Genomic DNA, 56654 nt, shown 5'->3' on the forward strand with positions numbered 1-56654 from the left:
AAAATGTAAAAGAATTTTCGATTCATGTGTTCTACTGTTCAGTTATCAAGGTTCCTGTCGCTTTGACAGCTTTGATATTTTATCATATCTCTTTCAGCTTGTCAATAACTTTTTTTAAAAAGTTTTTTCAGCCATTCAGCTGAGCCGTTCTTTTTTTTCGACAGCCATACTAGATCATCACATCTGCATCGCTTTGTCAAGAACTTTTTAAAACTTTTTTATCGACCGAAGTCGTCTTTCTGTTCTTTGTGACAGCTAAATTATATTACCATTCTTTTTTCCTCCTGTCAACAGTATTTTACATTTTTTTCACCAACATCAAACACAACCGTTTCTATATCCATATCAGAAAAACAGACATGAAAGCTGCATAAGGCACTTTATAAACATAACGATACCAAAATGCAGCTCCTACAAAGCATTACTTTCTGTATAAAAGAGGATAACTTTTTCTGTCTGCTCCTGCCAAAAGAACATAAAAGACAATTCCCAGAATACCTGCTCCTGTCACACACTGCCATGCAGTCATTACCGTTCCCGTTTTCAGCACGCCGCCTATCAGCCATTGTGAGCTATACATCGAAGCCCCTAAAAAGATATTGGAAACCGAAGAAATTCTTCCTCTGTGAGATGCAGGAATTCTCCTGGTAAGATAAGGATACGACCCCAGCGTAGTCATAATTTCTCCTATCGTAAACAGAACCATGGACACATAATACATAGGAATTATCCCCTGTATGAATCTATACATAGCAAGGCTGACACTCACCAGTATCTGCCCAATCAGCAGCTTATCCACGTCACCCAGACCTGCTGCCCACTTTGTCAAAAGGGGGGTTCCGATAATCACCACAAGTCCATTCAAGCTGGTCATGAAACCAAAGTAAACTGCCCCTTTCCCACCATACAGGCTTTCCATATTCAACGGAATCAGGAAATTAAACTGTGCATAGGAAAATTCATATACCGCCCAGCAAATCAGAAAAAACAAAATCACCTTCTGTCCGGATAATATCTGCCAGGTAGACTGTCTATCCCGCGCTTTCTCATAAACATTTTCCGCTTCCTGCACCGGTGTAATATCTTTAATAAAGAGCAGAATCAAAATGGTGGACGACAGTGTGGTCAGTCCGTCAATGGCATAAGCCAGCCCCAGATGATTCTGAAACAGAATCCCCCCTATAGAAGGCGCCAGAATCAAACCCAGGTTCAGCCCCAGGTAAATCAGACTGTAGGCCTTCTCCCTGTTTTCAGTAGTGCTCAAATCCGCCACCAGGGCGTCATAAGACGGATTTTCCATGGTTTGGAATACCCCTGCCGTAAAAAACAGGAGAATCTGTGTCATGGATACGGGAAGAAACGCCGCTGTCAGATAGCAGATGACCGTCACCAAATCGCACACCACAATAAGTTTTTTCTTATTGCAATGGTCTGCCAATTTTCCTCCTATCAGATTTACCGGAAACTGTACAATTCCCATAGAAATCGTAATTTTTGCAATTTCTCCGGCATCCATCCCCAACTTATTGCTCAAAATCAACGTCAGCATAGGCCATATCATAGCCCCCATATTGGTCGCTGCCTTCCCCCAGAAAAGCACATACAGTTCCCGCCGCAAGCCTCTATACTGTCCAAACATTTTGTCAAATATCTTTTTCATATGTCTTTTCCCCTTAAATGTATTCCATAGCCTCCTTAATATTGGCTACTCCAATAAGCTTTATCTTATATTTTCCCTGTATTCCCTCCACATTGGTTTTTGGCATAATGCAGGCCGTAAAGCCCAGCTTTTGAGCTTCCCGCACCCTGGTTTCCGCCATGCTGACGCCACGAACTTCCCCCGAAAGTCCCACCTCTCCAAAGATTAAAGTTCCCTCATCTATTACCTGATTTTTATAACTGGACACAATAGAAAGTACAATGCCCAAATCAATGGCCGGCTCTCCCAGTTTCATGCCTCCTGCCAGATTCACATAAGCATCACAATCTCCCAGACGCAAACCGGCTCTTTTTTCCAACACAGCCATCAAAAGATTCACACGGTTGTAGTCAATACCCACAGAAGTCCGCCTTGGCAGTCCGAAGTTGGTTCTGGTTACCAGCGCCTGAATTTCTATGAGGATGGGGCGGGTTCCCTCCACAGAACAGACCACCGTAGTTCCGGACGCATCAGTGGGACGCCCATTTAACATGGCCTGGGAAGGATTTTTCACCTCTTCCAACCCTTTTTCCTGCATTTCAAAAACCCCGATTTCATTGGTAGAACCAAAGCGGTTTTTCACTCCTCGCAAAATTCGGTAAGCAAGCTGGCGGTCTCCTTCAAAATACAAAACAGTGTCTACCATATGTTCCAGTACTCTCGGTCCTGCCACACTGCCATCCTTTGTCACATGCCCCACAATAAAGACGGAAATCCCCAGTCCCTTGGCAATCTGCATCAGAATTCCCGTGGATTCCCGAACCTGTGAAACACTGCCCGGTGCAGAAGACACCTCTTCGTTATACATGGTCTGAATGGAATCAATCACCACCGCTTCTGGCTTCAGCCGTTCAATGGTACTGCGGATAATTTCCAGATTTGTTTCACACAAAAGATAAAGATGTTCATTAAATTCTCCGATTCGCTTTGCCCTCAGCTTAATCTGACGCAGGGATTCTTCCCCGGATATATACAAGACCTTATGCTGCTGCAAAGTCAACTGCCTGCACACCTGTAAAAGCAGGGTGGACTTTCCGATACCGGGGTCACCGCCTACCAGTACCATAGAGCCGGGCACAATGCCGCCGCCTAAAACCCTGTCTAACTCCTCCATATTGGTTTTGATTCTGTCCTCTTCCCTGACCTGAATTTCGGAAAGCCGAACCGGTTCGTTTCTCTTTCCTGTCTGACCCTCCGTTCCGGAGATCCCTTTAGCTGCAGCACCTTTTCCTGCCCCAGAAACGCTCTCCTCCACAAAAGTATTCCACTCCCTGCAGCCCGGACACTGTCCCAGCCACTTTGAAGATTCATATCCACAGTTCTGACAAAAAAATACACTTTTTTTCCCTTTTGCCATATCTCTTTTCTCTTCCTCCTGTTCTGCCCACTCAAATACGGTCTGCTGCAAAAGAAAAAAGCAGAGCCGGGAAGTCACTCACCCGACTCTGCATATCGTCTTTTTTATTCTGTAAGACAATCACCACAAAGACCGACCGTTCAGACTCTTTCAATGCTCACAGAAACCTGCTCTGCCTGTTCCAGTTCCACACTGAAAGATAATTTTCCTCCCAGATTTGTCTTCATCTGTCCTGCCTCTTCCCCGTCAATGGTTACTTTATACTCTGCATCTTCTTCCAATTCCACGGTAATCTGCGCATCTTTTGGACCTTCTACAGTAAAACTCATTCCTGTTTCTTCTGTATGCAGATTCAATACAGTAGTGCCTGGTACAGATTCGTAGACAAACATTCCGTTTCGTTCCAGTTTTGTAATTTCATTATATGTTTTAACTTTGTACATATCTCCGTCATACTCAAAATCGGATAATTTTGATTTTTGTGTCAACTCATAGTTGCCAAAGCTGATTTTGCCGTTTTCTTCTGTACGAATTAATTCTTTTACCACTGACATAGTTATGTCCTCCCGCTTACGTCTTTCGTTTCTTCGATTCCTTTACAGAACCGTTCTTTTTTGTATATCAATGTTACCATAAACACACAAATTTTTCTAGTCATTCTGTACATTTACCATAAATTTTATAGTTTGTTTAGACAGTCCAATAGTAACGCTGTTACCGGCCTGAACCCGCCCCTCCAGAATTTCCTCTGCCATAGCATCTTCAATTTTGTTCTGAATGGCTCTCTTTAAAGGTCTCGCCCCATATTTCGGGTCGAAGCCTTCTTTTGCAATAAGCTCTTTCACACTGTCTCTGACTTTTACCTCTATATCCATCTGCACCTTGCAGCGGGTCACAAATTCTTTCAGAAGCAGTCCCGTGATTTTCTTGATTTCCTCTTTATTCAGCATATGGAAGACAATAATATCGTCGATTCGGTTCAGAAATTCCGGACGGAACAGACGCTTTACTTCCTCCATGACACTGTCTTTCATCTTTTTATAATCTGCTGACGCGCTGTCTGCTGCCCCGAATCCCAGCTTTTTGGGCTCTACAATGGACTGGGCGCCTGCATTGGACGTCATAATAATAATGGTTTCCTTAAAATCCACCTTTCGGCCCTGAGCGTCTGTAATATGTCCGTCGTCCAGTACCTGCAGAAGAATGTTAAACACATCCGGGTGCGCTTTCTCAATCTCATCAAAGAGCAGCACGCTGTAAGGATTCCGCCGCACTTTTTCGCTTAATTGTCCGCCTTCCTCATACCCTACATATCCCGGAGGAGAACCTATCAGTTTGGACACACTGTGTTTTTCCATGTATTCGGACATGTCCACACGAATCATAGCGTCTTCTCTGCCGAAAACCGCTTCCGCCAGTGCTTTGGAAAGTTCTGTCTTTCCCACACCCGTAGGTCCCAGAAGGAGGAAAGAACCAATGGGACGTTTTGGATCTTTTAAACCTACCCGGCCTCTTTTTACCGCTTTTGCCACGGCTCTCACTGCTTCCTCCTGACCAATCACTCGCTTATGCAGAATCGTTTCCAGCCTGGCCAGACGTTTGGATTCACCCTCTGTCAGCTTCTTCACCGGAATCTTAGTCCATTCTGCCACTACCTGTGCCACCTGGTCTTCGGTAACAACCAGCCTTTTCCGCTTACACTGTTTTTCAAAACGCTCTCTTGCCTTTTCCAGCTGTTCTTCGGTTTCTTTCTGCTCCTGCTGCAGCTGTTTTGCCAGCACAAAGTCCTGCTGCTTCACCGCTTCCTCTTTTTCCTGATACAGACTTCTGAGATGTTTCTCCATCTCCACCAGACCGTCCGGGGTTTTGTATCCGTCCAACTGCACTTTTGAGCAGGCCTCATCCAGCAAATCCAGGGCTTTATCCGGCAGAAAACGGTCATTGATATAGCGGATTCCCATAGCCACGGCTGCCTTTACCGCACTTTCTTCAATGGCAACACCGTGATGTTTTTCATAATAAGGTACCAGACCTCTCAAAATTTCCTCTGCCTCTTCTTTTGCGGGTTCCTCCACCATGACAGGCTGGAAGCGTCTCTCCAATGCCGCATCCTTTTCAATATGTTTGCGGTATTCTTCAATGGTTGTGGCGCCAATAAGCTGGATTTCGCCTCTGGAAAGAGCCGGCTTCAAAATATTGGAGGCGTCCAGCGCCCCCTCCGCACCGCCTGCACCGATTAACGTGTGCAGTTCATCCAGAAACAGCAGGATTCTTCTGTCACCGGAAACCTCTGCAATCACCCGCTTAATGCGTTCTTCAAACTCTCCCCGATACTTGGACCCTGCTACCATAGCAGACAAATCCAATATCACAATCCGCTTATCTGCCATACTTTCCGGTACCAGACCTCTGACTATCTGCTGGGCAAGCCCTTCGGTAATAGCTGTCTTTCCCACACCCGGCTCTCCAATCAGACAGGGATTGTTTTTCATCCTTCTGCTGAGAATCTGAATCATGCGGTTAATTTCCTTTTCTCTTCCCACAACAGGGTCTAACAATCCTCTTGCTGCCATTTCTGTCAAATCCCGGCCATACTGTGCCAGCATAGGTGTTGAGGATTTTTTGCTGCCTTTTAAAGAGCCTCCGAAAGAGTCCTCCTTCGTCAGCACGCCTTCTCTTCCCAGCGTTTTCATCACTTCTGCATAAAGGGCCTGGATATTGACTCCCATAGTGTGCAGAAGCCGCGCAGCCACACAATCGTATTCTTTTAACATGGCAATCAAAAGATGTTCTGTCCCCACTTCCCGGCTTTCCATCTTTTCCGCCTCTTCTCTAGCCAAAGCAAGCACCTGCCTGGCTCTGGGCGTATAGCCCTGGGGCTCTTCTAAAAGCACACCGCAGGATGGCGCTACCAGGTTTTCTGTCAGTTCCTGCAGCTTTTCTTTTGTCACACCGGCCTCTCCCAAAAGAATGCCCGCTGTAGTCTGCTCTCCTGCCAGAAGCCCTGCCAGAATGTGCTCTGTCCCAATATAATTATGACTGCAGGCTCTTGCTGTCTGTTCAGCAGTTTTCAATGCCTTCAGTGCCCATTTTGAATATTGATTCCTCATGCAAATCTCCCATTCTATTTATACTTTATACTCTTCAAAAATCTCGTCAATTAAGGCATGAACCTCTTCCCGCGTAATGTTTTTACAGCAGCCTTTTGCCAGCACTACCAGAAGATTTTCTTTCATTTCCTCCAAAGCCCGGATTTTATTCTCATCAATAGAAATCACCGCCCCTTTGCGGCGGTCAATGGTAACAAAGCCTTCCTGCCTCAAAACGGAATACGCCTTATTTACCGTATGCATATTAATCCCTACGGTATCGGCAAGCTGCCGCACGGAAGGCAGTGTTTCTCCGATTTTCAGCTGGTCTGTGGCAATGCCCATAATAATCTGGTTACAAAGCTGTACATAAATAGCTTCATCACTGTTAAAATCTATTTCTATCAGCATATTCTCACCCGCTTCCTGTTGTTATATTTAATATAGCATAGATAGCACTTCCGGTCAAATCTAATTTCTTCTCTTTACTGTTTTTTCGAGGCTATGTATCCGTACTGTTCCTTTTTCCGGATGAAATAGTAAACCGACAGCAGAACAGTCATAAATTCCGCGCTTGGCACGGCCAGCCACACACCGTCTACCCCTATCAGATACGGCAGTAGCAGAATATTCAGCACAATCATGACAAAGGTGCGGATAAAAGAAATAATGGCCGATATTTTTCCGTCCGAAAAAGCTGTGAACATGGATGATGCAAAGATATTGATTCCGGCAAAAAAGTAATTAAAAGAAAAAAGAAAAAAGCCTGTACGGGCAATTTCGTAAGTCTTGCTTCCCTTCGGGGTAAAAATTTCCACAATCATTCCCCCGGACAGAAGGGCAAAAATCGTAATCAAAACAGACGATATCCCTATAAACCAAAGACAGATTTTAAAAATCCGCTGCAACAATGCTCTGTTTTTTCTCCCGTAATTGAAACTGATAACCGGCGCAACTCCCATGGAAAATCCCATATACAGGGCATTAAACAGGAACTGACCATACAGCACAATAGTAATAGCCGCCACACCGGCTTCTCCCAAAAGCCGCATCATGACAATGTTAAAGAGAAAGGTTACCACTGCAGTAGACAAATTGGTCACCATCTCAGAGGAACCGTTAAAGCAGCTTTCTTTTAACACCAGAAAATCAAAACGCGGCTTCACCAGGTACAGGGAGTCCCTTACCCAAAGGAAATACAAAAGCCCTACCACGGCCGGAAGAAGCTGTCCGATTCCGGTGGCCCAAGCTGCGCCTGCAATTCCCATCTGCAAGGGTCCCATAAAAACATAGTCTAAAATCATATTCAAAAGACCGCCGCCTATGGTAAGCGCCAGACCAATAACCGGTTTTCCGGCAGTCACAAAAAAAGTCTGAAACAAAAGCTGCAGTACACAGGCCGGTCCCATAAATATAAGAATCCTCAGATATTCTTCACAATAAGGCATAAGCACATCTGTGGCTCCCAGCATTTTCACCAGAGGTGTCAGGAACATATTTCCTGCTATAAGAAAAAACAGTCCTACTGCAATTCCTGTGACCACAAGAAATGCAAAATCTCCTCTGGCTTCCTCCGGCCGGTGTTCTCCCAGCTTTCGGGCAATCACTGCGCTGCCGCCTGTGGCCAGCATAACTCCCACCGCTATCATCAGACTGATAACCGGATACACAATATTCACAGCAGAAAGCGCCTGGGTATTTACCAGCCTGGATACAAAAATCCCATCCACAATGGTGTAAAGGGACATAAAAACCATCATCACCATGGTTGGAAAGGCAAATTTCAGTAAAGAAAACAGCCTGAAATCTTTTGAAATTGCATTTGACATAATTCTAAAAACCCTCTCTTTTTGCATGATTCTCTGATTATAACACAGAGATTTTTTCGGTGCAAGAAATGAAAAAGGGAATACCGCCCCTGCACTGCCTGCAGCGTCATGCGGTATCCCCATTCCTTTCTTATACTTCGTCAATCGCTTTTCCGATATCGTTTCTCTTATACTTATTGGCAAACTGAATCCATTCCGTTGCCTTATACGCATTGGCTCTTGCCTCTTTCAAATCTGCACCCTTGGCGGTAACACCCAGCACACGACCGCCGTTTGTAACGATTTTACCGTCCTTTAAAGCAGTTCCTGCATGGAACACATAGTAACCGTCTTTATCTTTGAAGTTTTCCAAACCTTCAATGGGGAATCCTTTTTCGTAGGATACCGGATAGCCGTCAGAAGCCAGTACCACGCATACGGCTGCGTTGTTTTCAAACTGCAAGTCCACTTCGTCCAGTTTTCCGTCTACACAGGCTTCAAACACTTCCACAATGTCATTTTTCAGTCTCGGAATGACAACCTGCGCCTCCGGGTCACCGAAACGGGCATTGTATTCCAGCACTTTCGGACCTTTCTCTGTAAGCATTAAACCAAAGAAGATAATGCCCTTAAATTCTCTTCCCTCTGCTGCCATAGCGTCTACGGTAGCCTGATAAATATATTTTTCACAGAAATCATCTACTTCCTCTGTGTAGAAAGGACTTGGGGAGAAAGTACCCATACCGCCGGTATTTAAGCCCTCATCTCCGTCCTTTGCACGTTTGTGGTCCTGAGCGGAAGTCATGGTTTTGATCGTTTTTCCATCCACAAAGGAAAGTACCGAAACCTCACGGCCTGTCATAAACTCCTCTACCACCAGTGTATTTCCAGCAGAACCGAATTTCTTGTCCAGCATAATTTCCTTTACGCCTTCTTCTGCTTCTGCTAAAGTATTGCAGATTAAAACACCTTTTCCCAGCGCCAGACCGTCTGCCTTTAACACGATGGGAAAATCTGCCTTTTCCCAAAGATAAGCCAGCGCCTCGTCCGCACTCTGGAAATTCTCATAGGCTGCAGTAGGAATGTTATATTTTTTCATTAAATCTTTTGAAAAGGCTTTTGAACCTTCCAGAATTGCCGCATTCTTTCTCGGTCCGAATACGCGCAGCCCTTCCTTTTCAAAGACGTCTACCACACCGCCTACCAATGGGTCATCCATACCTACAACAGTTAAATCAATCTCCTTTTCTTTTGCAAAAGCTGCCAGCTTGTCAAATTCCATTGCTCCGATATTGACACATTCTGCTACTTCTGCAATTCCCGCATTTCCCGGCGCACAGTAAATTTTGTCCACTTTCGGACTTTTTGCCACCTTCCATGCAATGGCGTGTTCTCTTCCGCCGCTTCCGATAATTAATACTTTCATGTGTTCCATGCCCCTTTCACGCTTTGATACTTTTTATGCTTCACGGATTTTTACAATTCCGTCTGTAATTTCTACCTTCTGGTTGGCAATCAGGTCAATCGCCTGCGGCATAATCTGCCATTCCGCCTCTTCCATCACTCTCCTCTGCAGAGTTTCCGGTGTATCATCCTGCTGTACTTCTACTGCCTTCTGCAGAATAATGGGACCGGTATCCGTTCCCTCATCTACAAAATGCACGGTAGCGCCAGTCACCTTCGCTCCTCTTTGCAGCACACCCTCATGTACCTTCAAGCCATAGTACCCTGTTCCGCAAAAAGCAGGAATCAGAGATGGGTGAATATTGATAATTCTATTTGGATAGGCTTTTACCATCATTTCCGGAATTACCACCAGACAGCCGGCCAGCACAACCAAATCCACATGATACGACTGTATAGTCTCCAGAAGTGCCCGATTGAAAAGTTCTCTGGATTCGTAGCGTTTCGGCGATACGCACTGCGCCGGAATCCCGTGTTTTTTGGCTCTCTCCAGAGCATAAGCATTTGCGTTGTTACTGATTACCACAGACACCTGTGTATTGGTAATCTTTCCGCTGTCTATGGCGTCTAAAATTGCTTGAAGATTGGTTCCGCCGCCGGATACCAAAACCGCTATTTTCATCATTTTTGTCAGCCTCTCTCTTCGACAGGAAAAGGGCTGCACTGCGGCAACCCTGACTCCCCTTATACTTATACTAATTTTACGCCCTTTTCGCCTGCTTCGATTTTACCCACAACATATGGCGTATCTCCTGCTGCTTTGATGGCTTCCATAGTCTTATCCACATCTTTGGCATCTACAGCTACAATCATTCCAAGACCCATGTTAAAGGTATTGTACATCATAGTTTCTTCGATTTCGCCCACTTTTGCCATTAAGGTAAAGACAGGAGGAATCGGATAGCTGTCTTTTTCAATTACTGCGCACACACCGTCTTTTAACATTCTCGGTACGTTTTCATAGAAACCGCCGCCTGTGATATGGCTGCAGGCTTTTACAGCAACCCCTGCTTCTTTTACGTTCTTTAAGGCTTTTACATAGATTCTGGTAGGCGCCAGAAGAGCTTCGCCCAGTGTTTTACCCAGTTCGTCATAGTAAGTATCCAGCGATTCCTTTGTCATCTCGAACACTTTACGAACCAGAGAAAAGCCATTGCTGTGTACCCCGGAAGAAGCCATACCGATAAGCACGTCTCCATCCTTTAAGTTTTCACCGTTGATTAAGTCTCTGCGTTCTACCACACCTACTGCAAAACCAGCCAGGTCATATTCTTCTTCCGGCATAAGCCCTGGATGTTCTGCGGTTTCGCCGCCGATTAAAGCCGCCTCAGACTGCAGACATCCCTCTGCCACACCTTTTACGATTTCTGCAATTTTTTCCGGATAGTTTTTGCCGCATGCAATGTAATCCAGGAAAAACAGAGGTTCACCGCCTGCACAGGCAATATCGTTGACACACATAGCCACTGCGTCGATACCGATAGTGTCATGTTTGTCCATAAGGTAAGCTAATTTTACTTTTGTACCGCAGCCATCTGTACCGGACAGCAGCACCGGGTCTTCCATTTCTTTGATTTTCTTCAGGGAAAAAGCACCGGAAAATCCGCCTAAACCGCCAAGCACTTCCTCGCGCATGGTTTTCTTTACATGTTCTTTCATTAATTCCACTGACTTGTAACCAGCTTCAATATCTACGCCAGCTTTCTTGTAATCCATTTTTATCCTCCTCGCTTCTTTTCCGTGCTTATTTATAGTTTTTATATCCTACTTCCTGCAGTTTTGCATCTTTTGCTACAACCTGGTCTTTTAACTCTTCTTTGTAGTCTTTCAATTTCTGAAGCAGTTCTGCGTCAGAAGTAGCTAAAATCTTGGCTGCCAGAATTGCCGCATTGGCTCCTCCGTTAATTGCTACCGTCGCAACCGGAATTCCGGAAGGCATCTGTACAATGGAATACAGAGAATCTCTTCCGCCCAGTGAGGTGGTATGCATCGGAATACCGATAACCGGCATTGGGAAAATTGCAGCGCACATACCCGGAAGGTGTGCGGCCATACCTGCTCCTGCGATGATAACTTTAAATCCTTTTTCTTCTGCGGATTTGGCATATTCAAAGAATACATCCGGTTCCCTGTGTGCAGAGATGATTGTCATCTCATACTCAATCCCGAATTTTTCCAGCATGTCTGCCGCTTTGCTCATAACAGGCATATCAGAGTCACTGCCCATAACAATTCCAACTTTTGCCATGATTATTCTCCTTTATCTCTATGATTTAGAATTTCTCCATACAGCACAATTTTACATATTGTGACAGGTCTTGTCAAGCAGGAAACGGCTCATTTAATGCTTCTGTTCCGGGAAGTACAAACCTGCCGTCCTCAATAATGGAAACCCAGTCCCCATGCAGGGTCTGCACTCTTATACTGCCCAGCTCATCATAAGGTATAGTAATATCTGTATGACAGCCCAAATAAGCCTTGCTTATATCCTCTTTTCGCAGAATAGACACCTCGTTATCCCTGGCAATAATCTCTTTTCCGTCCGGATTGTAGACTGCTGTATCCTCGCTCCAACTATAGCAGGTATCCCCCACTGCAAAATGCGGCCCCATCTTTTCCGCAATGAGAATGGGAAGGAGATGGCCTATCTGATATTTCTGTGCCATGACATAAGCCGTAGTGTTGGTTCCTATGGCAAATTCCCCCAAAGGCAGGGTATCATGGTGATATAACAGATTTTCCTTTATAAAATTCTGGTTTTCCTCTTCAGAGGCAAAATTGCTGCAGCTGTAACCGGAAATTCTGCCATCCGAAAATTCCACTTTCAGATTTTTGTACTCCAGTCCGTTTAAGAACACCCTGGAAACCGCCAGCGTTCCGTTTGTACCTTTCAATACCGGGGAAGTAAAGACTTCTCCCACCGGAATGTTGACGTCTGCCACACAGTTTTCAAAGTTGGTCTGTTTTGCCGGATTTTCCAGATGATGAAGTTTTACGGTCAAATCTGTGGCATTTTGGCCTTTTCCTTTAATCTGTACGGTCTCCCCTTTGTCTAAAGCGTCAATGATATTCTGCTGAATTCTGCGGTAAAGCTGATTATCCAGGGTATTGATTTTCACTGTCTCCCGGAAAATTTCTTCAAACTGCTCTCCGATTTCCATAACCGGATAGGCAATGATAGTAAAACTTCTTTCTTCCCCTTTAATATAGCGATTTACAATCTGTCCTGCTTCGTTGTCATAAGTGACCTGCAGCTTCTGCTGATGACTGGTAAGGGTGCAGGCCTCCTTTCTTTTTCCGGGAGCAAACGGTGTTTCTCCAAAGGTTTCCATGCAGGCCGGACCGCCGTGTACAGCCGCCAGACCTTTTACCTGTTCATAAGCCACCTGCAGCACTCTCAGCTTTCTCTGGACAAACTCATGGTCCAGATACAAGGCCGCATCGTCTTTGTGATCATATTCAAACTGTGGGTTTGGAATAGCGCCGTAATACCCGATTCTGTGGTGCTGCTTCTTGTTTACGCTATGAACTGCACTCCGGTAAATCACCGGTTTTAAATCCATGGCCTTAAACTGCTCAATAGCTGCCTTTACCATACGCTCAAATCCCAGTTGGAAACGTATATTCACCGTCTTTTTCTTTGTGATGTCTTTTCCTGTCAGCACAAATCCGGTGCGGTAGCCCTCTGTGAAAGTCCGTGCCATAGCCTGAATTTCCTCTTCAGAAAGAGTATTTAAAAATTTTGCCATACCTATTTCATTTTCCGTGATATATTCCCCAAAGCGATACAGATAACGGATATCCGTCAAATCACTGCTGCAGATAATATTGGCGGCAAAATCAAGAGCCGGGTCTACCCCTTCCTGCACTCTGCGGCCCACCATTTCGTCACTGTAATCGCTGACATACCAGTAAATTGCCTCTTTTACATCTTTTGCAGAAACCTCTTCATCCTCAAAAAGATTGTATATCTGTACAAATAATTCCATTGCCACCGTCATATCAAAAAGCCTGTCTTCGTAAGCAAAGACAATCAGTCCCCGGATTTCTGTATACAAAAAACTTAAAAGCTGCCCGAATTCTTCCCCAAGAGTCTCTGCCGCCCATGTTGGATTTCCATAAGAATGTCCATAGTTTTGAGGCAGAATATCTTCATACAGCTTCTGATTATTGGCCTCCAGTTCCGGAAGTTCTGCGCCTTCCAGCCAGCCCTGCTGCAGTTTTTTGTGCAAATCCGCCACCTGCATAATAAAGGCTGCCGTTGTTTTAAAATAAGTCCCATAAGGTTCTTTTACGACTTCTTCTCCGCTGATTTCCCGGATTCTTTCTTTCATAAGAGAAAAACGTTCCATCATCCATGCATCACTCATTTTTCAAATTTCCTTTCTCCACATTTTTATCTAAAATATCCTCTACATAAGCTTTCATTGTCCGGGAGCTTTCCCCCACACGGCTGTTCCGCTTTTCCACCTGTGAACGGCGGATACCTCTTTCCCTCCAGGATTTTCCGCCTGTGGCATGATTCAGTATCAAAGGCTGCACATTGTCGCACACATGGGCAAACTTTGCCTCCGGTGTCTCGTAAGCATCAAATTCTTCCCACAGCGCACGAAATTTTCCCCCCTGGTCTTTGGGCAGCATGGCAAATATCCGGTCTGCAGCCTTTTCTTCCCGTATTCTCTGGGTCTGCTTTCCCGCCTCATCGTAGGCATATGTATCTCCTGCGTCAATTTCCACCAAATCATGAATCAGTACCATAGTAATGACCTTCAGCAAATCCACTTCTTCGTCCGCATGTTCAGACAGAAGCACAGCCATCAGGGCCAAGTGCCAAGAATGTTCCGCATCGTTTTCCCTGCGTGTTCCGTCAGACAAATACGTCTGTCGGTTGATAAATTTCAGCTTATCCACTTCCAGCAAAAAATCCATCTGCTTTTTCAACCGCTCTTCCATATGTTTTTCCTCCTTCTCTGTGTTTTATGCAAGTCCCAGCAGAAACAGCCCCAGCCAGATAACCATAAGCACGCCGTTTCCTGCTGCTCCAATTTTGCAGAAAAGCTGGTCTCTGTTTTTCTCCGAAAAACTTTTCAGTCCCAGAATAAATCCGTAAATGGAAAGCCCTATGGCAATCAGTCCCATAGCCCCCAGATACAGACCGCCTTTCCCGTGAAATGCAAGGGAACAGATGGCTGCAATACAGAAAATCCCCAGAGAGATTCCGGCAAATACAGAAGACGTAACTCCTTTCTCGGAATGTTTTTTCTTTGCAAAATCATATTTATATCGTTTTTTCGCCATTATCCTGCTCTCCTTTTCCAATTTCTATATAGTAAATGGCTGACAGCAAAAAGCAGATAACCGATTGCTGCCCCCAGTGTATTCATCACCAAATCATCCACATCAAAGCACCCCAGCTTTGTAACCAGCTGAACGGTTTCTACGCAAAGACTTAATGTAAATCCAGAGAAAGTAATAAAGAAAAATCCTCTTGCTTCTCGGCTGATAATGGGAAGAATCAGTCCAAAGGGAATAAATCCCACCACATTGCCCAATAAATTAGCCATAACCGCCAGTGCGCCCAACTGCTTCCGGTATATCCAGAATCTTTTAATTTCCTGGAACAGCACAAGATTATAATGATACTCCCTTTCTGCAAAAGCCAGCTGTCCAAACCTTTCTGCAAAAAAGAGGAAGTATATCAGTGCAAGAATATATATTACAAACAAAGCCGCCCCCGCGGCTTTTATTTTCTTCTTTACCCTTTTATTCAATTTTTCAACCTCTTATCACAACTTGCTAAATAAATAATAAGAAGGCTGAAGTATTTCATTTCCATACAACAGCCCCTTATCCTGTCCATTAAAATGTAATCTCAGATTTCCTTTTCAGAAGTCTGGCTCCGGTTACCAGCATGACAACACCTGTGGCAATCCCGGTTACCAATACAACAATCCCAGCTGCAATACTGCCTGCTGCACAGCGGGACATGGTTTTATAAATTTTTTCGTTCATCAGGAATCCTTCCTTCTTTTTTATTTGGCGCCGTACTGTTCATAGTATGCGTCAATGGCTTTCTTAATTTCATGGTCAATGACGACTCTGCCGCCACATTCTTTGTTGTACAAATGCTCAACCACTTCTTCCATAGTAACAATGGCATTGGTATCAAATCCGTAAGTATCCTTTACTTCCTCAAGCGCACTCTTTTCGCCGCCTTTTCCCACTTCCATACGGTTTAGGGAAACCATCAGACCTACGATTTCCACATCGGCTGCACCTCTTACCTTTGGAACAGTTTCTTCCATGGATTTCCCGGAGGTTGTCACATCCTCAATCATAACGACTCTGTCGCCGTCCTGCAGCTTTCTTCCCAGGAAACTTCCCTTGTCTGCACCATGGTCTTTTTCTTCCTTACGGTCTGAACAGTAACGGACTTCTTTTCCGTATAATTCGCTGTAGGCAATGGCCGTTACCACGCTGATAGGAATTCCCTTGTATGCCGGTCCAAAAAGCACATCAAAATCATCGCCATATTTGTCGTGAATAGCTTTTGCGTAATACTCACCCAGCTTTTTCAGCTGAGAACCGGTAACATAAGCCCCTGCATTCATAAAGAAAGGTGACTTTCTGCCGCTTTTCAAAGTAAATTCTCCAAATTTCAAAACATTACTTTCTACCATAAAATCAATAAATTCTGCTTTATATGCTTCCATTTTTCTTAAACCTCCGTATTTGCAGGCCTTTTGTGCCTGCTCATCAAATCTCTTCAATTTTATCACAGTTCTTCACAGAAAACAACCAGGGCAGAACCCCTCTCCTCTGGTATTCTGCCCTATCTTTCCTATTTCACAATTCCAATCAATTCCCGAATGTCTTCCACGCCATTCTCTTTCATATATCGCTCCAGTCCTTCGATAATCTCCACTGTAGCATAAGGGTTGGTGAAGTTGGCGGTTCCCACAGATACTGCTGTAGCACCTGCCATAATAAACTCCAGCGCATCTTCTGCGTTCTGAATACCGCCCATGCCGATGATAGGAATTTTTACCGCCTGGGCCACCTGATAAACCATACGCACAGCAATGGGTTTTACACAAGGACCGGACACGCCTCCTGTTTTATTGGCCAGCGCAAATGTTCTCCGTTTCACATCAATTTTCATCCCCGTCAGAGTATTAATCAGAGAAACCCCATCTGCACCGCCGGCTTCTGCTGCTCTTGCAATCTCCGCAATATCTGTTACATTGGGAGTCAGCTTCATAATCACCGGCTGCTTTGCGATTTTCTTAATCTGCGCAGTCAGTTCTTCTACATGCCTGGGATCCTGCCCAAAAGCCAGAAAGTTGGCATTGACATTTGGACAGGAAATATTAATTTCCATCATGTCAATAGGTTCCTCTGCCAGGCGCTCTACCACTGCCAGATATTCTTCCGGCGCATGTCCGCATACATTCACAATGACTTTTGTATCAAACTGCTGCAAATAGGGAATATCTCTTTCACAGAACACATCAATGCCCGGGTTCTGCAGTCCGATAGCATTCATCATACCGCTGTGAATCTCCGCAATACGCGGTGTATCATTTCCGGACCAGGGAACATGAGCGACTCCCTTTGTCACCACTGCCCCCAGTTTATTCAAATCCACAAACTCACTGTACTCTGCACCTGAACCAAAAGTTCCCGAAGCTGTCATAACAGGATTTTTCAGTTCCACTCCCGCAAGATTTACTTTCATATTCATTACAGTTCCACCTCCGTGCTCAAAAATACAGGACCATCCTTACATATCCGCTTATTGTGCACATGGGAATGGCTGTCTTTTTCTTTGGATTTACACACACAGGCCAGACAGGCCCCAATGCCGCAGGCCATTTTCTCTTCCATGGAAATATAGCAGAGTATGCTGTTTTCCTCTGCATAATTCTTAATGGCTCTTAACATCGGAGTTGGTCCACAGGCAAAAATCACCTCTGCCTCCAGAGCATTCTCCCGGATAGCATCCATCACATTTCCCTTTGTTCCCACACTTCCATCCTCTGTAGCCACTACGAGACTGCTGTTTTCAGACAACTCCTCTTTCAGGAAAATTTCACTGTTTCTGTAACCGGCAATCACGGTCACGTCTGCATCTGCTTCTTTAGCTGTCTGAACCATTGGCGGAACACCGATACCGCCGCCCATAAGAAACACCTTTTTCCCTTTTACGACCTCCATAGGAAATCCATTTCCCAAAGGACCCATAACATCCAGGTCTTCTCCTGCTTTCATACGGGAAAATTCATCGGTGCCCTTTCCTGCAACTCTGTATACAATGCGCAGTGCGCCCTTCTCTCTGTCAATCTCACAAATACTGATAGGTCTTGGCAAAATTCTGGAATTGTCCCTGCAATACACGGAAATAAACTGTCCCGGCTTCGCTTCTTTTACAATTTCCGCCGCTTCTATCCACATACTGTAAATCTCTGTGGCAATTTTTTCCTGGCTGAGAATTCTGCCCGTCATCTTTACTTTTGCCATAATTCCGCTTTCTCCTTATTTCGCTGCTTCCAATGCACCGTTGATATCTGCCACCATTGCTTCTACGGCTGCTCTTGCTGCATCTGCAAAGTTTTCTTCTCCGAAGTTTGCGTATTTTTCCTGCTTGTAAGCTGCAATGATGCCTCTGGAGGAATTCACAATGGCACCCAGACCGTCTTCATTAAAGAAGTGTACCAAATCCTTGCCCTGTCCTCCCTGTGCACCGTAGCCCGGTACTAAGATATAAGACTTCGGCATGATTTTACGCAGAGTTTTTCCCATTTCGGGGTAAGTTGCGCCTACAACAGCCCCCACATAACTGTAGGAATCTCCCATGAAGTCTTCGCCCCACTGTGCAACTTTTTCGCCTACCAGTTCATACAGCGGTCTTCCGTCTACAAGCTGATCCTGGAAGTCGCCGCTGGAAGGATTGGAAGTCTTCACCAAAATAAACATTCCCTTTTTCTCTTCTTTGCACACATCAATAAACGGATAGATGCTGTCCGCGCCCATGTAAGGATTCAGGGTCACAAAATCTTCATCAAAAGCCGCAATTCTGTTTTTTCCCACCTGTACTTTTCCCACATGTCCGGTGGCATAAGCTGCAGACGTAGAACCGATGTCTCCTCTTTTAATATCTCCGATAACCACCAAATCTTTTTCCCTGCAGTAATCCACAGTTTTCTTAAACGCCTGCAGTCCCGGAATACCAAACTGCTCATACATGGCAATCTGCGGCTTTACAGACGGAATCAAATCATAAGTTTTATCTACAATTTCCTTATTAAACTGCCAGATAGCTTCCGCGGCTCCTTCCAGTGTCTCTCCAAACTCCTGAAATGCCTTTTCCTGAATATGCTTTGGAATGTAGTTCAGCATAGGATCCAGGCCCACTACAATAGGTGCCTTGGTTTTCTGAATCTTTGCGGTAAGTTTGTTAATCATTGTTTATTCCTCCAAATTGTACTTTTTTCCTTTTTCTTCTCAATCCTGCTGGTATACCACTTCTCCGTCGCAGATAGTAGCCTTTACCAGCCCCTTTACCTTTCTGCCGTCAAATGGTGTATTTTTGCCCTTGGACAGAAAACTCATACTGTCAATGACATACTCTGCTTCCGGGTCAATAATGGTCACATCCGCCGGACTTCCCACTTCCAGACGTCCTCTGTCACTGCCGATAATCTGCGCTGGGTTATAACTCATTTTCTCTGCCATCTGCAGCGGTGTGATGACACCCTTATCTACCAGTTCTGTCACCGTTAATGCCACTGCTGTTTCCAGCCCAACAATGCCAAAGGGTGCCTTTGTCATGGGCTGCTGCTTTTCTTCTCTGGAATGAGGGGCATGATCTGTGCTGATAACGTCCAGAATATCTTCTTTTAAACCTTTTAAAAGAGCTTCTTTGTCTGCCTCCGTGCGAAGAGGCGGATTCATCTTGTAATTGGTATCTCCTGCCACCATATCATCTGAAGTCAGGGTAAAATGATGCGGGCATACTTCTCCTGTCACTGGCAGCTTTTCTTCCTTGGCCAGCTGAATCATGCGCACACTATCCTTTGTGGAGCAATGGCACAAATGCAGTCTTGCTCCGGTTTCCTTGGCCAGTACGATATCTCTCGCCACAATCACGTCTTCCACCGCATTGCTGATACCCGGCAGCCCCAGTTCTTTAGAATGTTTGTCTTCATTGACGCAGCCGCCGTTTACCATATTCTGGTCTTCACAGTGGGCAAACACAGGAAGATCATGCTTTGCGGCAATTTCCATGGCTTCCCGGTAAAGCTTCATATTCATGACAGACTTTCCGTCCTCGCTGATAGCCGGAATCCCAGCCTGAATCATTCCCTCGATGTCAGCCAGTTCTTCGCCTTTCTGCTGCTTTGTCACAGCACCAATCTGCAATACATGTACCGGCGCCAGTTCTTTTGCTTTATTGTGTACATACTGTACCCGGTCTGCGCAATCAATCACCGGCTTGGTATTGGGCATGGCCAGAATGGTTGTAAAGCCGCCTCTGGCTGCTGCCTTTGCTCCTGTTACAATATCTTCCTTATGGGTTAGTCCCGGGTCTCTTAAATGCACATGCAAATCAATCAATCCCGGCATGACATAACAGCCTTCTGCAAAAATCACTTTATCCGGCGTTTCCTCAGGTGTAATCGTCCCTCCTATTTCCTGAATTACACCGTCTTCCATATAAATATCTCCGACCTCATCTCTCTGGTCAGAAGGGTTTAAAATACGCCCTTTTTGAATGAGTATCTTCATAATAAAATGTATCCTTTCTTCCGCATGAAGTTTTTTGTAAAAGCCGCAAAATCCGCTTAATTATATAAATAGTAACATACACATTTTCTTTCGTCAATTACACTTTTCCCTTGACTTTTCCGGTAACAGCGAATATACTTATCATGTCAAAGGTATATTGGATATTAGTATTAAATGGTTTTAGAGAGTATGTTATCATTTTTATACATAATATTTTCTCTAAAACCATTTAACATTTTATCCAAGTAATTTATTTTTTTATGGAGGTAACATTATGAACAAGGGAACTGTAAAATGGTTCAACGCTGAAAAAGGATATGGATTTATTACAGGCGAAGACGGACAGGACGTTTTCGTACATTTCTCAGCAATCAACGGAGAAGGATTCAAATCCTTAGAAGAAGGTCAGTCTGTAACTTATGATTTAACAGAAGGCGCTCGCGGAATGCAGGCAGCTAACGTAGAAAAATTATAATTATAAATGACAAAACCGGGGCTGTCGTTTCATACGGCGGCCCTTTTCTGATATTTTCATTTCTTTTTTCGCTTTTCTTCTATTTTCCATTTTTTTCTAAAAATCAGACTGTCAGTTTGCATTTATGAACCTTTAGTTCTTTTACATTACCATTGGTTTCTGTAATGCTTTTTTCATGAACACTATACTATTGTCGATACCTGTGGTTGAAATAGGAGATTTGTTTATGGATTTTAAAGAAATGGGACAGCAAATAAAGAAAAAACGCCTGGAAAAAAACTGGCGTCAGGAAGACCTTGCAGAGCAGACAGACCTGACGGCTACCTACATCAGTTTAATCGAACGAGGTAAGAAATGTCCGACACTGGAAACGTTTATTATCATTGCCAATGCACTGGATGCTTCCGCAGACGAATTACTGGCCAGCGCTCTGAATAACGGGTATGCCCTTCGTGTGTCCACTTATCTGGAACAGCTGAAAAAACTCAGTGAAGAAAAGCAGAAAACCGTATGTGATATCGTGGAAGTGCTGCTGCGAAATGAGTAGCACTAAAAAGGCTGCTGTACAAAACCTCTCAAGGTACTTTGTACAGCAGCTTTTCTCTTCGTTCTCATTTTGCCTCATTACTCTGAGGCTTCCTCTGTCAGCCCTGTCAGATAATCTGTAATAGCCGTTACATCCATTTCGGTAGTTACCACTTCCTGCTCTGCATCCGGGTCTTCTCTTGTCACCACACCGTATGCAGAATACCCAATCCAGCCCAAAGCCACCAAACAAACAGCGCCGATAGCTAATTTTTCAAAAAACAGAGCTCTCTTCTCTCTCTTCTGAAGTTTTGCACGGTTGGCTTTCTCTTTTTTATATTTGTCTACTTTTTCCTGACTCATACCGTAAATCTCCTTTGTCCCAAACTCGTCAAATCTGCTTTTTAGTATAGCATATTTTTCCTCTGCTGCAAAGAATTATTTCTCCCCTTGACCTATTCCCCTTTTTCTGTGTATACTAATAAACAGAAAAGAGCATTTGCGGATTATAATTTTTTATAATTCGTCAATGCTTTTTCTTTTCCAAGAAGGAGGGCAAATCTATGAATCTCACACACGAAAAATCCTGGTACGCCAGGAAATGGAGTATGGACGTCCTGGTTGACATCATCGGCGGTATTTTCATTGCCGTAGGTACTTACAACTTTGCCGCAGCCGCGGAATTTCCCGTTGTGGGGCTAAACGGTATTGCCCTGATTTTCTACCATTTATTCGGCTGGCCCATCGGACGGGTAGCGCTGATACTGAACATTCCCATTGCCCTGTTCTGTTTCCGTATTCTGGGCCGGAACTTTTTTCTGCGCTCTGTTCGTACCATCCTCATTACTTCTTTTATCATGGACTATGCAGCGCCTTTGTTCCCTGTATATCAAGGCGACCGCATGCTGGCCGCCATCTGCACCGGTGTGCTTTCCGGCTTGGGCTTTGCCCTGATTTATATGAGGGACTCCTCCACCGGAGGCGCGGACTTTATCATGCTTAGCCTGAAAGCAAAAAATCCGCACCTGACGCTGGGCAAAATTGCCTTTGTCATGGATACGGTAATTGTCCTTCTGGGTACTGTCATTGTTTCCAAAGATGTAGACAGCCTGATTTATGGTATGATTATCAGTTTTCTGCTTTCTGTGGTGGTAGATAAAGTCATGTACGGCATTGATGCCGGAAAAATGACGCTGATTGTCACGGATTATGCAAAAGAAGTAGCAGAGAAAATCGACCAGGTCAGCGGCAGGGGCTGTACCTTCCTGAAAGCGGAAGGCAGCTTTGCCAGAGATAAAAAAGATGTGGTTTTGTGCGCCTGCAACAATAAACAGATGTATATTATCCGCACAGCCATAAAAGAAGTTGACCCCAACGCTTTCATTATCATCATGGAATCCAATGAAGTGCTGGGGGAAGGATTTAAGGCGCATTAAAGGCAGAGTCCGGATATTTGATCTGCACCAGTGTCAGCCCTCTGGCAGGAGCCGTAGGGCCGGCAGCTTTCCGGTCTTTCGCCTCTAAGATTGCCCGCATATGCGCCGGCGGATATGCCCCGCCGCCGATTTCCATTAAAGTTCCGGCAATGATACGCACCATATTGTAGAGGAATCCGTTTCCCCGAATGCGTATGGTAATCTTATCCGCTTCTTTTGTAATATCCAATGCATGAATGCACCGCACGGTAGTTTTCACCTGGGCGCCGGCGCCGCAAAAACTCTTAAAATCATGTTCTCCCAGAAGATAACCCCCTGCCTCCTGCATTTTTTCAATATCCAGGGGCACATAGGTAAAATGAGAATAAAAACGCTCCGTGGGAATGGGAAAACGGCGATTTAAAATCTGGTATTCATATGTCTTTTCGCTTTCCACATATCTGGGATGAAAGGTTTCCGGCACTTCTCTTGACTCCTGAATACGAATATCCTCCGGCAGCCTCTGGTTTAAGGCAAAGGAGAATTTCTCTCCGGGCATTCTCACCCGGGTATCAAAGACCGCTACATTTCCCAGGGCGTGAACGCCTGCATCTGTACGGCTGGCGCCAATAGTTTCTATGGTTTCTCCTGTAAGCTCAGACAAATGCCGGTTCAAAACCTCCTGCACCGTAATCCCATTGGGCTGCACCTGCCACCCACAGTAGTTGGTTCCGTCGTATGCAACGGTCAGCTTTACTCGTTTCATTATCTACGGTTCTCCTTTTACAGAAATACTCTCAGAGCAATATCGGCTCCCAGATACAGGACAGAAATCACATAAGCCGCGTAATCTCTTCTGTGATAAACCAAAGGCTTCATCTGCGTCCGGTTATCCCCGCCGTGGTAACATCTGGCTTCCATAGCCATGGCCAGATCATCGGCCCGGCGAAATGCGGAGATAAACAGGGGCACCAGAAGGGGCACCATACTTTTAGCGCGCTGAATGATGTTGCCGCTTTCAAAATCCGCACCTCTGGCAATCTGCGCTTTCATAATCTTATCTGTTTCTTCCATCAAAATAGGAATAAAGCGAAGGGCAATGGACATCATCATGGAAATTTCATGCACAGGCACTTTGATTTTATTTAAAGGCGCCAGAATCTTTTCCATGCCGTCGGTAAGCTGATTAGGCGTTGTTGTCAGTGTCATAATGGAAGAACCGATAACCAGATAAATCAGGCGGATACCGATTTTCACAGCCTGTACCACTCCTTCTCTGGTAATCTTTAAAAATCCTGCACTCCACAACACTTCCCCCGGCATCAGAAACAGGTTAAACAGCACAGTAATCAGCAGAATGATAAACAGAGGCTTTAACCCTTTCAGCATAAATTTCACCGGAACCTTGGAGAGTCCAATAGCAGCCGCAAGAAAAACCGTGGCCAGGGCATATCCCCAGAAGGAATCCGCCACAAAAAGGGAAATCAGAAATAAAAAAGTTCCGATGAATTTCACCCGCGGGTCCAAACGGTGCAGAATGGAATCTGCCGGATAAAACTGTCCAATTGTAATGTCTCTAATCATGTTTCGTTCTCCCCAGTGCCTTTAAAATACTCTCTTTTGCCTCTTTTACGGTAATGGCCGATGTATCTGCCGGAATCCCCGCCTTGCGAAGTGCCTGCATAATATAAGTAATCTGCGGCGCTGCAAGACCGATTTCTTCCAGTTCCCTATAGTGGGAAAAGACTGCCTCCGGCTTTCCGTCAAAAGCCTTTTCCCCTTTGTTCATTACCAGAATCCGGTCTACATATCTGGCAATATCCTCCATACTGTGAGACACCAGAATAACGGTAATATTCCTCTCTGTGTGCAGCCAGGCAATCTGATCCAGAATTTCGTCTCTTCCTTTTGGGTCCAGACCTGCGGTAGGCTCATCCAGAATCAGCACCTCCGGTTCCATGGCCAGTACGCCTGCAATAGCCACCCGCCGCTTCTGTCCCCCGGAAAGTTCAAATGGGGAACTTTTATAGTATTTTTCCTTCAAACCAGTCTGCTGGAGGGCCCGAACGGCTCTCTCCTCTGCCTCTTCTTTGGAACAGCCCTGATTCTTCGGCCCAAAGCACACATCAGAAAGTACATCGGCTTCAAAAAGCTGATGCTCCGGGTACTGAAATACCAGGCCCACCTGGCTTCGCAGGCGTTTCAGGGAATATCCCTCCTGCCAGATATCTTCCCCTTTATAATACACAGTTCCCACGGTAGGGCGCATCAGTCCGTTAAAATGTTGAATCAATGTGGATTTTCCGCTTCCTGTATGTCCGATAACCCCCAGAAACTGCCCGGAGGGTATTTCCAGAGAAACATCCTTTAAGGCATGGGTTTCATATACAGAACCGGGGCTGTAAGTATAAGTAACATGTTCTAATCGCAATGACATAACGCATCCACCAATTCCTTTATTGTAAGTATTCCCTCAGGAAGAAAAAGCCCTTCCTGTCTCAGTTCATATGCCAGAAGTGTTACCTGGGGTACATCCAGACGGTATGTTTTTAATTCCTCCACTCCGGAGAAAATTTCCCTGGGTGTCCCCTGCATGACCACATGGCCGTGATCCATGACAAACACTTTATCAGAGTCAATGACTTCCTCCATGTAATGGGTAATAAGCACCACCGTAATGCCTTCCTTTCGATTCAGTTCGTGAACCGCCTGCAGCACTTCTTTTCGTCCATTGGGGTCCAGCATGGCGGTGGGCTCGTCCAACACAATGCATTTCGGGTGCATAGCCATCACTCCCGCAATGGCTACCCTCTGTTTCTGCCCTCCGGACAGCTTATTGGGAGAGCGGTGGCGAAAAGGCGTCATGCCCACGGCTTCCAGGCTTTTATCCACCCGCTTCCAGATTTCTTCCGTGGGAATCCCCATATTTTCCGGGCCAAATCCCACATCCTCCTCTACCACGGTTCCGATAATCTGATTGTCCGGGTTCTGAAACACCATGCCGGCTCTCTGGCGGATTTCCCACAGCTTCTCCACAGATTTAGTATCCATGCCGTCAATCCAAAGAGTTCCCTCTGTAGGAACTAAAAGGGCATTGATATGTTTCGCCAGCGTAGATTTTCCGGAACCGTTATGTCCCAGAATAGAGATAAACTGTCCCTTTGAAATGTCCAGATTCACATCATCTACAGCCCTATAGCTTTCCGAGGGCTGTCCGCTGTCGTCATATTTTATGTAGTCATATTTTACGTTTCTGGCTTTAATGATTCCCATGGCAGGCACACCTCCACACTTCCATATCTTCGCTGTCTCCCTCCAGGTGATAGTCTATTTTCTGGAATCCCAGCTTCCGCGCCAGTTCCAGCGATGGCATATTGGCGCTTTTTATCCTGCAGTACAGATAAAAAGCCCCTCTTTTTTTTGCTTCCTCCACAATGGCTCTGCAGGCCTCGTAGGCAAATCCCCTTCTCCGGAATTTTTCATCTATCATATAGCCAAGCTCCACCACTGTTTTGTTATCATTCCAGAGTTTAGGTTCTACCCCTGCTCTCCCTATAATTTCCCCGGAAGCCTTTTCCAGTATGCACCAGTAACCCATGTCACAGAGTTCATACATATAGCGCCGATACATCTCAAAGTCTTCCAGTTCTTCCTTCAGGGGTTTTGCCACACCCTCACAGGCATCTGCGGAGGTTTCCTGAGAACAGATTTCCATCATTCTAGGAATATCTCCTTTTTCCATTTCCCGAATAAGAAGCCGGTTTGTCTCACACACTTTGGCTGGTAAATGATGAAAGTGACAGTAAATTTTTTCCACAAAGGCGCTGTCCACCTCTTCAAATCCTTCCACAAGTGCAAAAGCTGTGCTTAAATCCTGTTTCCCGGAATCGGGGTTATAATAAGCCATACAAGCCATACCCGCCGCTTTTGCGGCTTTACAACCGTTTTCCGAATCCTCGATAACCAGACATTCTTCTGGAGACAGCCCCAGTATTTCTGCTGTTTTCAGAAAAACATCCGGTGCCGGCTTGGGGTGCTTCACAGTTTCCCCACTGACCAGTTTTTGAAAATACCTGTCAATTCCCCAGTGCTCTGTCACATTTCTGATATAAGAAAGGGGGGATGAAGAAGCCACAGCCAGCACATATCCCGCCTCCTGCAGCCTTTCCAGAAACTCCTTCACCCAGGGAATCAAAGAAGGATACCCTCTCTCTTCAATCATTTTCTTTTTCATGCTCTTCATCTCGGCTATCAGGGCTGTATCCTGTACATCTACCTGATAATGCTCATGCAAAAGTTCCATGAGAAAACCTACCGTTGAACCGATGCAGGGCTTATAAACCTCATAGTCTATGTGGATTCCCCTTGCTTTCAAGGTCTCTTTCCACACCTGGAAATGGAAGGGCTCGCTGTTAATCAGCACCCCGTCCATATCAAAAATAATTCCCTTCAGCATATTTTCAGCTTTCTCCCTCTGTCTGGTCCTCTTTGGGACCGAATAAAAGTTCTTCTGCCAAAGCCCAGATTTCCTCTCTTCCCTGCTTGGTCTGTGCAGAGAAAGGAATCACTCTGGTGCCGGGGAGCAGATTTAAGCCTGTCTTAACTGCCTTCACATGTTTCGCCACCTGGCTTCTTTTCAGTTTGTCCGCTTTTGTTGCAATAATAATGGGCTGGTATCCGTTTTGTACAATCCAGTCGTACATGGTCCTGTCATTTTCAGACGGGTCATGACGGATGTCAATAAGCAGAAATACTGCCTTTAACTGCTTAGACTGGTGCAGATACCGCTCAATCAGCTTTCCCCACTGCTCTTTTACGGACTGGGATACCTTGGCATAGCCGTACCCCGGCAAATCCACAAGATACATCTCGTGGTTTACATTATAAAAATTAATGGTCTGGGTCTTTCCCGGAGAAGCACTGGTTCTCGCCAGGGCCTTCCGGTTCATCAGTGCATTAATCAGCGACGATTTTCCCACATTGGATTTTCCTGCAAATGCAATTTCCGGAACTTCGTTTTTGGGAAGGGTACTGGTGATGCCGCAGACGATGTCCAGCGCTACATGTTTAATAACCATGTGTTTTCCTCCAAATTTTTTCTTTATACCAGGGCATGTTTCAGAACCTCTTTCATGGTTTTCACAGGCACGATTTTCATGCCGCCTGTGATTTCCTCGTCCAGTTCCTCCACATCTGCCTGATTCTCAAAAGGAATGAGAACCTTTTTCATACCTGCGCTCTTGGCTGCCAGAAGCTTTTCCTTCAGGCCTCCGATAGGAAGCACTCTTCCTCTCAAGGTAATCTCTCCCGTCATGGCCACATTGGCTTTCACCGGTGTGTTGGTCATGGCAGAAAGCATGGCCGTAGCCATGGTAATACCGGCAGACGGGCCGTCTTTTGGCACTGCCCCTTCCGGTATATGGATATGTAAGTCATGTTTCTGGAAAAATTCCGGCTTAATGCCATATTCCTCTGCTACGGAACGAATATAGCTGATACCTGCCTGGGCAGATTCTTTCATCACGTCCCCAAGTTGCCCGGTCAGAAGAAATTCTCCTTTTCCCGGCATAAGGTTCACCTCTATCTGCAGGGTATCACCTCCGACGCTGGTCCAGGCCAGTCCCCGTACAATTCCCACTTCATCCGTCTTATTCTTCCTCTGGTATGTGTATCTGGCTCTTCCCAGAAAACTTTCCAGATTGTCCACGTTTACACTGATGGTTTCTTCCTTGTCCTCCAGAATCTTCCTGGCTGTCTTTCTGCAGATTTCACCCAGCTTTCTCTCCAGGCTTCTCACACCCGCTTCTTTGGTATAGCCCGCAATGACTTCCCTCAGCGCTTCATCAGAAATAAGCAGCTGGTTTTCTTTTAATCCGTGGGCTTTTATCTGCTTTGGAATCAGATGTTCTCTGGCAATATGCTCTTTTTCGTTCTGGGTATAGCTGCTGATTTCAATAACCTCCATACGGTCTAAAAGCGGCCGCGGAATAGTCTGCAAATCATTGGCTGTGGCAATGAAAAGCACCTCCGACAAATCCAACGGGATTTCCACATAATGGTCTCTGAATTTCCTGTTCTGCTCGCTGTCCAACACCTCTAAAAGCGCAGAAGAGGTATCTCCTTTGTAATCACTGCTCACTTTATCAATTTCATCCAGAAGCATGAGAGGATTTTTCACCCCGGCCTGTATCAGTCCGTTGGCAATTCTGCCCGGCATAGCGCCGATATAGGTTCTTCTGTGACCGCGGATTTCCGCCTCGTCCCGGACGCCGCCCAGGGACATGCGCACATACTCCTTGTCAAGCGCCCTGGCTACGGAACGTGCAATAGAAGTCTTTCCGGTTCCCGGCGGTCCTGCCAGACAGAGAATCGGACTCTCTCCCTTTTTCGTCAGGGTTCGCACAGCCAGAAATTCCATAATACGCTCTTTCACCTTTTCCAGGCCATAGTGGTCTTCTTCCAAAATTTTCTTGGCTTTTGCCAGATTTTTGTTATCTCTGGACACCTTATCCCAAGGCAGGGAAAGTAAGGTTTCAATATAGCTTCGGATAACTCCCGCCTCTGCCTGCATACCTGCCGCATTTTTAAAGCGGTCAATTTCCCGGTTGATTTTCTCCTTCACTTCTTTGGAGGCTTTCAGTTTTGACACCTGTTCCTTAAACTGGTCTGCCTCTGACAAAGTATCCTGGTCCCCCAGTTCTTCCCTGATAACTTTTAACTGTTCCCGGAGAATATAGTCTCTCTGGTTCTTATCCACCCGCTCCTTGACTTTGCTGTTTAAATCTGTGCGAATCTGCATAATGTCGATTTCATTGCACAGAATTCCGCCCAGCACCTCATAACGCTCTTCCAGATTGACAGCCTCCAGAATTTTCTGTTTATCCTCATATTTCATGGGAAGATTCACGGCAATCTGGTCAATGACTCTCCTGACATCCTCCAGTTCCAGAATCTGTCCTGCCAAATCCTTGCTGAGCTTTGGATTTTCATTGCAGTAACGGACAAAAAGTTCCTTGATACCCCGCAGCATAGCTTCTTTAACATTGCCCTCCGGTTCTTCCTGTTCTTCTTCAAAAAGGGCAATTTCAGCTTCCAGATACAGGGGATTTTCTTCAAATCTTAAAAGTTCTCCTCTTTCCTGTCCTTCCACCAGAACCTGAACCATGTTTTTCTTTGTCTTTACAAGCTGTTTGATTTCTGCGATGGTACCGATTTTATATAAATCTTCCTGTGCAGGTTCCTCTGTTTCAGGGTCTCTCTGGGTGATGAGAAAGACCTTCTGGTCCTGAACCATGGCCTTTTCAATGGCCTTCATGGATTTTTCCCTGCTTACATCAAAATGGACAATCATGTCAGGAAGAATGGTTGTACCTCTAAGGGCGATTGCCGGTAAATGCTGTATGATGTCGCTCATGCTCGCACCTCCTTATTCCTGTACGATTTCTCTATGCGATTTCCGGTGACTCTTTTTTCTTACGGCTGCCGCTTTTGCTTCTTCTGGCTGTTGCCGGAAGTTCTCTGTATTCCAGCTTTGCTTCCCCTGTGCCGTCCACCAGTTCTTTTGTAATGGTACAGCCGGTAATGCTTTCATCTGAAGGCGCCTTGTACATCAAATCCATCATGGAATTTTCCATAATAGCACGCAGACCTCTGGCACCCGTCTTTCTCTCCATAGACTTATCCGCAATGGCTTCCAGCGCTTCCGGTTCAAAGTCCAGATGAATACCATCCAGATGAAACAAGGTCTGATACTGACGCACCAAAGAGTTTTTCGGCTCTGTCAGAATCTTCACCAGGGCGTCCTTATCCAATGCATCCAACGATACCACTACCGGCACACGGCCCACAAATTCCGGAATCAGTCCGAATTTCACCAAATCCTGGGGCATGACTTCTTTTAAAAGTTCTCCCACATTATGTTTGCCCGGTGTACGGATTTCTGCATTGAAACCAATGGCTTTTGTATCTTTTCTGGTTTCGATAATTTTATCCAGCCCTTCAAAAGCGCCGCCGCAGATAAACAGAATATTGGTGGTATCAATCTGGATAAACTCCTGCTGCGGGTGTTTTCTGCCGCCCTGAGGCGGTACGTTAGCCACCGTTCCCTCTACAATTTTCAAAAGAGCCTGCTGTACTCCTTCTCCGGATACATCTCTGGTAATGGAGGCATTTTCCGATTTTCTGGTAATTTTGTCAATTTCGTCAATATAAATAATGCCATACTGGGCACGTTCTATATCGTAATCTGCTGCCTGAATGATTTTCAGCAGAATATTTTCCACATCCTCGCCCACATAACCGGCTTCGGTCAGAGTGGTTGCGTCGGCAATGGCAAAAGGCACATTCAGCAGTCTTGCCAGCGTCTGAGCCAGAAGCGTCTTACCAGAACCGGTAGGACCCAGCATAAGAATGTTGCTCTTCTGCAGTTCCACATCCGCGCCTCTGCCTGCCAGCACACGTTTGTAGTGGTTGTAAACTGCAACCGAAAGCACTTTTTTCGCTTCATCCTGTCCAATGACATACTCATCCAGAAATGCCTTAATTTCCTGTGGTTTCAGCAGGTTAATTTCGTCAGAAGCCATGTTGCTGTACTCTGCCCCCAGTTCTTCCTCTATGATTTCCGAACAGATTCCCACACACTCATCACAGATATAGGTGCCGTTTGGACCTGCAATCAGTTTTTTTGCCTGGTCTTCTGTCTTTCCACAAAAGGAACATCTGATTCTTGTATCGTTTCCTTTCATTGCCATGTTTTTTCCCTTTCTGTTTCCATTTTTCTTCTTTTAAAGCCGAAAGACCCCCGCAAATTTCTGCAGGAGTCTTCTCTTCTGTCATTATCTATGCTCGATTACAGAGTCAATCAATCCATATGCCATTGCCTCCTGGGCTGTCATATAATTGTCTCTTTCTGTGTCTCTGGCAATCGTTTCCAGAGTCTGGCCTGTATTCTGAGCCAGAATTGTGTTTAATCTGGTTCTGGTTTTCAGAATCTGCTGTGCCACAATGTCAATCTCTGTTGCCTGACCCTTTGCACCGCCGGAAGGCTGGTGAATCATAATTTCCGCATTGGGAAGGGCCATTCTCTTTCCTTTTGTACCGCCGGCCAGAAGGAATGCACCCATGCTGGCAGCAAGTCCCATACAGATAGTAGATACATCACATTTAATGTACTGCATGGTGTCATAAATCACCATGCCTGCTGTAACGGAACCGCCCGGACTGTTGATATATAAGTGGATATCTTTTCCCGGGTCTTCTGATTCCAGAAAAAGAAGCTGTGCTGCAATCAGGTTGGCTGATACATCGGTTACTTCTTCTCCGAGGAAAATAATTCTGTCTTTTAACAATCTGGAATAGATGTCGTAGTTTCTTTCACCGCGGCTTGTCTGTTCAATGACGTATGGTACTAAACTCATGAAACTCCTCCTATTCTGTCAAACACAGCATGTATTATTCTGCTGCTTCTTCTTTCTTCTCAACAACTTTTGCTGATTCAGCAACTAAAGTAACTGCTTCCTGAACAGCCATGTCTTTCTTAATCTGTTCTTTCTCGTAGTCACCCATTACTTCTTTTAATTTTTCTACTTCCATTTTGTACATTTCAGCCATGGATTTTAATTCTTCTTCTAATTTTTCATCAGAAATCTGAATGTTTTCCACTTCTGCAATTTTCTCTAATACCAGACGGCTCTGGATTCTCTTTAACGCCTGTGGTCTCATCTGTTCCTGGATTTTTGCATTGTCCAGACCTGTGAACTGGTAATACTGGTCAATAGATAATCCCTGGGACTGCATTCTTCTGATGAAATCCTGCATTAACTGCTGAATCTGGTTCTGAATCATAGCTTCCGGAATATCCATCTGTGCGTTTTCAATAACAGCGTCTACTGCTTTGTCTTCTGTTTCGCGTTTTGCAACAGATTCTTTGCGTTCTTTTAAGTTCTTGGCAATGTCTGCTTTGTATTCTTCCAGTGTGTCAAACTCAGAAACATCTTTTGCAAATTCGTCATCTAATTCCGGAAGTTCTTTCACTTTGATAGCTTTTACTGTGCATTTGAATACAGCCGGTTTTCCAGCCAGGTCATTTGCATGATAGTTTTCCGGGAAAGTAACGTTTACTTCTTTTTCTACATTTAATTCAGCGCCTACTAACTGTTCTTCAAATCCAGGAATGAAGGAATTAGATCCGATTGTCAGCGGATAGTCTGTTCCTTTTCCGCCTTCAAAAGCAACGCCGTCAACAAAGCCTTCAAAGTCCAGAGTTACCATATCGCCCTGTGCTACAGCTCTGTCATCTACATCGATTGTTCTGGAGTTGTTTTCCTGCTCTTTTTTCAATTCAGCAGCGATTTCTTCTTCTGTTACTTCTACAGAAGAAATTTCTACTTCCAGTCCTTTGTATTCACCTAAAGTTACTTCCGGTTTTACAGCTACTTCTGCTGTGAAGATAAAGGCTTTTCCTTTTTCAATCTGTACAACGTCGATTTCCGGCTGAGAAACGATATCCAGTCCGCTTTCTTCTGCTGCCTTTGGATATTCAGCCTGAATCAAAGCGTTTGCTGCATCTTCAAAGAAGATACCTGCGCCGTACATTTTTTCAATCATCACGCGAGGAGCTTTTCCTTTACGGAAGCCTGGGATTGTAATTTTGTTTCTGTTTTTCATGTATGCAGCCTGCACTGCTTTTTCAAAATCTTCTGCGGCAACTTCAACAGTAAGTTTTGCCATGTTCTTTTCTAAGTTTTCTACCTGTACACTCATTGTTATGAATTCCTCCTTGAATTTCTATATGCATCTGCCCTGCCAAAACAGCAGAAAACAGCGCTTTTTTCATACTTACAGTCATTAACACAGTATAGCACAAGGGTTTGGAAAACGCCAGTGTTTTTTTTCGTATCCCCCGATTTCTACAGGGTTTTCACGAAATTTTTATAAATTTTCTCTGAAAATAATAGATTTTTGGATTTCCCGGGCTTTTTCTTCCCCGTAAAGCTGGGAAATCAACTCCAATGCAAAGGGAATGGCTGTGCCCAGACCTCTGCTGGTGGTAATATTTCCATCTCTTGCTACCTCCTGCGTCCCCACCTGGGCGCCGGTAAGTTTTTCTTCAAATCCCGGATAGCAGACTGCTTTTTTTTCTTTTAAAATCCCCAGTGCTCCCAACACACTTGGAGCTGCACAGATAGCTGCCACTTTCTTCCCCTCAGCTGCAAAATCCTGCAGAAGTCTGCAAAGCCCTGTATGTTCTCCCAGATGAAGCGTTCCCGGCATACCGCCCGGAAGCACCAGCAGGTCCATCTTGCTGTAATCCGCTTCTTCAAACAGAACGTCTGCCTGGAGAACGATGTTGTGGGAACCTGTCACTGTCTTTGTATTGCTGATGGATACCATCTGCACTTCGGCCCCTGCTCTTCTTAAAAGGTCCACAACAGTCAGACCTTCGATTTCTTCAAATCCATCTGCTGTAAATACACATACTTTTGCCATAATTTTTACCTCTTTTCTATTTTTATCTAAAATACCTCTGTATTCCCCACCTCTTTACGTCTCTTCCCCAAAGCACGATTTTCTCCTGCGTAAACGGCTGATAAAACTCCGCTTTCCCGGCATACAGAGCCAGTCCGTCAAATACCGGATTTTGACCGTCCCCGTAAAGCACATCTCCCAAAAGAGGATGTCCTATCCCAGCCATATGCACCCTGATCTGGTGTGTCCTCCCCGTAAATATCCTGCACTTTACCAGCGTACAATTCTCTCTTTCTTTCATCACTTCGTATCTGGTGCAGGCCGTTTTGCCCTGTGGGTGAATCTGCATTTTCAGCTTGTCTCCGGGCATAAGGGCAATAGAAGCAGTAATGTCCCCTTCCCTTTGCTCTAATTTTCCTTTCGCCAGTGCATAATAAATTTTCTGAAAACGCCCGTCCTGCTTCTGTGCAGACAGCCGCGCCGCTGCCATCTGATTTTTGGCATACACCATAAGACCAGCGGTATCCTTATCCAGCCTTCCCACAGCCCGGACAACGCCTCCTTCTCCCTGTTTCTGCAGATAATCTGCCACCCGGTTTCCCAGAGAATCCTCATAATGTCCCCGCCCCGGATGGCAGAGTATGCCTCCCGGCTTTTCCACCACCAGCAAATCTCTGTCCTCGTAGAGAATCTCCAGTTTCCCTGCACAGGGTTTCACCCGGCTTTTCTCTTCCTGCATTTCCGCCAGACACACCTCCAGATTCTGCCCCACAGAAGGTCTGTAAGTAATTCTCTGCCGTTTTCCATCTATACAGATACCCTTTGGCTGAAATTTTGCCCGGCTGACTTCCCGCCTGCTCAGTCCCAGATTTTCCCTCAGAATTTTTTCCAGGGATTTTCCTGCCAGCTTTTTGTCTATCTCTAATTTCAGTATTTTCATCTTACCAGCAGAGTACTTCACTGCCTTTTTCAGTCACCAGTACCATAATTTCCCACTGAGCTGAAGGCAGCCCGTCATCCGTATACACGGTCCAGTCGTCCGTGTCATCGGTATAGATTTCATGGGTTCCCATATTAATCATAGGTTCAATGGTGAAAATCATTCCCGGTACCATGAGCATACCTGTTCCGGCTTTCTGGATATATCCCACCCAGGGGTCCTCATGAAACTCCAGTCCTACCCCGTGTCCGCCGATTTCTCTTACCACGGAATAGCCGTTCGCGTGCGCATGCTCATACACCGCCTGACTCATATCTCCCAGATATCCCCAGGGCTTTACTTTTTCCAGACCTTTCTCCACACATTCCTTTGTCACCTCCACCAGCTTTTTCTTCTCGCTGCTGACTTCTCCGATACAGAACATACGGGAGGAATCCGAAAAATAGCCGTCTAAAATTGTAGACACATCTACATTAATAATGTCTCCTTCTTTCAGAACAACATCTTTAGAAGGAATTCCGTGACACACCTGCTCGTTAATAGAAGTACACACACTCTTGGGAAATCCATCGTAATTTAAAGGTGCAGGAACAGCCCCTGCTTTTTCTGTCATGGCAGATACCCAGTCGTCAATTTCCTGTGTCGTAACACCTGCCTTAATGTGCTCTGCCACATAATCCAGAATCTCCACATTGATTTTGGCGCTTTCTTTAATTTTTTCAATCTGTGCCGGTGTTTTCAGAATCTCATGAGAAGGTACCAGTACTCCCTGTGACTCATAAAATTTTAATCTTTCATCAAATGCGTAATGACATTTCTTGTATTTTTTACCGCTGCCGCACCAACAGGGGTCATTTCTTTGCAGCAAATGCATCTGCCTGCGCCTCCTTCTGTCTCTGATATCCAATTCTTGGAGAACCGTCCTCCACATAAATGATACCGCATCTTTCAAATCCGTTTTTCTCGAAAACCTGCTGCATCACTGTATTTTCTCGGTGCGTATCTCCCCGCACATTGCCGCACCGGGCATAACACCAGTCCAGACAAAAAGAAGCCACGCCTCTGACTTTTCCTGCAGATGCCATACGGTGCATCACACCATAAGGTCTGTCATTTTTCCATGCTCCGGCTTCGATTCTTTCATAGCAAGGGTCTGGCTGCATGGAAAACATAAACACACCTGCCAAATCTTGTCCTTCCCGGCAGACATACAACTCTCCGTTCTCCAAATCTTTTTTTACCAGTTCTGTGGACGGATATCCTTCTTTCCATTGGCTTGGATTTCCGTGTTCCTGCATAAAAACCCTTGCCCTTCCATATATTTCCATAATTTCCGCTAAATCTTCTGTTTTCGCTTTTGTAATCTGCATATTTTCCACCATGCTTTCTTTTTTCACTATGCATTATACCATTGTTTTTCTCTTTTTTCCACTTTTGAAATTGTTGTAATTTTCTGATTTTTTATATATAAAAAATAATATAACAGTTTTATTTTATTTTTTCTTATTTTTTTCTATTTTTAATATTGACAAATCATAATTTTACTGTTATAATTCAACTATCAAATAAATTAAGAGAAGAAAACACAGAAAGGATTGATTCCACCAAAAGCTTAACGTTTTACTCATAATCCAAAAGAAAGGACGGTACGGACCACCAGAAACGTAAACAAACACCCATTAAAATAATTTTTACGAGGTATCTTCCAATGGATATTGAAACACATTAAAAGGGCATCATTCTAAAACAAGTTCAGAATGATGCCTTTCCTTATCACCTTTTCTTTCAAAACATATCTAAAATGCAAGTCTTTTCTTAAAAAATTGCTCCCAACGCACCGAAAGCTCCCATACTTACAGCCGCCATGATAATACCGGCCAGAATTACGCCCAGCATAACGGCAATCACGCTGGATTTGAAATCCATATCCAGAATGCTGGCCGCCAGCGTTCCTGTCCATGCACCTGTTCCCGGAAGTGGAATGCCTACAAAGAGCAGCAGGGCTACAAAGAGGCCTTTTCCTGCTTTCTCCTGCAGCTTTTTACCGCCTCTTTCCCCTTTATCCAGACACCAGGTAAAAAATTTTCCGATAACCGGTTTGTCAGCTCCCCACACCAGCACTTTTCTGGCAAAGAAGTAAATAATCGGAACCGGAAGCATATTTCCGAGAATAGCCACAATATAATACTGTACAAAAGGCAATCCCAGCCCTTCTGCAATGGGAATCGCACCTCGAAGTTCAATCAGGGGTACCATAGAAACAAAAAATACAATCAGGTATTTTTCTAACATAAAACTCTCCTTCTATCCTTTTTCCAACACGCAATGTATCCGTTTCAATATAGCACCCTTTCTCAACCGGCGCAAGCATTTTTCTACAATCCCACGCAGATTTTACACAAGTTTTATATTTTTACATCAGATGGTTCTCTCATCTCCCCAGAAGAACAGAGCCACGGTCCCCGGACCTGTATGGGCACCGATAACCGTTCCGATACTGTTTATTAAGACTTTCCCATCCAGATTCGGAAATTTTTCTTCTATCATATCTGCCACTTTCCGCGCGTCTTCTTCGCAGGCTGAGCAGGATATAAAGCACTTTCCGCTGTAAGCCGTTCCTCCCTTGGCATGCTCCTCCATGCGTTTTACCATTTCCCGGATAACCTGCTTCTTTCCTCTGTATTTGCTTCTGGGAATCAGTTTCCCTTCGGAATTGACATTCATCAGCGGACAGATATTTAACGCCTGTCCTACAAAACCGGAGACTTTGGAAATTCTGCCGCCCCGAATAAAACTGGTCAGGTCTGTAGAAAAGAACCAATGGTGCAGCTTGTTTCTGTTTTCCTCCAGCCAGGAAGCGTTTTCTTCCAGGCTCAGTCCTTCCTGCTGCTTTGTCAGGGCCATGTCCACCAGCATACCGTATCCGGAAGAAGCAGACAAAGAATCAATAATCCTGACTTTTCTGCCCGGATATTTTTCTTCCATCTGCACTTTTGCAATATTGGCAGAATTAATACTTCCGGAAATACCGCTTGACAGTGTCAGATGCAAAATATCCAGACCTTTCTGAAGAATCGGCTCAAACAATTCCATATACTGCTGAGTATTTACCTGAGCCGTGGTAGGTTCTGCCCCATCGGCGATTTTTTTATAAAATTCCTTAAAAGGCATGGATTTTCCCAAATCATCGGGATACTGCACGCCGTCCATCAGGAAATTAAAACATACAAAAGGTATCTTTTTCTCTTCAAAATACTGCGCCGGCATATCTGCTGTGGAACAGCAGGTAATCTGATATTCGCTCATAAGGTTTTCCTCCTCTGCATTCTTGCTTTTTGCATTCCTATTTTAACACTTTACCTGGAAATTGACTAGAGCATTTCCAAAAGTCCCGAAAGCCCCTGTTCTTCGTAAATGCCTTTGTAATATTCCACTTCCCGTTCAATAATCCCATCAATGACCTGAATACCCAGCAGTTCTACAGGCGCTTTATCATCTGTAAGAATATATTCCCCTTTTTTGCAGGGCGTCAGCTGCTGTGAAACCTCATACATCAGGTTCTGCAGTTCTCTGTCCCGTATTTTTGCAGTATTCTTTTCCAGATTTTCCTTAATTTCACAGTTGGCCGAAGCGAAAAGTTCCCGGTTGGTGGTTCCTTCCACATCTGCTGTATATACAGCAGGAAAGACCTCAGAAATGGTATCTGACAGATAATCGTTGATATTTCCCTCTCCTTTTGCCTGCATATTCATATTAACCACCATGACTCCGTCTGTATGCAGATGCTCCTTCACCAGAGTAAAAAATTCCCTGCTTGACATCTGAAAAGGAATGGTAATGTCCTGGTAAGCATCCACCATAATCACATCGTATTTTTTATCCACTGCCTGAAGATAGGCTCTTCCGTCATAGGTCGTCACGTTTACATTTTGAGGCAGGTCAAAATATTCTCTGGAAAGATCTGTAATCTTCTCATCAATTTCCACACCCTCCATAGACAGATTGTGAAAATAAGCCTGACACTGTCTGGCATAAGTTCCGCTTCCCATACCCAGAATTAATACTTCCAATTTCTCTTTCTCCCCGGTATCTGCCATCAGGGGCGCAGCCATGGCCGTGTCGTAATACATACCGGTAAGCCCTTTTTCTTTTTGCATTACAGACTGCACACCAAAGAGCACATTGGTAGACAACACCACATTTTCTTCTGTTTCTTTTACCTGCAGATAATTGTAGACAGACTCTCCCTCATATAAAAGGTCCTGTTCCCAGAATGCAAAATGACTGCGGTTTCCCAGCACTGCACATAAAAGAAAAACCACGAGAGCTGCTGCACAGCTGCGTTTTTTCTTTCCTGTCTGAAAGAAATAAATCAGTGCAAGCACCAGCAATACACCGGAAAAAATGAGAAAGGTAACCGCCGTTCCCACAACCGGAATGGTGACAAAGGTAGGAAGAAAGGTTCCGATAATACTTCCGATTGTATTGAATGCACCTAAAGTTCCCACAATCTTCCCGTTGTCTTCCAGACTATCCACCGTGTACTTTGCCAGAGAAGGGGTAACCGTTCCCAGCAGAAACAGCGGAAATACAAAAATAATCATGCAGGCTGCAAAAGCCGCAAGAATCAGAAAATTGTTGCTCACTGTGAATATCAGAAGTCCGGATACTCCCAGAATAATATATTTTCCCACCACGGGAATCAGGGCAATCCATACCGCCGCGATTAAAATTCTTCTGTACAGCCGGTCCGGATTGGGGTCTTTGTCTGCGCTTCGTCCGCCCCAGATATTTCCCAGAGCCATAGCTATCATAATCGTTCCGATAATAATGGTCCACACAATCTGGGAAGAACTGAAATAAGGAGCCAGAAGTCTGCTGGCTCCCAGTTCCACAGCCATAACCGCCATACCTGCAAAAAATTCTGTGAGATACAGATAATATTTATTGCTCAAAATTGATTTCTTTTCCATACACGCCTCCTGCCTGTACTTGAAAACAGACGGGGCTGCCCCATAAACACTTATGAGATAACTCCGCCTGCCTGTTTTTTACTGAAAAGATGCTTTATCCTTATAGTTTAAAGCAATATACGTTTTTCCTCTGTTCAGCTTGATTTCTTTACCGGACTGGTCATAGAAAGACAGATAGGACTCCTCGTTATTACTTTCCTTAGACCAGTGGATTTCCTGAACACCTCCGTTTGATACATAATATCCTTTGGAATTTTCAGAACCATCCCAGTCCAGTTCCTTATGCCCCACCTCATCTCTTACGGAAATGTCGGTTTCCAGTACAAATACATTGGTAAAAGCCAGCTGTTCTCCTGTCTTTCCATCCGTCTGAGGGGTATTGTTAATCTGCTTTAAGTATACCTTTTTCTCTGCATCATAGGTAAACTGGGAAGACTGTGCGCCAAACTGAATATCCACGCTGGTACAGTCTTTTCCCTCCGGTTTCACCTGCTCGTCCATACCGTTAAAGGGAAAAGCAGTTCCCTTTTTCTCCTCTTTTAAATCTGTCCGCAGATGGTTTGCTTCAATATAAGCCGGAAGTTTGGTTCCGTCAAAGTAACCGGTGTGTTCCAGAGAATATCCCTGGTTTAATTTCTCCTGGTCTCTTCCAAACAGTCCCCCTGTGTTGGTAATTCCTTCAATCTGGTCTAAATCCAAAGCTTCCAGATACTCTGCTATGGTATCATCAATTCCCCAGTTGACATAGAAGGCGTCAAAGCCCTGAGATAAAGCCGGGAAGTAATAACGACAGCTTCGGATAGGGCAGATTTGCGGTACTTTGGTGTAGTCTCCGTACAGCGCCATAAATCTGGTGGCATCTCCCTCTACAGGAATTTCAAAAATCACATCCGCCTGGGACACCCCATACTGGGGCATTGCTTTCTGCACATTGTTGACCATAACCGCCACCGGACGCTTGCCAACGGCACCTTCTGATAAATCAGCCAGTCCGGTAAGCAGGTTCTGATTGGCAGGTATCTCTTCCTGCTTCACCTCTGCCCCTTCTACAGACTGGGATTTGTCCTCCTGTGCCTCTTCCTGTACGGTTTCTTTTGGTTCCTCTTTGGAGGTTGTCTCTTTTTTCCCACAGCCTGCTGTACCTAAAAGTACCAGCGCCGAAGCTATCAGAAGTATTTTTCTGTATTTCATAGATAACTTTCCCCCTTTAGATTTCAGCAATAACCTCCACTTCACAAAGCACGTTCTTTGGCAGTGTTTTCACCGCCACGCAGGAACGAGCCGGTTTTCCGGTAAAATATTTTCCGTAAACTTCATTAAAAGCGCCAAAATCTCCCATATCTGCCAGAAAACAGGTTGTCTTCACAGCTTTCTCATAGCTGCTTCCCGCTGCCTTCAACACTTCTCCCAGGTTTTTCATAACCTGCTCTGCCTGCTCCTCTACCGTAGTTCCCATAATTTCACCGGTCGCCGGGTTTAAGGGAATCTGTCCGGAGGTAAATACCATACCGTTTATGACTATTGCCTGTGAATAAGGTCCAATTGCTGCAGGTGCTTTTTCTGTACTGATTACTTTCATGTTCTGTCTCTCCTCGCTTCCTGAATTTTCTTTTTTCTCATTATAAGCCCCACCCTCTAAAAGAGCAAGTATTTCAGATATTTTCTCCCCAGAATCTTTTGATTTTTTCTCCCACATTCTGTGCATTGCAAACCTCATAATGCTGCCATTCCGGCGGGAACAAATCCCGGTAAGTTCGTTGCAGAAACCTCTCATCTAAGAGCAGCACTACCCCTTTATCTCCCTTCGTTCTAATGACTCTTCCGGCTGCCTGTAAAACCTTGTTCATGCCTGGATACCGATAGGCATAATCAAAGCCCCTCTGTTCCCTCTTGTCATAATATTCCTTCAGAATTTCCCGTTCACACCCTACCTGTGGAAGCCCTGTGCCAATGATGGCTGCACCGATAAGCTTTTCCCCTGTAAGATCTATACCCTCTGAAAAAATACCACCCATGACACAGAAACCAGCCAGCGCCGTACTCTGTTCTTCCTCAAAACAGGCCAAGAATTCTTCTCTCTCCTGTTCTGACATACCGCTTGTCTGACAGATGCACTCCACCGGAAGCCCATTCTGCTCTACCTGCTGTTTAAAGATTGCATGAATGTCCTCCAGCATACGGTAAGAGGGAAAGAATATCAAATAATTTCCTTTCTTCGCAGAAACCATCTGCAGAAGATACGCTGCCATCCGCTCATATTCGGACTGTTCCCTTCTGGTGTATTTACTGCTTACATCATTGGCAACCAGCACTTTTAAATGCTCCCTGGGAAATGGGGAACTGGCACAGATGGCATAGTCGTCGTCCCGCATACTGAACAAGGAACGATAATATAAAAGCGGCAGAAACGTCCCGGAAAAAAATACGGTTCCTCTGCCTCTGCTCATACATTCCTGCAGATTTTTCCTTGGATTGACGCAGAACAGGGTCAGCAAAAATCGGCCCTCCTCACCGTAATGAGTATAAATCACATAATTTTCATCAGTCAGTTCATACATATTCAGAAAATGACGCACTTCAAAAGAAAATTCCAGCACAGCCTTCTGTACCTTTTCCTCATGCTCTTTCTCCAGGAAGTTTTCCATTTCCCCCAACAAATTCATAAGCTGCAGGGAAAGCCCTCCGATATTTTCCAATACCTCATAGTTTTCACATTCTCTTTTGTATTCTAACATCAGCTTATTACACCGGTTCAAAACCCGGAAAAGCCGGATGCTGTGACCCTTGACGGCCTTGGCGGTTTCCAGAAAATCCTCTTTGCAGAGTATGGCGCTGTACATCTTTCTTCCCCTGTCCACCAGATTATGCGCTTCATCTATGAGAAAAAGATAATCTCCCTTCACACCGTCACCGAAAAAGCGTTTTAAATGCACCTTGGGGTCAAAGACATAGTTGTAGTCACAGATAATAGCATCCGTCCAGGTGGAAATGTCCAGACACATCTCATAAGGGCACACCTGATACTTCTCTGCCTGCAAAAGAAGATCCTCCCGCAAATATGTATCCTTTTCCTGCAGAATCTCAAACACTGCGTCATTCACCCGGTCAAAATGCCCCTTGGCCACAGGACATTTTTCAGGATTACATTCCCCGTCTCCGCTGAAGCAAAGCTTATCCTTTGCAGTAATGGTCAGGGTTTTATAAGAAAGCCCTTTGCTTTTTAAAATGGCAAAGGCTTCCTCCGCCACGGTTCTGGTAATGGTCTTTGCTGTCAGATAAAAAATTTTGTCTCCATATCCTGCTCCTACAGCCCGGACGGCGGGAAAAACCGCCGCCATGGTCTTGCCGATTCCCGTAGGCGCCTGTATAAAAAGCTGCCGGCCGGCCGCCATCGTGTGATACACGCCCGATACCAGACTGCGCTGCCCCTCCCGGTAAGGATAAGGAAACTCCAGCCCTTCCATGGATTCTCTTCGGGCAATTCGCCTGCGGTACTGAAATTCTGCCCATTTATAATATTCATTTATCAAGTCTTCAAACCATTTCTTCAGATAGCTGTGGGGAAAGGTTTCCTGAAAGCGCTTGATTTCTTCTGACTCCAGGTGACAGTAGGTCATCTGCACCTCAATTTCTTCCAGATGATTCTGACTTGCATAAAAATATGCATAACACATAGCCTGTGCTTTGTGTACCAATACAGGCTCTTCCAGAAACTGCAAATCCATGTAAACGCCCTTAATTTCATCAATGGCTGTGCGTTCCTCTTCTTCTATAATACCGTCTGCCCGGCCTTCCACGGCAATCACAAATTCCTGATATTCCTGCTCCCATTTCAACGGCACCTCTGCCCGATAAGAAGTCTTCATCTGTTTTTGGATTTTCCGGTGTATTTTGCTGCCTTTGGTCATAGCATCCCTGTCTGCCTGAAAGGTTCTTCGGTTGTCCAGATTTCCGCTCCTCAGGATAAATTCTACCAGATTGCGGACTGAAATTTTAATCACTTCTTTTTCTTTGTTCATCATATATACCATTATAACACCCGCCTGTGTGTACGTCAAAAAAACCGCTTCTCCCAAAGGAAAAGCGGTCTTAGCCAATACATATTTGCGAATGTGTGTTGTACTGGGCTCCAATACTCATCATGAAATTTTATGCAACAGCAAATTTATCCAGGTAGCTGTTAAATTTCTCGTCGTGGCCATTGCATCTTACGGTAAGAATTCTTGTCAAATCCATGCTCAGGACACCTAAGATTGATTTTGCGTCAATAATTACTCTGTTATAAAATATGTCAATATCAAAATCACATTTGCTGGCTTCGTTGACAAATTCTTTTACATCTTCTTTTGCAGTCAGTTTAATTTTGCGCTCTACCATAAAACAATCATCCTTTCTATCTGTTAAGATTCAGAAAAATTATCTGGTCTGCAGCATTCCTCTTTCTGCATTATCGGTATTATTACACTGAATTTGCCATTTGTCAACAAATTCCGCCTTATCTGGTACTACCAGTTCTCTTCTGTTTTTTTTGTTATTTTTTACATTTTCTTAACATAGATTGTCTCCCTTTTCATGAATTTTTTTCAAAACTCCTTTAAAAACGCAAAAAAGAACCGGTTACTTATGTGAATACCGATTCTTTTCCACTTGATTTTTTCTGCGTTTTTTCTGTTATTTATGGGAAGATACAGCACCTTAAGGCAGATATTTTTCCACATCTCCCAGATAAGTATTAACCACGCCTGCAAACTGACCGGCATCTACGGCCGCCGCCATCTCCGGGTCTAAAGGCATCTTGCCCATAACCGGAACCTGTACCTCGGCTGCTGCCGCGTCTACTTTGCTTTCTCCGAATACATAGATGGCTTTTCCGCAGTCCGGACATTTCACATAACTGTAGTTCTCTACCAGTCCCAATACAGGCACGTTCATCATTTTGGCCATATTATAAGCCTTTTTCACAATCATCTGTACCAAATCCTGAGGAGAAGATACAATGACAATGCCGTCAATGGGCAGAGACTGGAATACCGTCAGCGGCACATCGCCTGTTCCCGGCGGCATGTCTACGAACAGATAATCCAGTTCCCCCCACACCACATCTGTCCAGAACTGTTTTACCATATTGGCCAGAATCGGACCTCTCCAAATAACGGGAGCGTCCTCCTGTGGAAGCAGCAGGTTAATGGACATGACCTTAATGTCATTGCCTGTCTCCATTGGATAAATGCCGTTTTCATCTGCTACTGCTGCACCTTTTAATCCATACATTCTCGGAATGGAAGGGCCGGTAATATCGGCATCCATAATGCCCACTTTATATCCCCGGTATGCCATTTCATTTGCCAGAGATGCCGTGACAAAGGATTTTCCCACACCGCCTTTTCCGCTGACAACTCCGATGACCTTTTTAATGCTGGAATGCGCATTCAGAGTTTCCTTGGGAATTCCGCCTCCTTTGGCACTGCTGCAGCCTGCACAGCTTTCTTTGCTGCAGGTCTTGCTGTCACATTGTTTTTTTTCTTCACTCATGACTTTTCCTCCTGGTATCTTTGTTTTCTGTATTATTTCATAAAACGGTCAATGGCTTTATTTAATTCTTCCAAAGCTTCTGTATCTCCGTGTTCGATGGCGTCTACGATACAGTGTTCGATATGATCCTGAAGAATTACTTTTCCGGTATTATTAATCGCTGATTTCACGGCAGAAAGCTGTATCAGCACCTCGCTGCAGTCCCTGCCCTCTTCTACCATACGGCGAATAGATTCCAAATGGCCGATTGCGCGGGAAAGACGATTCAGCACTGCTTTGGTATGTGCATGGCTGTGGGTATGCCCGTGACTGTGAGTCACTACGGTTCCATCTTCCAGCACATGGGTGTGTTCCTGATGATGCTTCTGATATTGCTCCATATCCTGCTCCTCCTTTCTCGCACTCACTTCATTATAACAGACCTTGCCGAAAAAGCAATGTTTAAAAGCTTCAAAACCGGGAAAAGGTGTAACGCTGATGGATGGCCGCAGTCATCACATCAAAGACTACACTGCCGTCCTCTTTATCCGTCCGTTCAATGGTCAGCTGTTCTTCATTTTTAAACTTTTCCCTTACATAGCTTTCCAAATCCGCCTGGTCGGGAAGTGCTATTTCTTCTATAAATATATCTCTCATCTGATTTCCGGGACAAAGATTAAACATCTCCCGAATGACCTCGTATTCCTGCATCTGATTTTCCTCCTGAATAATTTGACTTTATTACTCCATTTTACACCATACCACAACCGAAAGTCTACCTCTTGTACACTTTTTAGAAAAAAAGCGAAAAACAAATTGCCAATCCGCGAAATATATCGTATTATGGTATTTATCGAAAACACAGGAGGAATCACAAATGCAGCTTTTAAAGGAACGCATTTTAAAAGATGGAATTGTAAAACCGGGAAACATTCTGAAAGTAGACAGTTTTCTCAATCATCAGATGGATATTCCCCTTATTAATGAGATAGGAAAAGAGTTCAAACGAATTTACGCCGACGCACCTATCACCAAGATTCTCACCATTGAGGCTTCCGGTATCGGCATTGCCTGCATTGCAGCCCAGTATTTCAACGTACCTGTTGTCTTTGCTAAAAAAACCCAGAGCCTGAATTTGGACGGAGAAATGTACTGTACAAAAATCGAATCCTTCACACATAAGAAGGTTTACGATGTCATTCTGTCCAAGAAATTTTTAAATGCCGATGACCATGTACTGATTATTGATGACTTTCTGGCCAACGGCTGTGCTTTAAACGGCCTGATTGAAATTGTACACAATTCCGGAGCCGTTCTGGAAGGCACCGGTATCGTCATCGAAAAAGGCTTCCAGCACGGCGGCGACCTGCTGAGAGAAAAAGGAATCCGGGTGGAATCTCTGGCTATCATTGATTCTATGACGGATGACTCCCTTACCTTTCGTGAATAAGTATTTAAAAATCTGCGGCATTGAACACCCGGTTATTTTCTCTGTGTTCAATGCCGCAAATCTTCTCCCATAACTGGTATGGTTAAATAATTCGAAACTGGATATTTAACAAGTACCAGTTTTGCAGTATAGTAGGAAAAACAAATTAGAAAGGACGCCAATTTTATGAAAACTCATACAAAAACTCTTGTTTTAACTGCTCTTTTCGCGGCCCTCTGCTGCGTAGCCACCATGTCTGTCCGGATTCCCACACCGGGAACAGGCGGATACATTCACCCGGGAGACGCCATTGTCATTCTCTCCGGTGTGGTTCTTGGCCCTCTCTATGGATTCCTGGCTGCCGGCATTGGTTCCTGCATGTCCGACCTTTTGGGCGGATACCTGACTTATGTACCCATTACTCTGCTCATAAAGGGACTGGTGGCCATGACCTCCGCTTTTGCCTATCAGAAACTTTCCCATGCCGGAAAACATTCCTATGCGGGCGTTGCAGCCGGAGGCATTCTGGACATGATTCTGGTGCCCGGCGGATATTTCTGCTTTGAATATTTCCTGTACGGTGCAGGCGCGGCCGCCAGCATTCCCGCAAACCTCATTCAGGGCGCCAGCGGACTTGTCCTGGCTCTGGTACTCTACCCCGTCTTCGCTGCAATCCCGGACGTCAGACGCATTCTGGCAGCCCGGCAAGCTTAAAAATCCCCATCATTACGGACGGTCTTTTATCATTTGATAATAGTGCAGTTCTTCATACCCCAGACGCTCATACAGAGCGATTGCTCTTTTGTTGGTATAAGTAGCCTCCAGGCGGAAACGCTTCGCCTGGGGGTATTCCTTTTCTACCCATGCAAATACCTTGGTTCCATAGCCTTTTCCCCTACAGCTGCTCTTAAAAAACAATTCTTCCAGCCAAATAGCCATACCTCCGGCTTCGTTACTCCAGGTAATGGCAATAAGGAAGTATCCCACAACTCCTGTTTCGTCCTCCAGCATCAGAACTCTGGAATATTCCCGGCTTCTCATACACTCCTGCAGCGTACGCTCAAAATGTTCCTCCGGTACGTCATGGTCACAGGCCGGTCCGCCGTAAAACTCTTTTGCCATGGCAAAAAATTCCTGTCTGTCTTCTTTCCTGATATCTCTGATATGCAACATATTTTTTCCTCTGCTTTCTCTTTATTAATTTGTGATTCATTATAATTTGCTCAAAAATGAAAACACTTTTTTCATCATTTCACAGTCTTCACTGTAAGGACAATTTCCGTAATCACAGTCAATTCTATCCAGTACAAATCCCTCTTCTCCCTGCTCAAATTCTCCTATCGCAGTTCTTGCCATATCGTAATTTTTGCAGTATCCATTGAAAAATTCTTCTCTGATTTCACTCATGTTTTCCCTGCTTCTCCCTTAATGTTTTTAAGTCTACCTGCCGTCCGTCCGGGTGGCCTCCTGCCATATTTTCAACCCTGGAATTATCCAGAAATGAGGCTCGCATAATAGAATTACTGCCGAATTTTTTCCGTATTTTGTCCACTGCCTGATCCATTTTTTCCATTTTTTCATAGTCCGTGGTGTCGAATAGGCTGAGCTGGCGTCCCCTTTCCTCTCTGGTTACTTTGCTGGTGTATACTCCCAAAAGCCGTATGGGGGTTCCGTCCCAAAGTTCATCAAACAACTGGCAAACCGCCTCATAAATCTCTCCTGTCAGATTGGTGGGAGCCTGCATCACCTTCTGATGTGATACAGTTTTCATCTCGAAATCCCGAATAGAAACAGACACAACTTCTGCTCTGGCCTCATCTTTTCTGAGGCGTGAAGCCACTGTTTCACAAAGAGAAAGCAGCACCATTTTGGCCGTACTTTCTTCTGTAACGTCAAAGGCAATGGTGGTGCTGTTGCTGTAGCCTTTATTCCCATGAGCATCGCTTTCCACCAGAGAAGCATCTCTGCCATTGGCAAAATTCCAGATGCTTTCCCCTTGTTTTTTCAAATGATTTTTCAGAATTTCCACATCCGTCCGGGCCAGTTCCCCAATGGTATAGATACCCAGTTTTTTCAGTACCTGCTCTGTAGAACGTCCTACAAACAGCAATTCTGATACTGGAAGCGGCCACATTTTTTTCTGAATTTCCTCTTGAAAAAGTGTATGTACACGGTCCGGTTTTTCAAAATCCGAAGCCATTTTCGCCAGATATTTTTTATCGGAAATGCCTATGTTGACCGTAAATCCCAATTCTTTGCTGATACGGTTCTTCAACCTGTGGGCAAAGGCTACCGGCTCGCCAATCAGGTGTTCCATTCCGCTCATATCCATAAAAGCCTCATCAATGCTGTACTGTTCCACATCGGGGCTGTACTCCCTTAAAATCTCCATAAATTTGGCAGAATACTGGCGGTACATGGCATGATGGGCTGGAACTACCGTAAGTCCCGGACACTTCTTTAAGGCATCTGTCAGAGGCTCTCCGGTTCTCACACCACAGGCCTTGGCAGACAGTGATTTTGCCAGAATAATGCCCCGCCTTTTGCTCTTATCCCCGCCTACCGCACTGGCAATCTCCCGTAAATCCACGGTGCCGCCCTGCTCTCTTAAACGGTACACAGCCTCCCAGGATAAAAATGCACTGTTCACATCAATATGAAAAATGACCGTTTTCATAAAATCCAACCTGCCTTCCTAAAATGCCAGTTTCTTTACCGCCCATGCAGCCTGCAGCGCCTCTTCCTCAGTATTAAACCAGGAGAAAGAAAAGCGAATCGTTCCCTGCTTTTCTGTACCCAAAGCCCGATGAATAAGCGGCGCACAGTGCACCCCGGCCCGGACTGCAATGTCATATTCCCGCCAAAGCACATCTCCCATTTCCTTGGAATCATAATCTCTGATATTCAGAGAAACCACTGCCGTCCTGTCTTCGGCTTCAAAATCTCCATATACAGTAACACCGGGAATTTTTTCCACCTGTTCATAAAAAATACGCATCAGGCAGCTTTCATGCTTCTGTATATTCTCTACTTTTGTTTCTTTTAAAAAGTCAAAGGCTGCGGATAATCCGGCAATGCTATGTCCGTTTGCTGTACCCGCTTCCAACGCCTCCGGTATTATAGAAGGGTGCTCTTTCTCAAAGGAATGGATACCACTCCCTCCTACTTTAAAGGGCGGCAATGTAATGTCCTGCCCTACGCACAACCCTCCCGTTCCCTGGGGGCCCAAAAGCCCTTTGTGTCCGGTAAAACACAAAAGCTCAATGCCTGTTTTCCCCATATCTATAGGAATACATCCTCCGCTCTGGGCCACATCTACACCCAGATGTACACCTTTTCCCCTGCATATTTTTCCAATTTCTACAAGAGGAAGTAGATTTCCCGTGACATTGGAGGCATGGGTGCAGAACAACCAGGAGGTCTCCGGGCATATGGCCTTCTCAATATCTTCTGCCAAGATTCTGCCCTTATTATCTGCTTTTACAATCGTTAGCTTCACACCTTTTCGTGCCTTCCTGTACAGAGGACGAAGCACGGAATTATGCTCTGCTTCTGTAGTTATCACATGCATCCCCGGCTTTATTGCTCCCTCTATGGCAATATTCAATGCCTCTGTGGCGTTGCTGGTAAATACGGTCCTTTCAGCCCTCCCTGCTCCGAAAAAAGCGGCTGCTTTTTCCCTGGCTGCATAGATTTCCCTGGCCGCTGCCAGCGCCGGTCCATGCATACCTCTGGCACTGTTTCCTAGTCTGTCCATAGCATCAAAAACAGCTTGTTTTACACATTGGGGCTTTTTAATCGTCGTAGCCGCATTGTCCAGATAAATCATTTTTCTACTCCTGCTTTTCTGATTTTTATATAAGCCTCCTGCTTTGTCAGGACTCTTCCAATCACAGCAAAAGGCGTTTCCATTTCCTTATTTTTCAACGCTTCTAATATAGCGTCTGCGTACTTTTCCTCCACACTCACCAGAAGGCCGCCGGAAGTCTGAGGGTCAAAAATCAGGTCCTCCATGGCTTCCTCAATACCGCTTTCCAGCAATATTTCCGGCTTTTGGTAACGCTTATTCCGGTAGGTTCCCTCCGGCACCAATCCCATAGACGCATAGTCCAGTGCCTCCGGAAGAATGGGCAGCCTGTCTGCCAGGATTTCCAGAGTCACTTCACTGGCTCTGGCAATTTCCAGGCCGTGTCCTGCCAGAGAAAATCCTGTCACATCTGTACAGCAGTGAATGGGAAATTCCTGAAACACATCTCTGGCCTTTTTGTTCAGGGTTGTCATACTCTCGATGACTTTTTTTCGGGCATATTCCGAGGCCAGCTCTGCCTTTACCGCTGTATTTACCAGCCCTGACCCCAGAGGTTTTGTAAGAATCAGCACGTCCCCGGCACGTGCACCCTGGTTTTTCCAGATTTTTTCCGGATGCACAAACCCGGTGACCGCCATACCGTACTTAGGTTCTTCGTCATTAATGGAGTGGCCGCCTGCCAGAACAGCCCCTGCTTCTTTTACCTGATCGGCCCCGCCTGCCAGGATTTCTCCCAGCACATCGGCGCCCAGGCAGTGGGGATAAGCTACAATATTTAAAGCCAGCTTCGGCTCTCCCCCCATGGCATAAATATCACTTAACGCATTAGCTGCGGCAATCTTTCCAAAGGTATACGGCTCGTCCACCATAGGCGGAAAAAAGTCCAGGGTCTGAATCATAGCCAACTCTTCGGAAATCTGATACACAGCTGCATCATCTGAGGTTTCCACCCCTACCAGAAGATTTTCGTTTTGAAATTTAGGCAGTTTCCCTACAACTTCTGCAAGAATCTGAGGGGAAAGTTTGGCAGCGCAGCCTGCGCTTTTTGCAAATTGTGTTAATTTTATTCTCTCTTTTTCCATCTTCTCATTCCACATTTATCTGTACTTCTACCGGACAATGGTCTGAGCCCAAAACTTCTGTGTGAATGGCTGCGCTAACCAGCTTATCTTCCAGTCTTTTAGACGTGCAGAAATAGTCAATGCGCCATCCTGCGTTCTTTTCTCTGGCCTTAAAACGATAGGACCACCAGGAATAAATTCCCGTTTCCTCCGGATAAAAATAGCGGAAGGTATCTGTAAATCCGCTTTCCAGAAATTCTGTAAATTTGCCTCTTTCTTCCTCTGTAAAACCTGCATTTCTTCGATTGGTTTTTGGATTTTTCAGGTCTATTTCCCGATGTGCCACATTCAAATCTCCACACATAATTACAGGCTTTTTCTCATCTAATTTCTTTAAATAAGCACGAAAATCATCTTCCCATTTCATTCGGTACTCCAGTCTTGCCAACTCACTTTGGGAATTAGGTGTATAAACCGTAACCATATAAAAATTTTCATATTCCAGGGTAATGACACGTCCTTCCTGGTCGTGTTCTTCTATACCTATGCCGTATGTCACGGTAAGCGGTTTCTTTTTTGTAAAAATGGCGGTTCCGGAATAGCCCTTTTTCACCGCATAATTCCAGTAACAATAATATCCCTCCGGTGAAAAGTCTATCTGTCCCTCCTGCAGCTTTGTTTCCTGAAGGCAGAAAAAGTCCGCATCTGTTTCCTGAAAATATTCGGTAAAGCCTTTCTGCACACATGCACGCAACCCATTTACATTCCATGAAATAAATTTCATTATCGGTCTCCTTTTCTTGTCTTTTTGCACATCTTTCTTTTTATTATACACTATTTTTTCTCCCTTGCGAAGTCAAAAACTTTTGGTAAATCACTTTACGAATCCCGAAAGCAGAGTATATAATAAGAAGTACATTAAAATTTGTTATGCAAGAAAAGGAGAACTACAATGGGTGGAATATTTGGAGTAACTTCTAAGTCAAGCTGTACTTTGGATTTATTTTTCGGAACAGACTATCATTCTCATCTGGGAACCAAACGCGGCGGTATGGCCGTATATGGACCAAACGGCTTCAGCCGCTCGATTCACAACATCGAAAACACTCCCTTCCGTACCAAATTTGACGGAGATTTGGACGAACTGGAAGGAACTGCCGGTATCGGCTGTATTTCCGACAATGAACCACAGCCACTTCTGGTGCAGTCTCATCTGGGCAGTTTTGCCGTTACAACGGTAGGTAAAATTAACAACATGAACGAACTGGTAGATATTTCCTACAAAAATGGCTGTACCCACTTTCTGGAAATGAGCGGCGGCAGCATTAACCCTACGGAAATGGTGGCCTCTTTGATTAATCAGCAGGCAACTATTGTGGACGGTATCCGCTATGCCCAGGAACTGATTCAGGGATCCATGACACTTCTGGTTTTAACTCCGGAAGGCATCTATGCAGCCAGAGACCGTATGGGACGTACTCCAATGATTATCGGGAAAAAGGACGGCGCACACTGTGCTTCTTTTGAAAGCTTTGCCTACTTAAATCTGGGCTATGAAACGTTGCGTGAACTGGGTCCCGGAGAAATTGTTTTCCTGACACCGGAGAGCGTGGAAACTCTTTCCCAGCCATTAAATGAAATGAAAATCTGTTCCTTCTTATGGGTATATTACGGATATCCTACCTCTACCTATGAAGGCATCAACGTGGAAAATATGCGTTACGAATGCGGTAAAAAGCTGGCTCAAAGAGATGCGCAGAGAGATGATGTCAACCCGGACCTGGTTGCAGGCGTTCCGGATTCCGGTATCGCCCATGCCATCGGCTACGCCAATGAATCCGGCATTCCGTTCTCCCGCCCATTTATAAAATATACACCGACCTGGCCCCGTTCCTTTATGCCATCCCGACAGGAACAGCGAAACCTCATTGCCAGGATGAAACTAATTCCTGTGGAAGCTTTAATTAAAAACCGCAGCCTGCTGCTCATTGATGACTCCATTGTCCGCGGCACACAGCTTCGGGAAACCACAGAATTTCTGTACAACAGCGGTGCAAAGGAAGTTCATATCCGCCCGGCCTGCCCGCCACTCCTTTTTGGCTGTCCGTTCCTGAACTTCTCCCGTTCCAAATCCGAAATGGATTTGATTACCAGAAGAATCATTGCAGCAAGAGAAGGGGAAACGGTCAGCCGTGAAGTGCTGGATACCTACGCCGATCCGGATTCCCAGAACTATAAAGAAATGCTGGAGGAAATCGGAAGACAGTTAAACTTTACTACCCTGCATTTCCATCGGTTGGATGACTTGCTGTCCTCTATTAATATTGAACCTTGCAAAGTATGTACTTACTGCTTTAACGGAAAAAAATAGCATAAATAATTGCCGTACGAAATACATAGTTAAACAATTGTTTCGTACGGCAATTTTATTTCCATATGCATCTAAGACTACACCAGCAATTTTAGTATCTCCAGACTCCTAAATTCCTTCTCCACATACCGTTTCCGGTACGCCCGCATAACTCTTCCCACCTCTTCCAGCACTTCCCTATTCACGGTAAAGGAGTACAGTTTTTCCAGTTTGGCTGCAATAATAAACTGCAGAGTATAGAGCGCCGAGGGGCTGATATGTATCAATCCTTTTTCCGCCTGGCCGCAGTTTTCACAGAAAACACCCGACTGTTCTACAGAAAACCAACAGATATTTTCCGTACTTCCGCAGTCTCTGCAGGCAAAAACCGAGGGATATTCCCCGTTTATTGTCATGGCTTTCAGCTCAAATACATAGCGTATGAGGGCGTTCTCCATCTGCTGCTTTACCAGCGCTTTCAGCGTCACATACAGCAGGTTCAGCATCTGCTTTTCGTCCGTATTTTCACTGGAATAATACTCTGCCAGTTCCAGAAAATAAAAGCCATAATACACTCCCGGCTGTATAGAAGCCAGTTCTGAAAAGTATTCCATTACGGAAGCGGAACGCATCTGATACGAAGTTCTGCCCTCATACAAAAAGAACGAGCCAAAAACAAAGGGATTGGCCACCGCCAGAAGGGGGCTGTTCTGTCTTCTGGCCCCCTTGGCAAATACGGTGATTTTCCCTCTCTCCTTCGTAAGCATCACCAGTCTTTTGTCATATTCTCCAATGGGCATGGAAGACAGTACCATGCCGGTCACAGTAATGAAATCGCTCATCAGATTTCCTTCTTGTCGTATCCGAAATTCTTAATCAGGTAATCACTGTCTCTCCAGTCCTTCTTTACCTTGACCCAGAGTTTCAGATTTACTTTCATATCCAGCATTTTTTCAATCTCAAACCGGGCTGCACTTCCGATTTTTTTCAGCATGGCGCCTTGTTTTCCTATGATAATTCCCTTATGAGAATCCCGTTCACAGATAATGGTGGCATCAATATCTACCAGATTTCCCTGAGAGCGTTCTTTCATCCGGTCAATGGTCACTGCAATTCCGTGAGGAATTTCCTCATCCAGTGTACGCAGCGCTTTTTCCCGAATCATCTCTGCCACAATCTGTCTTTGCGGCTGGTCTGTCACAGTGTCCTCATCATAAAACTGCGGTCCATAAGGCAGGTATTTAAAAATACATTCCAGAAGTGTGTCCAGGTTCTGGGAACGAAGAGCCGATACCGGTACAATCTCCGCAAAATTGCAGATATTGCGGTATGATTCAATAAAACCCGCAACTTCACTTTTCTTTACGGTGTCCACTTTATTGATTACCAGAATCACCGGAAGCTTACACAGCTTCAATTGCTCTGCAATATGCCGCTCTCCTGCACCGATAAAATTGGTTGGCTCTACCAGCCACAGAATCACATCCGCGTCTTTAAAAGTTCTCTGGGCAACATTTACCATATATTCTCCCAGTTTGTTTTTAGCCTTGTGAATTCCCGGTGTATCCAGAAATACCACCTGGCCCCGTTCATCTGTATAAACCGTTTGAATTTTATTCCTGGTGGTCTGGGGTTTTCTGGATGTAATGGCAATCTTCTGTCCGATTAAATGATTCATCAACGTGGATTTTCCCACATTGGGCCTGCCTATAATGGCTGCAAAGCCCGATTTAAAATCTGCATTCATACATTCTCCTTTTTACAGTAAGTGTCTGACCTCGCCAAACACCTTTTTCTCCTGTTCTATTTTCTCTTCACTGCCAATGACACAGATACGGTTCTGTTCCATCATGGCGTCTACAATGCCTGCCAGACGGCGTATATCTTCCGGCTGTGCATTTAAAATTTCGCTGCGCTCTTTCTGTAAGTCCTCTTCCGTCAGATTGGAAAACCAGGCATTTAAAGACATATTCCCCTTGGCTGACGGAGTCAGAGGTGTGTCGATTTCGCTGATTGTTCCGATAATGTATTTTGTCATTTCTCTTTCATCTGCATCAAAAGAGCGGATAAAATCTCCTGTCTTTTTAAACACTGCCAGTGTTTTCGTAAGGTTCGGGTCGCGGTAAGATACCAAAAATCCGTCTCCGTTTCGTCTGAAAGAACTCATACAGCCATACGCACCGCCCTTCACGCGGATATTCATCCAGAGATATTCATAACTTAACATGACTTTCAGTATCCGAAGGGCGCCTGTATAGGCAAAACCTGCCTCCGCAAAATTGCCGGCCGCTGCTACATACTGCACCTGTCCGGAGGTTTTGAAGCCCTCGTTTTTGACTTCAAACTGTGTTTTTGTTGCTCCTGTTTTTACAGCAGAAGTATAAAGAACGCCCTTTAACTGCTCTACTTCTTTTTCCAGATATGCATATCCCTCCTCATCTGCCGTATAGCTTACCAACAGATTTTCCGGTCTGAAAACATAGTGCATCAATCCTT

General features: G+C 45.0%; 60 protein-coding genes (1 of these 60 running past the window's edge). 6 read left to right on the top strand and 54 right to left on the bottom strand.

Annotation, left to right across the window (positions count from 1 at the left end; translation table 11 throughout):
* Nucleotides 1–421: 421 nt before the first annotated feature.
* The 20 genes from G5A70_RS02060 to G5A70_RS02155 form a co-directional block, all read right to left on the bottom strand.
* A complete protein-coding gene (locus G5A70_RS02060) occupies nucleotides 422–1660 on the bottom strand; it encodes an MFS transporter (protein ID WP_202031320.1) in 1239 nt (412 codons plus the stop codon).
* A 13-nt stretch (nucleotides 1661–1673) separates the two neighbouring features.
* The gene (gene radA / locus G5A70_RS02065; RefSeq protein ID WP_173747534.1) at nucleotides 1674–3056 is read right to left on the bottom strand and encodes a DNA repair protein RadA; all 1383 of its coding nucleotides are present in this window, start codon (nucleotides 3054–3056) and stop codon (nucleotides 1674–1676) included.
* A 140-nt stretch (nucleotides 3057–3196) separates the two neighbouring features.
* The gene (locus G5A70_RS02070) at nucleotides 3197–3610 is read right to left on the bottom strand and encodes an endosialidase (RefSeq protein ID WP_173747536.1); all 414 of its coding nucleotides are present in this window, start codon (nucleotides 3608–3610) and stop codon (nucleotides 3197–3199) included.
* A 96-nt stretch (nucleotides 3611–3706) separates the two neighbouring features.
* Nucleotides 3707–6166, bottom strand: coding sequence for an ATP-dependent Clp protease ATP-binding subunit (locus G5A70_RS02075; protein ID WP_173747538.1), 2460 nt, complete (start codon nucleotides 6164–6166; stop codon nucleotides 3707–3709).
* 18 nt (nucleotides 6167–6184) lie between these two features.
* Nucleotides 6185–6556, bottom strand: a complete 372-nt coding sequence (locus G5A70_RS02080) for a GntR family transcriptional regulator (RefSeq protein ID WP_173747540.1) — start codon at nucleotides 6554–6556, stop codon at nucleotides 6185–6187.
* Nucleotides 6557–6630: 74 nt separating this feature from the next.
* Nucleotides 6631–7974 carry an MATE family efflux transporter gene (locus G5A70_RS02085; RefSeq protein WP_173747542.1) on the bottom strand — a complete coding sequence of 448 codons (1344 nt, stop codon included), beginning with the start codon at nucleotides 7972–7974 and terminating at the stop codon, nucleotides 6631–6633.
* A 130-nt stretch (nucleotides 7975–8104) separates the two neighbouring features.
* Nucleotides 8105–9379, bottom strand: a complete 1275-nt coding sequence (gene purD, locus G5A70_RS02090) for a phosphoribosylamine--glycine ligase (protein ID WP_173747544.1) — start codon at nucleotides 9377–9379, stop codon at nucleotides 8105–8107.
* Between the two features lie 33 nt (nucleotides 9380–9412).
* Entirely contained in the window at nucleotides 9413–10042 is a 630-nt protein-coding gene (gene purN / locus G5A70_RS02095) for a phosphoribosylglycinamide formyltransferase (RefSeq protein ID WP_173747546.1), read from the bottom strand.
* Nucleotides 10043–10107: 65 nt separating this feature from the next.
* The gene (purM, locus tag G5A70_RS02100) at nucleotides 10108–11133 is read right to left on the bottom strand and encodes a phosphoribosylformylglycinamidine cyclo-ligase (protein ID WP_173747548.1); all 1026 of its coding nucleotides are present in this window, start codon (nucleotides 11131–11133) and stop codon (nucleotides 10108–10110) included.
* A 28-nt stretch (nucleotides 11134–11161) separates the two neighbouring features.
* Nucleotides 11162–11665, bottom strand: a complete 504-nt coding sequence (purE, locus tag G5A70_RS02105) for a 5-(carboxyamino)imidazole ribonucleotide mutase (RefSeq protein ID WP_173747550.1) — start codon at nucleotides 11663–11665, stop codon at nucleotides 11162–11164.
* A gap of 73 nt (nucleotides 11666–11738) precedes the next feature.
* Complete coding sequence (locus G5A70_RS02110; RefSeq protein WP_173747552.1) at nucleotides 11739–13787, bottom strand: aminopeptidase; 2049 nt, start codon at nucleotides 13785–13787, stop codon at nucleotides 11739–11741.
* Nucleotides 13780–14370, bottom strand: a complete 591-nt coding sequence (locus tag G5A70_RS02115) for an HD domain-containing protein (protein WP_173747554.1) — start codon at nucleotides 14368–14370, stop codon at nucleotides 13780–13782. The genes G5A70_RS02110 and G5A70_RS02115 overlap by 8 nt, the downstream gene beginning before the upstream one ends.
* Nucleotides 14371–14394: 24 nt before the next feature.
* Nucleotides 14395–14715, bottom strand: a complete 321-nt coding sequence (locus tag G5A70_RS02120) for a DUF6142 family protein (RefSeq protein ID WP_173747556.1) — start codon at nucleotides 14713–14715, stop codon at nucleotides 14395–14397.
* Nucleotides 14715–15188 carry a VanZ family protein gene (locus G5A70_RS02125; protein ID WP_173747558.1) on the bottom strand — a complete coding sequence of 158 codons (474 nt, stop codon included), beginning with the start codon at nucleotides 15186–15188 and terminating at the stop codon, nucleotides 14715–14717. Before G5A70_RS02125 ends, G5A70_RS02120 begins: the two co-directional genes overlap by 1 nt.
* A gap of 88 nt (nucleotides 15189–15276) precedes the next feature.
* Entirely contained in the window at nucleotides 15277–15429 is a 153-nt protein-coding gene (locus G5A70_RS02130) for a hypothetical protein (protein ID WP_173747560.1), read from the bottom strand.
* Nucleotides 15430–15449: 20 nt separating this feature from the next.
* Nucleotides 15450–16130: an orotate phosphoribosyltransferase gene (pyrE, locus tag G5A70_RS02135; protein WP_173747562.1), complete on the bottom strand. Its 681-nt coding sequence runs from the start codon at nucleotides 16128–16130 to the stop codon at nucleotides 15450–15452.
* A gap of 128 nt (nucleotides 16131–16258) precedes the next feature.
* Entirely contained in the window at nucleotides 16259–17161 is a 903-nt protein-coding gene (locus tag G5A70_RS02140; RefSeq protein WP_173747564.1) for a dihydroorotate dehydrogenase, read from the bottom strand.
* The gene (locus tag G5A70_RS02145) at nucleotides 17161–17937 is read right to left on the bottom strand and encodes a dihydroorotate dehydrogenase electron transfer subunit (protein ID WP_173747566.1); all 777 of its coding nucleotides are present in this window, start codon (nucleotides 17935–17937) and stop codon (nucleotides 17161–17163) included. Before G5A70_RS02145 ends, G5A70_RS02140 begins: the two co-directional genes overlap by 1 nt.
* Nucleotides 17938–17952: 15 nt before the next feature.
* On the bottom strand, nucleotides 17953–18882 hold the full coding sequence (pyrF, locus tag G5A70_RS02150) for an orotidine-5'-phosphate decarboxylase (RefSeq protein WP_173747568.1): 930 nt from the start codon (nucleotides 18880–18882) through the stop codon (nucleotides 17953–17955).
* A 39-nt stretch (nucleotides 18883–18921) separates the two neighbouring features.
* Nucleotides 18922–20205, bottom strand: a complete 1284-nt coding sequence (locus G5A70_RS02155; RefSeq protein ID WP_173747570.1) for a dihydroorotase — start codon at nucleotides 20203–20205, stop codon at nucleotides 18922–18924.
* Nucleotides 20206–20479: 274 nt separating this feature from the next.
* Between G5A70_RS02155 and G5A70_RS02160 the strand changes: the two genes are divergently transcribed.
* On the top strand, nucleotides 20480–20680 hold the full coding sequence (locus G5A70_RS02160; protein WP_111920171.1) for a cold-shock protein: 201 nt from the start codon (nucleotides 20480–20482) through the stop codon (nucleotides 20678–20680).
* A 226-nt stretch (nucleotides 20681–20906) separates the two neighbouring features.
* On the top strand, nucleotides 20907–21227 hold the full coding sequence (locus tag G5A70_RS02165; protein ID WP_173747572.1) for a helix-turn-helix domain-containing protein: 321 nt from the start codon (nucleotides 20907–20909) through the stop codon (nucleotides 21225–21227).
* A gap of 77 nt (nucleotides 21228–21304) precedes the next feature.
* On the opposite strand, the gene G5A70_RS02170 is transcribed toward G5A70_RS02165, so the two are convergent.
* On the bottom strand, nucleotides 21305–21568 hold the full coding sequence (locus tag G5A70_RS02170; protein ID WP_173747574.1) for a hypothetical protein: 264 nt from the start codon (nucleotides 21566–21568) through the stop codon (nucleotides 21305–21307).
* A 200-nt stretch (nucleotides 21569–21768) separates the two neighbouring features.
* Here G5A70_RS02170 and G5A70_RS02175 point away from each other — a divergent pair, with 200 nt between their 5' ends.
* Nucleotides 21769–22641 carry a YitT family protein gene (locus tag G5A70_RS02175; RefSeq protein WP_173747576.1) on the top strand — a complete coding sequence of 291 codons (873 nt, stop codon included), beginning with the start codon at nucleotides 21769–21771 and terminating at the stop codon, nucleotides 22639–22641.
* On the opposite strand, the gene truA is transcribed toward G5A70_RS02175, so the two are convergent.
* The 24 genes from truA to G5A70_RS02295 all read right to left on the bottom strand — a co-directional run bounded on the left by truA (nucleotide 22628) and on the right by G5A70_RS02295 (nucleotide 46221).
* On the bottom strand, nucleotides 22628–23386 hold the full coding sequence (gene truA / locus G5A70_RS02180; protein WP_173747578.1) for a tRNA pseudouridine(38-40) synthase TruA: 759 nt from the start codon (nucleotides 23384–23386) through the stop codon (nucleotides 22628–22630). The genes G5A70_RS02175 and truA overlap by 14 nt on opposite strands.
* A 17-nt stretch (nucleotides 23387–23403) precedes the next feature.
* Entirely contained in the window at nucleotides 23404–24204 is an 801-nt protein-coding gene (locus G5A70_RS02185) for an energy-coupling factor transporter transmembrane component T family protein (RefSeq protein ID WP_173747580.1), read from the bottom strand.
* Entirely contained in the window at nucleotides 24197–25057 is an 861-nt protein-coding gene (locus G5A70_RS02190; RefSeq protein ID WP_173747582.1) for an energy-coupling factor transporter ATPase, read from the bottom strand. The genes G5A70_RS02185 and G5A70_RS02190 overlap by 8 nt, the downstream gene beginning before the upstream one ends.
* A complete protein-coding gene (locus G5A70_RS02195; RefSeq protein ID WP_173747584.1) occupies nucleotides 25042–25893 on the bottom strand; it encodes an energy-coupling factor transporter ATPase in 852 nt (283 codons plus the stop codon). Before G5A70_RS02195 ends, G5A70_RS02190 begins: the two co-directional genes overlap by 16 nt.
* Nucleotides 25880–27076, bottom strand: a complete 1197-nt coding sequence (locus G5A70_RS02200) for a GNAT family N-acetyltransferase (protein WP_173747586.1) — start codon at nucleotides 27074–27076, stop codon at nucleotides 25880–25882. The genes G5A70_RS02195 and G5A70_RS02200 overlap by 14 nt, the downstream gene beginning before the upstream one ends.
* A 4-nt stretch (nucleotides 27077–27080) precedes the next feature.
* Nucleotides 27081–27698 carry a ribosome biogenesis GTP-binding protein YihA/YsxC gene (gene yihA, locus G5A70_RS02205; RefSeq protein WP_173747588.1) on the bottom strand — a complete coding sequence of 206 codons (618 nt, stop codon included), beginning with the start codon at nucleotides 27696–27698 and terminating at the stop codon, nucleotides 27081–27083.
* Nucleotides 27699–27721: 23 nt separating this feature from the next.
* Nucleotides 27722–30034, bottom strand: a complete 2313-nt coding sequence (lon, locus tag G5A70_RS02210) for an endopeptidase La (protein ID WP_173747590.1) — start codon at nucleotides 30032–30034, stop codon at nucleotides 27722–27724.
* Nucleotides 30035–30065: 31 nt separating this feature from the next.
* Complete coding sequence (gene clpX, locus G5A70_RS02215; RefSeq protein WP_173747592.1) at nucleotides 30066–31370, bottom strand: ATP-dependent Clp protease ATP-binding subunit ClpX; 1305 nt, start codon at nucleotides 31368–31370, stop codon at nucleotides 30066–30068.
* Nucleotides 31371–31454: 84 nt separating this feature from the next.
* Complete coding sequence (gene clpP, locus G5A70_RS02220) at nucleotides 31455–32036, bottom strand: ATP-dependent Clp endopeptidase proteolytic subunit ClpP (protein ID WP_173747594.1); 582 nt, start codon at nucleotides 32034–32036, stop codon at nucleotides 31455–31457.
* 34 nt (nucleotides 32037–32070) lie between these two features.
* Nucleotides 32071–33381 (bottom strand): trigger factor, encoded by a 1311-nt coding sequence (gene tig / locus G5A70_RS02225; protein WP_173747596.1) that lies wholly within the window; start codon nucleotides 33379–33381, stop codon nucleotides 32071–32073.
* Nucleotides 33382–33549: 168 nt separating this feature from the next.
* Nucleotides 33550–34107 carry a DJ-1 family glyoxalase III gene (locus G5A70_RS02230; protein WP_173747598.1) on the bottom strand — a complete coding sequence of 186 codons (558 nt, stop codon included), beginning with the start codon at nucleotides 34105–34107 and terminating at the stop codon, nucleotides 33550–33552.
* A 22-nt stretch (nucleotides 34108–34129) separates the two neighbouring features.
* Entirely contained in the window at nucleotides 34130–35026 is an 897-nt protein-coding gene (locus tag G5A70_RS02235) for an RluA family pseudouridine synthase (RefSeq protein WP_173747600.1), read from the bottom strand.
* A 1-nt stretch (nucleotide 35027) separates the two neighbouring features.
* The gene (locus G5A70_RS02240) at nucleotides 35028–35900 is read right to left on the bottom strand and encodes a methionyl aminopeptidase (RefSeq protein WP_173747602.1); all 873 of its coding nucleotides are present in this window, start codon (nucleotides 35898–35900) and stop codon (nucleotides 35028–35030) included.
* Nucleotides 35878–36396 carry a GNAT family N-acetyltransferase gene (locus tag G5A70_RS02245; RefSeq protein WP_173747604.1) on the bottom strand — a complete coding sequence of 173 codons (519 nt, stop codon included), beginning with the start codon at nucleotides 36394–36396 and terminating at the stop codon, nucleotides 35878–35880. Before G5A70_RS02245 ends, G5A70_RS02240 begins: the two co-directional genes overlap by 23 nt.
* A gap of 445 nt (nucleotides 36397–36841) precedes the next feature.
* Entirely contained in the window at nucleotides 36842–37318 is a 477-nt protein-coding gene (locus G5A70_RS02250) for a COG2426 family protein (protein WP_173747606.1), read from the bottom strand.
* A 126-nt stretch (nucleotides 37319–37444) separates the two neighbouring features.
* Nucleotides 37445–38332, bottom strand: a complete 888-nt coding sequence (locus G5A70_RS02255; protein ID WP_173747608.1) for a DegV family protein — start codon at nucleotides 38330–38332, stop codon at nucleotides 37445–37447.
* 65 nt (nucleotides 38333–38397) lie between these two features.
* Nucleotides 38398–39999 (bottom strand): spermidine synthase, encoded by a 1602-nt coding sequence (locus tag G5A70_RS02260; RefSeq protein ID WP_173747610.1) that lies wholly within the window; start codon nucleotides 39997–39999, stop codon nucleotides 38398–38400.
* A gap of 78 nt (nucleotides 40000–40077) precedes the next feature.
* The gene (locus G5A70_RS02265; protein ID WP_173747612.1) at nucleotides 40078–41190 is read right to left on the bottom strand and encodes a DUF3048 domain-containing protein; all 1113 of its coding nucleotides are present in this window, start codon (nucleotides 41188–41190) and stop codon (nucleotides 40078–40080) included.
* 16 nt (nucleotides 41191–41206) lie between these two features.
* On the bottom strand, nucleotides 41207–41578 hold the full coding sequence (locus tag G5A70_RS02270) for a RidA family protein (protein ID WP_173747614.1): 372 nt from the start codon (nucleotides 41576–41578) through the stop codon (nucleotides 41207–41209).
* 73 nt (nucleotides 41579–41651) lie between these two features.
* Nucleotides 41652–44030, bottom strand: coding sequence for an ATP-dependent DNA helicase (locus tag G5A70_RS02275; RefSeq protein ID WP_226853466.1), 2379 nt, complete (start codon nucleotides 44028–44030; stop codon nucleotides 41652–41654).
* Between the two features lie 118 nt (nucleotides 44031–44148).
* Entirely contained in the window at nucleotides 44149–44376 is a 228-nt protein-coding gene (locus G5A70_RS02280) for an HPr family phosphocarrier protein (RefSeq protein ID WP_111920924.1), read from the bottom strand.
* Nucleotides 44377–44694: 318 nt separating this feature from the next.
* Nucleotides 44695–45531 carry an Mrp/NBP35 family ATP-binding protein gene (locus G5A70_RS02285; protein WP_173747616.1) on the bottom strand — a complete coding sequence of 279 codons (837 nt, stop codon included), beginning with the start codon at nucleotides 45529–45531 and terminating at the stop codon, nucleotides 44695–44697.
* A 32-nt stretch (nucleotides 45532–45563) separates the two neighbouring features.
* Nucleotides 45564–45911 (bottom strand): metal-sensing transcriptional repressor, encoded by a 348-nt coding sequence (locus G5A70_RS02290; RefSeq protein WP_173747618.1) that lies wholly within the window; start codon nucleotides 45909–45911, stop codon nucleotides 45564–45566.
* A 70-nt stretch (nucleotides 45912–45981) separates the two neighbouring features.
* Entirely contained in the window at nucleotides 45982–46221 is a 240-nt protein-coding gene (locus G5A70_RS02295; RefSeq protein WP_173747620.1) for a hypothetical protein, read from the bottom strand.
* A 166-nt stretch (nucleotides 46222–46387) separates the two neighbouring features.
* Between G5A70_RS02295 and G5A70_RS02300 the strand changes: the two genes are divergently transcribed.
* Nucleotides 46388–46960: a xanthine phosphoribosyltransferase gene (locus tag G5A70_RS02300; protein ID WP_173747622.1), complete on the top strand. Its 573-nt coding sequence runs from the start codon at nucleotides 46388–46390 to the stop codon at nucleotides 46958–46960.
* A 165-nt stretch (nucleotides 46961–47125) separates the two neighbouring features.
* Nucleotides 47126–47653 (top strand): ECF transporter S component, encoded by a 528-nt coding sequence (locus G5A70_RS02305; RefSeq protein ID WP_173747624.1) that lies wholly within the window; start codon nucleotides 47126–47128, stop codon nucleotides 47651–47653.
* Between the two features lie 12 nt (nucleotides 47654–47665).
* Here G5A70_RS02305 and G5A70_RS02310 read toward each other — a convergent pair whose 3' ends face one another.
* From G5A70_RS02310 to G5A70_RS02335, 6 genes are read right to left on the bottom strand one after another with little or no spacing between them, the layout of a single operon-like run.
* Complete coding sequence (locus G5A70_RS02310; protein ID WP_173747626.1) at nucleotides 47666–48112, bottom strand: GNAT family N-acetyltransferase; 447 nt, start codon at nucleotides 48110–48112, stop codon at nucleotides 47666–47668.
* A 39-nt stretch (nucleotides 48113–48151) separates the two neighbouring features.
* Nucleotides 48152–48346, bottom strand: coding sequence for a ubiquinone biosynthesis protein UbiE (locus G5A70_RS02315; protein ID WP_173747628.1), 195 nt, complete (start codon nucleotides 48344–48346; stop codon nucleotides 48152–48154).
* A complete protein-coding gene (locus tag G5A70_RS02320; RefSeq protein WP_173747630.1) occupies nucleotides 48339–49616 on the bottom strand; it encodes a DNA polymerase Y family protein in 1278 nt (425 codons plus the stop codon). Before G5A70_RS02320 ends, G5A70_RS02315 begins: the two co-directional genes overlap by 8 nt.
* A gap of 18 nt (nucleotides 49617–49634) precedes the next feature.
* Entirely contained in the window at nucleotides 49635–50768 is a 1134-nt protein-coding gene (locus G5A70_RS02325) for an aminotransferase class V-fold PLP-dependent enzyme (protein WP_173747632.1), read from the bottom strand.
* On the bottom strand, nucleotides 50765–51829 hold the full coding sequence (gene selD, locus G5A70_RS02330) for a selenide, water dikinase SelD (protein ID WP_173747999.1): 1065 nt from the start codon (nucleotides 51827–51829) through the stop codon (nucleotides 50765–50767). Before selD ends, G5A70_RS02325 begins: the two co-directional genes overlap by 4 nt.
* Nucleotides 51830–51833: 4 nt before the next feature.
* Complete coding sequence (locus G5A70_RS02335; protein WP_173747634.1) at nucleotides 51834–52592, bottom strand: exodeoxyribonuclease III; 759 nt, start codon at nucleotides 52590–52592, stop codon at nucleotides 51834–51836.
* 168 nt (nucleotides 52593–52760) lie between these two features.
* Between G5A70_RS02335 and G5A70_RS02340 the strand changes: the two genes are divergently transcribed.
* Nucleotides 52761–54179, top strand: coding sequence for an amidophosphoribosyltransferase (locus G5A70_RS02340; RefSeq protein WP_173747636.1), 1419 nt, complete (start codon nucleotides 52761–52763; stop codon nucleotides 54177–54179).
* A 77-nt stretch (nucleotides 54180–54256) separates the two neighbouring features.
* Here the strand turns inward: G5A70_RS02340 and recO are convergent, their stop codons facing one another.
* The 3 genes in view from recO to G5A70_RS02355 are tightly spaced (at most 12 nt apart) and all read right to left on the bottom strand, a layout consistent with a single transcriptional unit that may run on beyond the window.
* Nucleotides 54257–55000, bottom strand: a complete 744-nt coding sequence (gene recO, locus G5A70_RS02345; protein ID WP_173747638.1) for a DNA repair protein RecO — start codon at nucleotides 54998–55000, stop codon at nucleotides 54257–54259.
* On the bottom strand, nucleotides 55000–55905 hold the full coding sequence (gene era / locus G5A70_RS02350; RefSeq protein ID WP_173747640.1) for a GTPase Era: 906 nt from the start codon (nucleotides 55903–55905) through the stop codon (nucleotides 55000–55002). Before era ends, recO begins: the two co-directional genes overlap by 1 nt.
* Before the next feature lie 12 nt (nucleotides 55906–55917).
* Nucleotides 55918–56654, bottom strand: partial view of an insulinase family protein gene (locus G5A70_RS02355; RefSeq protein WP_173747643.1) — the 3' portion only. 2182 nt of this gene lie beyond the right edge of the window; 737 of the gene's 2919 nt are visible here — the last part of the coding sequence; its start codon lies beyond the right edge, outside the window; its stop codon occupies nucleotides 55918–55920.

The sequence above is a fragment of the Blautia hansenii genome (genome assembly GCF_013304445.1).
Classification (GTDB): Bacteria; Bacillota; Clostridia; order Lachnospirales; family Lachnospiraceae; genus Blautia.

Bases quoted from the DNA above. Each gene is read 5' to 3' on its own strand.
- G5A70_RS02275 (WP_226853466.1), bottom strand. From the start codon at position 44,030: ATGGTATATATGATGAACAAAGAAAAAGAAGTGATTAAAATTTCAGTC.
- G5A70_RS02290 (WP_173747618.1), bottom strand. From the start codon at position 45,911: ATGGAGCAATATCAGAAGCATCATCAGGAACACACCCATGTGCTGGAA.
- G5A70_RS02140 (WP_173747564.1), bottom strand. From the start codon at position 17,161: ATGAATATGAAAGTAAATCTTGCGGGAGTGGAACTGAAAAATCCTGTT.
- purN (WP_173747546.1), bottom strand. From the start codon at position 10,042: ATGATGAAAATAGCGGTTTTGGTATCCGGCGGCGGAACCAATCTTCAA.
- G5A70_RS02155 (WP_173747570.1), bottom strand. From the start codon at position 20,205: ATGAAGATACTCATTCAAAAAGGGCGTATTTTAAACCCTTCTGACCAG.
- G5A70_RS02305 (WP_173747624.1), top strand. From the start codon at position 47,126: ATGAAAACTCATACAAAAACTCTTGTTTTAACTGCTCTTTTCGCGGCC.
- G5A70_RS02250 (WP_173747606.1), bottom strand. From the start codon at position 37,318: ATGTTAGAAAAATACCTGATTGTATTTTTTGTTTCTATGGTACCCCTG.
- G5A70_RS02130 (WP_173747560.1), bottom strand. From the start codon at position 15,429: ATGAACGAAAAAATTTATAAAACCATGTCCCGCTGTGCAGCAGGCAGT.
- lon (WP_173747590.1), bottom strand. From the start codon at position 30,034: ATGAGCGACATCATACAGCATTTACCGGCAATCGCCCTTAGAGGTACA.
- G5A70_RS02300 (WP_173747622.1), top strand. From the start codon at position 46,388: ATGCAGCTTTTAAAGGAACGCATTTTAAAAGATGGAATTGTAAAACCG.
- G5A70_RS02280 (WP_111920924.1), bottom strand. From the start codon at position 44,376: ATGGTAGAGCGCAAAATTAAACTGACTGCAAAAGAAGATGTAAAAGAA.
- radA (WP_173747534.1), bottom strand. From the start codon at position 3,056: ATGGCAAAAGGGAAAAAAAGTGTATTTTTTTGTCAGAACTGTGGATAT.
- truA (WP_173747578.1), bottom strand. From the start codon at position 23,386: ATGAAACGAGTAAAGCTGACCGTTGCATACGACGGAACCAACTACTGT.
- G5A70_RS02085 (WP_173747542.1), bottom strand. From the start codon at position 7,974: ATGTCAAATGCAATTTCAAAAGATTTCAGGCTGTTTTCTTTACTGAAA.
- G5A70_RS02315 (WP_173747628.1), bottom strand. From the start codon at position 48,346: ATGAGTGAAATCAGAGAAGAATTTTTCAATGGATACTGCAAAAATTAC.
- G5A70_RS02325 (WP_173747632.1), bottom strand. From the start codon at position 50,768: ATGATTTATCTGGACAATGCGGCTACGACGATTAAAAAGCCCCAATGT.
- G5A70_RS02295 (WP_173747620.1), bottom strand. From the start codon at position 46,221: ATGCAGGAATACGAGGTCATTCGGGAGATGTTTAATCTTTGTCCCGGA.
- G5A70_RS02160 (WP_111920171.1), top strand. From the start codon at position 20,480: ATGAACAAGGGAACTGTAAAATGGTTCAACGCTGAAAAAGGATATGGA.
- G5A70_RS02080 (WP_173747540.1), bottom strand. From the start codon at position 6,556: ATGCTGATAGAAATAGATTTTAACAGTGATGAAGCTATTTATGTACAG.
- era (WP_173747640.1), bottom strand. From the start codon at position 55,905: ATGAATGCAGATTTTAAATCGGGCTTTGCAGCCATTATAGGCAGGCCC.
- G5A70_RS02310 (WP_173747626.1), bottom strand. From the start codon at position 48,112: ATGTTGCATATCAGAGATATCAGGAAAGAAGACAGACAGGAATTTTTT.
- clpP (WP_173747594.1), bottom strand. From the start codon at position 32,036: ATGAGTTTAGTACCATACGTCATTGAACAGACAAGCCGCGGTGAAAGA.
- G5A70_RS02170 (WP_173747574.1), bottom strand. From the start codon at position 21,568: ATGAGTCAGGAAAAAGTAGACAAATATAAAAAAGAGAAAGCCAACCGT.
- pyrF (WP_173747568.1), bottom strand. From the start codon at position 18,882: ATGATTAACAAACTTACCGCAAAGATTCAGAAAACCAAGGCACCTATT.
- recO (WP_173747638.1), bottom strand. From the start codon at position 55,000: ATGAGCGATTTCATTACTGTGACCGGCATGGTACTGTCTTCCATGCCC.
- G5A70_RS02285 (WP_173747616.1), bottom strand. From the start codon at position 45,531: ATGAGTGAAGAAAAAAAACAATGTGACAGCAAGACCTGCAGCAAAGAA.
- purM (WP_173747548.1), bottom strand. From the start codon at position 11,133: ATGGATTACAAGAAAGCTGGCGTAGATATTGAAGCTGGTTACAAGTCA.
- G5A70_RS02190 (WP_173747582.1), bottom strand. From the start codon at position 25,057: ATGTCATTGCGATTAGAACATGTTACTTATACTTACAGCCCCGGTTCT.
- G5A70_RS02145 (WP_173747566.1), bottom strand. From the start codon at position 17,937: ATGGCAAAAGTAAAGATGACGGGCAGAATTCTCAGCCAGGAAAAAATT.
- G5A70_RS02335 (WP_173747634.1), bottom strand. From the start codon at position 52,592: ATGAAATTTATTTCATGGAATGTAAATGGGTTGCGTGCATGTGTGCAG.
- G5A70_RS02270 (WP_173747614.1), bottom strand. From the start codon at position 41,578: ATGAAAGTAATCAGTACAGAAAAAGCACCTGCAGCAATTGGACCTTAT.
- G5A70_RS02120 (WP_173747556.1), bottom strand. From the start codon at position 14,715: ATGGCGAAAAAACGATATAAATATGATTTTGCAAAGAAAAAACATTCC.
- G5A70_RS02165 (WP_173747572.1), top strand. From the start codon at position 20,907: ATGGATTTTAAAGAAATGGGACAGCAAATAAAGAAAAAACGCCTGGAA.
- G5A70_RS02255 (WP_173747608.1), bottom strand. From the start codon at position 38,332: ATGAGCGAATATCAGATTACCTGCTGTTCCACAGCAGATATGCCGGCG.
- purD (WP_173747544.1), bottom strand. From the start codon at position 9,379: ATGAAAGTATTAATTATCGGAAGCGGCGGAAGAGAACACGCCATTGCA.
- G5A70_RS02060 (WP_202031320.1), bottom strand. From the start codon at position 1,660: ATGAAAAAGATATTTGACAAAATGTTTGGACAGTATAGAGGCTTGCGG.
- pyrE (WP_173747562.1), bottom strand. From the start codon at position 16,130: ATGGAAGCATATAAAGCAGAATTTATTGATTTTATGGTAGAAAGTAAT.
- G5A70_RS02200 (WP_173747586.1), bottom strand. From the start codon at position 27,076: ATGCTGAAGGGAATTATTTTTGATATGGACGGGGTGCTGATTAACAGC.
- yihA (WP_173747588.1), bottom strand. From the start codon at position 27,698: ATGGTTATTAAACATGTAGCGCTGGACATCGTCTGCGGCATCACCAGT.
- clpX (WP_173747592.1), bottom strand. From the start codon at position 31,370: ATGGCAATGAAAGGAAACGATACAAGAATCAGATGTTCCTTTTGTGGA.
- G5A70_RS02245 (WP_173747604.1), bottom strand. From the start codon at position 36,396: ATGCAGATTACAAAAGCGAAAACAGAAGATTTAGCGGAAATTATGGAA.
- G5A70_RS02075 (WP_173747538.1), bottom strand. From the start codon at position 6,166: ATGAGGAATCAATATTCAAAATGGGCACTGAAGGCATTGAAAACTGCT.
- selD (WP_173747999.1), bottom strand. From the start codon at position 51,829: ATGGAAAAAGAGAGAATAAAATTAACACAATTTGCAAAAAGCGCAGGC.
- G5A70_RS02340 (WP_173747636.1), top strand. From the start codon at position 52,761: ATGGGTGGAATATTTGGAGTAACTTCTAAGTCAAGCTGTACTTTGGAT.
- G5A70_RS02110 (WP_173747552.1), bottom strand. From the start codon at position 13,787: ATGAGTGATGCATGGATGATGGAACGTTTTTCTCTTATGAAAGAAAGA.
- purE (WP_173747550.1), bottom strand. From the start codon at position 11,665: ATGGCAAAAGTTGGAATTGTTATGGGCAGTGACTCTGATATGCCTGTT.
- G5A70_RS02260 (WP_173747610.1), bottom strand. From the start codon at position 39,999: ATGGAAAAGAAATCAATTTTGAGCAATAAATATTATCTGTATCTCACA.
- G5A70_RS02320 (WP_173747630.1), bottom strand. From the start codon at position 49,616: ATGAAAACGGTCATTTTTCATATTGATGTGAACAGTGCATTTTTATCC.
- G5A70_RS02265 (WP_173747612.1), bottom strand. From the start codon at position 41,190: ATGAAATACAGAAAAATACTTCTGATAGCTTCGGCGCTGGTACTTTTA.
- tig (WP_173747596.1), bottom strand. From the start codon at position 33,381: ATGAGTGTACAGGTAGAAAACTTAGAAAAGAACATGGCAAAACTTACT.
- G5A70_RS02070 (WP_173747536.1), bottom strand. From the start codon at position 3,610: ATGTCAGTGGTAAAAGAATTAATTCGTACAGAAGAAAACGGCAAAATC.
- G5A70_RS02230 (WP_173747598.1), bottom strand. From the start codon at position 34,107: ATGGCAAAAGTATGTGTATTTACAGCAGATGGATTTGAAGAAATCGAA.
- G5A70_RS02185 (WP_173747580.1), bottom strand. From the start codon at position 24,204: ATGATTAGAGACATTACAATTGGACAGTTTTATCCGGCAGATTCCATT.
- G5A70_RS02240 (WP_173747602.1), bottom strand. From the start codon at position 35,900: ATGCATTTGCTGCAAAGAAATGACCCCTGTTGGTGCGGCAGCGGTAAA.
- G5A70_RS02175 (WP_173747576.1), top strand. From the start codon at position 21,769: ATGAATCTCACACACGAAAAATCCTGGTACGCCAGGAAATGGAGTATG.
- G5A70_RS02195 (WP_173747584.1), bottom strand. From the start codon at position 25,893: ATGGGAATCATTAAAGCCAGAAACGTAAAATATGACTACATAAAATAT.
- G5A70_RS02235 (WP_173747600.1), bottom strand. From the start codon at position 35,026: ATGAAAATACTGAAATTAGAGATAGACAAAAAGCTGGCAGGAAAATCC.
- G5A70_RS02115 (WP_173747554.1), bottom strand. From the start codon at position 14,370: ATGGAAGAGCGGTTGAAAAAGCAGATGGATTTTTTGCTGGAAGTGGAT.